Source organism: Tardiphaga sp. OK245, assembly GCF_900108575.1.
GTDB classification, from domain to species: Bacteria; Pseudomonadota; Alphaproteobacteria; order Rhizobiales; family Xanthobacteraceae; genus Tardiphaga; species Tardiphaga robiniae.
In genome coordinates, this window is record NZ_FNWZ01000009.1 from 53,337 (window position 1) to 106,627 (window position 53,291).

Here is a 53,291-nt window from a genome sequence, read left to right on the forward strand (position 1 = left end):
GCATGTCTGCTCGGCGGCACGAGTGCGCCAAGCGCTGCCCAGCAGATGGCGGGCCGCGACGTGGTCAAGCCCTCTGCGAAGCTCGGGCTGGGGCGGGCGGCCACCGCTGAGGAAATCGCGGCCTGGGACACCGATGTGCGGCCGGACGGGCGAGGTCTTCCGGTCGGCAAGGGCACCGTGAAGCAGGGCGACGATCTGTTTCAGGAGAAGTGCGCGTCCTGTCACGGCGAATTCGGACAGGGTGTCGGTCGATGGCCGGTGCTTGCCGGCGGTGCGGGGACATTGAAGGCGGATCGGCCGGACAAGACCGTCGGCTCGTTCTGGCCCGATCTTTCCACCGTGTTCGACTACATCAAGCGCGCGATGCCCTATGGTAATGCGCAGTCGCTGACCAATGACGAGGTCTATGCGCTGACGGCCTACATTCTCAGCATGAACGATATCGTCAAGAACGAGACATTCGAACTCAACGAGAAGAATTTTACGTCGATCAAGATGCCTAATGCAGCGGCGTTCTTCGAGGATGATCGCGAGACGTCCGAGAAACATTTCTGGAACAAGACCCCATGCATGAAGGATTGCCGGCCGGCGCCGAAGGTCACCGGGCGGGCTATGGCCATCGACGTCACGCCTGACGGCAAGTCCGGCCCCAAGGTCGAGTAGCAGGCGAGGGCACTCGTCTTTGGCACGATGGCTCACACACCATAACCATCACTACATTTGAGGTTTGACCAGGATGACGTTCCGCTTTCCGCTGCTCGCTCTGTCGCTCGCGCTGATGACAACCGATGCCGTGGCGCAGGATGTTGCAGCCGGGGAGAAGTCCTTCAACAAGTGCCGCGCCTGCCATCAGGTCGGTGAGACCGCGAAGAACACCGTGGGGCCGATCCTGAACGGTCTGTTCGGGCGCAAGTCCGGCACCGTAGCGGGCTACAATTACTCCGACGCCAACAAGAATTCCGGCCTGACCTGGGATGATCAGGTGTTCACCGACTATATCAAGGACCCGAAGGGCAAGATCCCCGGCACCAAGATGAGCTTTGCCGGCATCAAGAACGAGCAGGAGATCAAGGATCTCGCCGCGTTCCTGAAGCAGTTCGCGGTGGACGGCAAGAAGGGCAGCTAAAGCGCTGTCACTTCTTAAGCGGCCCTGATGCTCGCCAGGAAGCGGTCGACTTCGTTGCGCAGCACTTCCGATTGCGATGCGAGTTTTGTCGCCGAGCCCAGCACCTCTTGCGCGGCGGAGCCGGTCGTGGAAATGCCTGATGTCACGCTGGAGATATTGCGAGATACGTCGTCGGTACGCGCCGCTGCCTGATTGACGTTGCGGGCAATCTCCTGGGTTGCGGCACCCTGTTCTTCAATGGCTGCGGCGATGGCCGATGAAATCTTGTCGACTTCGTCGATGGTGGAGCAGACGGCCTGAATCTCGTCAACGGCGGCATTGGTCTCGTTCTGGATCGACGCGATCTGGGCGCGGATATCCTCGGTGGCCTTGGCGGTCTGGGTCGCCAGCGATTTGACTTCACCGGCCACGACGGCAAACCCTTTGCCGGCTTCCCCGGCGCGCGCCGACTCGATCGTAGCATTCAGCGCCAGAAGATTGGTCTGGCTGGCGATGTGATTGATCAGCGCGACGACTTCGCCGATCTTCTGGGCCGCTGCGGCCAGACTCTGCATGCGCGCATTCGAGCGCCGTCCACTGTCGGCGGCCTTTCCGACCGCAGCGGAGGATTGCGCCAGTTGCCGGTTGATCTCGCCGATCGAGGACGACAGTTCTTCGGATGCCGCAGCGACGGTCTGCACATTGTCGGAGGCCGACAATGACGCGCCGGAGACTTCGTCGGACTGTGCCCGGCACTGTTCGACCACCGACGACATCGACTGCGCCGTGTTCTGCATCTCTGCTGCGGCCGATGAGACGTGGTCGACGACCTTGCGGACATTGCCCTCGAACTTGTCGGCGAGCGAGGCGAAGATGGCGCGCTTTTCCTGCTCCGCCCTCTCGTTGCTTTCGTCCTGATCGGCCTGGATACGGCTCACCCGGATGGCGTTCTGCTTGAAGACCTCGACCGCCTGCGCCATCTGGCCGACTTCGTCCTTGCCGCGATGTTGCGGCAGGACAACCGACAGATTTCCTTCGGCGAGTTCGCGCATCGCCTGCGTGATAGCAAGAATTGGCCGCGAAATGCCGCGGGCAATCAGAAGGCCGCCGGCGACAGCCAGCACCAGACAGATCGCTGCGATGCCGGCGGCCAGCAGACGCGCATGCGCGATGGACGCCGCATATTCGCTGTTGTCCATGACGATCTCGACGGCGCCGATGGACTGACCCGAGAAATCCTTGATCGGACCCAGCAAGGCGACGACCGGTGTCGTCTTCATCTCGCCCTGCCGGACGATGAAACTGCCATTCGTCGCGCTGCGATAGGCGTCGGCATCGAAGAAACTCGTGTTGCCCAGCGTGCCGCCGAATGTCTTGAAGCCTTCGTTTCCGGCGAGATAGAACGCGACATCGACGTTGCGCGCGCGCTTGAACTCGTCGAAGAAGCCCTGTCCGAACGTCAGCCCGAACTCGACGGTGCCAAGATGTTTGCCTTTCTGTGCAACCGGCACGACACCGCGGATGCCGAGGCCGGCGACGCCGCCTTCCAGGCCCACGACGGGTTTCATCGTCGCGTTGGCCACGACCACCGTCTTGCGGAAGCCGGTCAGGTCGTCGCCGAACTTGGCGGGCTGATGGACACGAAACTGGGACAAGCCTGCGGGCGTATGGAATTGAAACTGGTCGACGCCGTAGTCCGACTTGAGCTGGGCAAAGCCCGGTCCGAACAACTGCAGCAGCGCCTCGCGATCGTTACGTGCGACCGCGTCCTGCACCGCTGGAATAGTTGCGACCACCGCGCTCATGGCCGCCGCCCGGCGGGATTCCTGCATCAATCGCGATTGCAGGGCATCGTAATTGCCCTGTAGTTCACTGCGATCGGCCCGATCGACGATGCCACCGATGATCCACATGGCCCCGAAAAGCACGGCGAGGGCGGTTGCTGCCGCAGACGCTGCGAGTGCTGCTGTAATGCGGGCCTTCAGGCTCAGATTGGCAAGCATGTCTTGTTCCGTCTGGCGGCGTCGCGCCGAACTACTCAACTTCTGACGAGTCTTTGGTCAACTGTAGATTGAACAGGTTAAAATACCGTCGAGCGCCCGGATGCTGGCGGATTCGTCGCGGCGACCCGTGCAAAAGCCAAAGCCCGGGGGCCGCTTACGGCGGTGGCACGGCGATCCATTCCCGGGCAATTGGATGACGAGCGTGATCGAAGACGAAGAGCAACTGAAATTCGAACAGTGCCGCTCAGTACCGCGGCATGCTGGACGATGAATAGAAGTGCAAGCCACTGGAGGAGGCGGGCTCCCACGTTATGTCGTCACTCTGTTAGTGCTGTTGTTGGCACGACTCTTGCTGATCCCAATAAGGAGATAGGACGGCTAGCGAGAGTGAATCTTGAAAAACGTGTTGATCCATAGAGCGAGACATTGGTGTGTGAACATCTGGCGCGAAATCAGGGATTCCTTGAAACATGTGCCAATGCACTAGGGCCTTTTCGGTTCTGATAGAATCAGAACGGAGGCTCTAGCTTTTTGTTTAGACGCGTTTTCTTGATGCGAACCGATCTTCGCTTGGTTCGAAAACGCACTAACCGGATGCCGACTGTGCACCGCAGGTAATCCGGGCCGATTTTTCGACCGATTTCCTTCAATAGGTCGCCTCGCACACTCTTACCCAGCGATGGACGACGCCGCCTTCGGGCGCTTCACCTATGGCAAAGGCAACCTTTGAACCATATTGAAATCCGTCGAACCGCATAGGTTCTTTCGATTTCTACACTGCAGAAAGCCTCTTTAAGGTCCTGTTTGTGGGTGAGCGGCGTGGCGCGCGGCCGCGTGCGCTTCACCTTGGGGACGGAGTGAACATCTGAGATCAACTGGCCCCCGTTGTTCGTTCGTGGCTTTCGTCGGTCCCCGTTTTGTCTCCAGCAGATGCTCGATTGCCCTCCCAATACACATGAAAGCGCAGCCATGAGTTCTCCCACTGTCTATTTTCTCAATGGTCCCAATGCCAATCTTTATGGGCTGGACAAAAGCGGTACCTATGGCCGTGAAAGTTTCGTCTCGATCAAGAAGCGCTGTGAAGATCACGCGGCGTCACTCGGCCTGACGATCGACTTCCGTCAGTCTAATCATGAAGGCATTTTGGTCGACTGGATCCAGGAGGCGAGGGAGAAGGCCGAGGGGATCGTCATCAATGCCGCCGGTCTCACCTACTCGTCGGTCCCCATTCTCGATGCGTTGCTCGCTTTCGAGGGACCGATCATCGAGGCGCATATGAGCAATATCTGGAAGCGCGAGCCGTTTCGCCATCACTCCTATGTGTCGCGTGCTGCAACGGGCGTCATCGCCGGGCTCGGCGCACTCGGCTATGAGTTGGCGCTGACAGCGGTGTCGCGTCTGATCGCCGAAAAGGCCGCGCAATGACGTCAGAGGTGATGGCATTCTACAGCGTCCTCGATGACTTCAAAACGTGGCGTGCGGTGCTGGCCGCGGAGGGGATCGATCTGCGGCAGGCTGACGATATCGCTGATCCAGCCAGCGTGCGGCACGCGCTGGTGTGGAAGCCACCGCATGGGTTTTTCTCGCGCTACCCAAATCTCGGGCTCGTCGTCAATCTCGGCGCCGGCGTGGATGCGCTGGTCGGACGCGACGATCTCCCGGACGTGCCGATCACGCGCCTGTCCGATCCGAAAATGGCGCGGATGATGGCCGGATACGTGCTGTGCGCCGTGATCCGTTATGCGCGGGATATTCCGGCTTTCGAGCGCGCCCAGCGCCAGCATCGCTGGCACTATATTCATCCACGTGATCCAGAGAACATCACTGTCGGCGTACTCGGCCTCGGCGAACTCGGCTTGACCGCGGCGCTGGAATGCGTGCGACAGGGCTATCGCGTGCGTGGCTGGTCCAACACGCTGAAGTCGGTGGAGGGCATCGAGACGTCGGCTGGTCTGACCGCTTTGCCGGATATCCTGGGCGATAGTGACATTCTCGTCTGCATGCTGCCGCAGACGCCACAGACGCGCGGGCTGCTGAACATCGAGCGCCTGGCGCAGATGAAGCGTGGCGCGGTCTTCGTCAATGTTTCGCGCGGCAGCATCGTCGATGAGCCGGCGCTGATCGAAGCGCTCCGTTCGGGCCATATTGCGGAGGCCACGCTGGATGTGTTTGCCTCCGAGCCACTGTCGCCGGACAGCGCGCTCTGGGCGATGGACAATGTGCTGATCACGCCGCATCTCGCATCGGTGGCGCTGCCGGGTTCCGCGGCACAGCAGATCGGCGAGAATGTACGCCGGCTGCGGTCCGGGCTGGAGCTGCTAAGCCGCGTCGATCCGCGCCGGGGCTATTGAGCCCGGTGCGAATTGGCCGCCAACGGCAAAGGCCTCGCGCGCGTAGTCGGCGAATGTCTGTACCGCCGGTCGCAGCGCGTGGCGCTTCAGACGCAGCGCCATCACATGCGTGGCCGGCAGTTTTTCGGTGATGGGCACCACGGCGACGCGGCTGCCGTCATAGCCGATGGTGGTGCGCGGCACGGCATTGTGGATCGAATATCCCTGGCCATTTCCGATCAGCCCGCGGATCAGCTCGAATGACCGGGTCCGGAAGGAAATGCGCGGCTCGATACCGGATGCCGTAAACAGGCTGGCGAAGTAATCGCGTGAATGCGGCAGGTCCAGCAGGATGAACGGTTCGTCGCGCATTTCGGTCAGGCTGATCGACGACCGGTTTGCCAGAGGGTGATCCGCCGATAGCACGATATAGGGCGGCAGCTCGCAGAATTTCTCACCGACGATCTCGTCGGGAACGGCGAAGGAGTAGGACAGCGCGAGTTCGGTCCGTCCGGAGACCAAACCGTCGATGATTTCCTGCTGGTCGCCTTCCTCAAGTTTTACCGAGATGCCCGGCTGCCGTTCGCGAAAGCCGGACAGCAGCCCTGGCATGAAACGCGTGGCGAGGGTCGAGAAGCTGCCGACGACGATCTCGCCGTGCAGGGTGCTGCCAAGCGATTGGGCGCTCTGGGCAAAATCGCGCGCATGGTTGAGCAGGAGCCGCGCATCATTCACCAGCCGCTGGCCGGCGGGGGAGAGGGTCACGCCCTTGGCGAGATGGCGAATGAAGATCTGGACGCCGAGTTCGGCCTCCAGCTGGCTGAGTGCGGCCGAAATCGAGGGCTGCGACACGTTCAGGCGCTTGGCGGCTTCCGTCACGCTGCCCGCATCGGCCGTCTCAACCACATAACGCAGGGCCCGGAGCGAAAACCTCATCGCGTTTTCCTATGCAACTCCAAAGATAAAAATATTTTCTTTATGATAGGCCCTTCGGCACCCTGTCGTCCAGTCGAACAGGAGCCGATCAATGATCCGCACGGGTGAAGAATATAAGCAGGGCATTCGCGATGGCCGCGAGGTCTGGATCGATGGCGAGCGCGTCAAGGACGTAACCACGCACCCGGCGCTGAAGCCGATCATCGACGTCAAGGCCCGCATGTATGACATGGCGCGTGAAGAGCGTTACGCCGCCGACCTCACTTACGTTGAAGACAACGAGACACATTCGGTTTTCTACAAGCCGCCGACGGAGCAGAAGGACTGGCACGACAAGATTAAGGCCGTCGATCACGTGATGAAGGACATCGGCGGCGTCGTGACCCGCGTCGGCGATGAGACCATCGGCGAGATGTGGTCGCTCACCGACGGGCGCGACGTGCTGGCCGAGATCGACCCGCGCTTCGCCGCCAATATCGATCATCACATCCGTGCCGTGATCGAGAAGGACATCTTCCACGTCTCGGCCAACACCGATCCGAAGGGCGACCGTTCGCTGCCGCCGCAGCAGCAGGATCCGGACCTGATGGTTCACGTCACCCGTGAAACCGATGCCGGCATCATCATTCGCGGCGCGAAATACGAGACCGCGGCGGCTTATGCCGATCAGGCCTATCTGAAGCCGACCGTCGGCGCCTGGGCCAATGAGAAGCTGTCCGACTATGCGGTGGGCTGCATCGTCAAGATGGGTGCGCCGGGCGTAAAACATATCTGCCGCGGCGGCTTCGCCAATCGCAGCAGCGCTAATGCCAAGGACTATCCGCTTGCAAATCGCTTCGATGAGGTCGAGGCGCTGGTGGTGTTCGACGACGTGCTGATCCCGTGGGAAGACGTGTTCTTCTACCGCCATACACGCGCTGCGCAGTTCGTGCGTTCGACGCTGCATCGCTACTCGGCATTCCCCTACGTGCTGCGTCTCCTTTACACCGCCGACATGATGATCGGCGCGGCGATGTGGAACGCCAAGCAGACCGGTCTCGACAAGCTGCAGTCGGTGCGCGAGAAGCTCGCCGATCTCGTCTGCTACCGCGAAGGCATCAACGCGCATCTCACGGCCTCGATCGCCATGGCGGAGAAGAGCCCGGGCGGCCTTCTGATGCCGCAGCAGTCGATGCTCTATGCCGGCCGCGTGTTTGCCTGTTCGCAGCTCCCGGCGATGATGCATATCGCGCGCGAGCTGTGTGGCGGCCAGATCTGCATTACCCCGAATGCCGATGCATTCGAGGCCGAGGGATCAGGCAAGTGGCTCAACAAGTTCTATTCGCTGAACGACCAGTGGCAGGCCGACGATCGCCGCAAACTGCTCGCTTTCGCACGCGATCTGTTGAATTCCGATTATGCCGGCCATCGCCTGACTTTCGTGCAGTTCGCGCAGGCGCCACACTTCAATCATCTGGCGGCCGTCTATAACAGCTTCGACTTCGCGGGGCCGCTGGACTTCGTGAAAAAGTCGGCCGGGTTGTCGGACCGTATCGACGGGGGGAAGTCATGAGTGCTGCGGCGCATCCGCTGGTCGAGGTCGATATCTTCCGCGACGCCATGCGGATGACGGCCTCGGGCGTGGCAGTGGTGACCACGGATGGCGAGGCGGGCCGCGCGGGCGTCACGGTGTCGTCGCTGTGCTCACTGTCGATGGAGCCGCCATCGGTTGTGTTCAGCGTTCACCGCGACAATCGCCATCTCGAAAAGCTGCTGGCCAATGGCGTGTTCGTCGCCAACATTCTGTCTGATACGCAGGAGCGTGTTGCCAACAGCTTCGCCGGGTTGATCCCTGAACTGCGCGACAACCGTTTTCTTGCCGGTGACTGGTCGGAACTGCTGACCGGCGCACCTGCGCTCGATGGCGCACTCTGCAATTTCGATTGCCGCGTCGCCAGCGTGTTCGATTTCGGCTCGCATCGCATCGTCGCGGGCGAAGTGCTGAACGTTCGCAACCAAGCTGCGCTGCCCCTGATCTTCTCCGATCGCACATTCCGTCGTCTCGCCGCCTGAGGATCTGCTCCATGACCACCCATCAGCGTTTTCGCAAGTTCAACACCAAGGAAGCCTATCCCGAGCAGTCGCTCGACAACGATGTCTGCATGGTCGTGCGCGCCAACAACACCGTTTATGTGCGCGGCCAGACGGCCATGGATCTCGACGGCAAGATCGTCGGTATCGGCGATGCCGCTGCGCAGACCGAGAATGCCATGACATGCGCCAAGGTGCTGCTTGAAGAGGCAGGCTCCAAGCTCGAGGACGTGGTGAAGATCGTCATCTACATCACAGATCGCGCCTATCGCGAGCCGGTCTATCGCGTCGTCGGCAAATGGCTGAAGGGCGTCTATCCGGTTTCGACGGGGATTATCGTGCAGGGCCTCGCCAAGCCTGAATACCTGATGGAAATCGACATCATCGCGGAAATTCCGGCGTAACGACGCGTTTTTCGCCGGCACTACAGAGATCAATCGGACGTTTGTGGCTTCATCTTTCGCATGATCGATGAGTGCGGATGCGCGCGCCCGTCCGGCGGAAATTCTTGAGGTAAATCAATCGTCTGGCACGATGCTTGCTTTTCTTTCTGGGTCATAATCCTTGTGAGGTTTCGAGATGAAGCGCGCCTTGAAGTTTACTGCATTGATGTTGCTGTCGACGCTCGCGATTGGCGGACAGGCATCCGCCCAGGAGAAGCTGGTGGTCAGCACCTGGGGTGGAAGTTTTCGCGATCTGATCGATGAAGCGATCGCCAAGAAATTCACCGCCGACACCGGCGTGAAGGTCGAATACATCACCGGCGGCACGATCGACCGTCTCAATCAGGCCAAGCTCGCTGCTGCCAAGCCCGAGAGCGACGTTACCTTCACGACGGCCCATGTCGGCTGGCTCTATGCCAACGACAATCTGTTCGAGAAGCTCGACATGGCGAAGATCCCGAACGCTAGCCATCTGGTCGAGCAGGCCAAGATCAGCCCGTATCACATCGGCTCCTGGGCCTATGTCTACACGATCGGCTATCTGCCCGATCAGTTGCCGAAGGGCGTCAGCTTCGAAAGCTGGGAAGGTCTATGGAATCCCGCGCTCAAGGGCATGATCTCGTCGCCTGATTTCGATCCGAGCCATGTGATGGTCGTTGCGGCCAAGCTCTCTGGCGGCGATGCAGCGAATTGGGAAGTCGGCGAAGCCAAGATGAAGGCGCTGAAGCCGAACTACAAGGCGTTCTACACCAACGATGCCAACAGCCAGCAGCTCTTTGCGACTGGTGAGACGCCGGTGCAGGTCGTGCTGTCGATGAACGCCTATTACATGCAGGCCCAGGGCGTGCCGATCAAGCTGGCGATTCCGAAGGAAGGCGCCGTGCTCGGCGTCGACACCATGGGCATCACCAAGGGTTCGACCAAGGCGGAGCTGGCCTACAAGTTCATCAACACCGCGCTTGATCCGGAAGTGCAGGCGAAGATCGCCGAACTGAAGAAGGGCAGCCCGGTGGTGGACAACGCCAAGGTCAAGCCCGAGATCGCAGCACTGCCGGGCGTGTTCACGACCGCGGATCAGTGGGCGAAGCAGACGCTGGTGATCGACGCCAAGCTGCGTGCCGAGAAGACCGGTACCTGGCGCAAGTGGTTCACCGAAAACATCATGGCTCCGTAAACGAGCCCCGGTCGCGATCCGGCTGCTACCGCCGGATCGCGGTCCATGACGTCACGTTCGCCCACTTCGAGTTTGTCCATGAACACACGTCCATTTCTGGGATGGTTTGTCTCGCCGGCCGGCCTCGTTGCTGTGGGGCTGATCGCGGCGATGCTGGCTGTGTTTCAGTACAGCGTGCGGGCCTATATTCCAGGCACGCTCGAAGTCGGTGGCTTCACCTGGGCCAATTTCGAAGCCATGCTGCGGCCGCTTTACGCACTGGCATTCTGGAATACGGTGCTGATCTGTTTCGAGACGGCGGTGTTCACGCTGCTTCTTGCCTATCCGCTAGCCTATGCGTTGACGCGCACCAACAGCTCCGCGCTGCGCTCCTTCATCCTGATCGTGTCGGTCACGCCGCTGTTTCTCGGCGAGGTGGTGCGGACCTATTCCTGGATGATCGTGCTCGGCAATAACGGCTTCCTGAACACGCTGCTGCTCAAGCTCGGCCTGGTGGATCGCCCGTTGCGCATGATGTTCACGTCGGGAGGTGTGATCGCGGCACTGGTGCATGTGACCATGCCGATCATGGTCATCATGCTGGCGGCTGCGCTGTCGCATATTGATCGCAACTATGAGAAGGCTGCCGAAAGTCTCGGCGCGGGTCCGATCCGCATTTTCATGACCATCACGCTGCCGCTGTCGATGCCGGGCATCGTTGCCGGCTTCTCAACCGCCTTCGCCTGGACCTTCAGCGCCTTCGCAACGCCGCAACTGATCGGCGGCGGCCGTGTCGCCACCGTATCGACGCTGATCTATCAGCTCGGCTTCTCGTCGTTCAATTTCCCCTTCGCCGCCAGCCTCTCCATCATCGGCCTTGCACTCTCGCTGGCGGTAATTGCGTTGCTGAAGAAGGCCGCGAGCCCGCTCGAACGTATGGCGGGCACCACATGAAGCGCTCACCTGCAACCCTTGCGCTGCGCTGGTCGGGCCGCGTCCTCGTCGCCGCTATTCTCCTCTTCGTGCTGCTGCCCGGCGTTGTCGTGGCGATCTCGGCTTTCAACGATCGTGCGATTCTGCAGTTTCCGCCGCAGTCCTGGTCGCTGCGCTGGTTCTACCGCGCCTTCTCTTATGCCGATTTCGCGAAGGGGTTCTGGAATGGCCTGACCGTGACGGTCTGGGCATCCAGCATCGCGGTCGTCGTGGGATCGGCCTTTGCCTTTGCCATTCATCGCTATAAATTCGCGCTCAGGGATTTCCTTGAAGGCATTCTGCTGTCTCCGCTGATCATCCCGCATTACACCGTCGGTCTTGGCATTCTCATCCTCGCCTCGCAGACGGGGATTGGACGCGGCTTTCCGCTCGTCATCTTCGCCCATGTGGTGATGGTGCTGCCCTTCGTGATGCGCAGCACTTACATCTCACTGGAAAATCTCGACACGCGCCTGGAACTGGCCGCGTCCAGTCTCGGTGCCACGCCGCTGCGGATCCTGTTCACGGTGACGATCCCCCTGTTGATTCCGGGCTTGCTCAGCGGCTGGCTGTTCGCGGCGATCCTGTCCTTCAACGAATTCACGGCGACTTTGTTCGTCAGCAGCCAGGCCACGCAGACGCTACCGGTCGCCATGTATAACTACGTCCGCGAATTCGCGGACCCCACGCTGGCCGCGCTGTCGGTCATCTACATCGTCGTGACCGCAACCTTGCTCACGATCGCCAATTCCTTCCTGGGCCTCGGGAAAATCCTGAATGTTGATGCGCACTGATCCGATGACGGCACACACGCCAGCCGCGGCGAGCGACAAGATCCGCCCGGCGGTGCAGCTGGACGGCGTCACCAAGCGCTTCGGCGATTCCATGGCGCTGCACGAGGCCTGGCTGAAGATCCGGCCGAGCGAGTTCATGACCTTGCTGGGCCCATCCGGCTGCGGGAAGACGACGCTGCTCAATCTGGTTGCCGGCTTCCTCGAAGCCGATAATGGCGAGATCTTCATCGACGGCGATCTGGTCACCGAGACGCCCGCGCATATGCGTGAGATCGGCATCGTGTTCCAGAACTATGCGCTGTTCCCGCATATGAGCGTCGCCAAGAACGTGGCTTACGGATTGAAGACCCGCGGCGTCGAGAAGAGGGAGATCGCGCGCCGCGTCGACGAGGCGCTGGCGCTGGTCAAGCTCACAGGTTTTGCCGATCGCAAGCCCAAACAACTTTCCGGCGGCCAGCAGCAGCGCGTTGCGCTTGCGCGGGCCCTGGTGATCAAGCCGAAGGTGCTGCTACTCGACGAACCATTCTCGGCGCTCGACAAGAATCTGCGCGGTTCGATGCAGGTCGAGCTCAAGCAGATCCAGCGCGAGCTCGGCGTCACCACGATCTTCGTCACGCATGATCAGGGCGAGGCGCTGTCGATGTCGGATCGCATCGCCGTGATGTCGGCCGGGCGCATTCGGCAGATCGCGGCACCCGACGATATCTATCGCCGTCCGGCGGATCGCTTCGTCGCGTCCTTCGTGGGCGACGCCAATATCCTCAACGGGCGTCTTGTCGAGAAGCGCGAAGATGTCGCTGTCGTCTCGGTCGGTGACATCAGCGCCGAAGTTCCTGCGGCGCCGATTGCCGCGCTCTCGATCGGCGATGCCGTGGACGTCTTCGTGCGGCCGGAGCATCTCGCCGTCACGGCGCGTGGCGCTTCGGGATCACTGCCCGGCACTGTGACGACGCAGGTGTTTCAAGGCGGCCATGTCGATCTCTATATCGACGCGCCCGGCAGCGCGCGGGAGCGGATACTGCTACGTTCGCCCGGTATTGCAGCGCTGTCGTCCTGTCCGGTCGGAGCCGAGATCGGATTGACCATCGGCTCCGACGATATCGTGGCGTTTCCGCCGGGTGAGGCGGCGTGAGGCGGTCGCGTCTAGAACGACGGCGCAGCGCCCGGGTTCATCGCGCGCGCGACATAGTCTTTCTGCTGCGGCCGGTAGCGCTCCCACAGCGCGCGGAGTTCACCGATCGGAGCGTCGTGCCAGTCGACACGCAGGTCGACCACCGGCCAGTCAAACATGTGGGCGACATGCAGGCCCGCCGCATGTTCGTCGTCGGTCTCGCCGCCGGCATCGAGGCCGGCTTCCAGCGCCGACAGCAATCGCTCCGCCAGCGGCTGTCCGGCCGTAGCTTCGAACTTTGCGATCATCACGCTCGGGACTTTTTCATCGACCAGCAGATTGCCCATCGCGAGACAACCATGGCCCTGCGCAATGCCAACGATCGGCAGCGCCTGCGCGCCGGAATGCCACGCCACCTGGCCGTAGCGATCGATCACACCGACCTGCCGCCATGCGGGCTGCGGCGTGCCGATCGTGAGATTGTTGAGGACGGCGCCGGCGCCGAGGCCCTGACGCAGCAGTGCGAGGCCGGTCGGGCCGAGCGACGGATCAGTGACATTCTGCGACACCACGAGACCGAGCGGCCCCACCCAGGCGCAGCGCGCCGGCACGGCAATGCTCGACGACGTGATGGCAATGCCGAACGCGCCGGTCTCCGGACAACGTGCCGAGATGGAATAGGTCATCGTGATGCTCCCGCAATCGTAAAAGTATTTGGAGTATAGATGATCGATCGAATAGCTCAAATACTTTGCGAGCTGATCAGTATTGAAAGTATAAGTTCAAATTCGAACCTCGATATCATCGCATATATCGAGCGGATACTAGCGTCGGCGGGCGTGTCTTCGCGCCGCGTGCCGTCGCCCGATGGAGGCAAGGCGTCGTTGCTTGCGACGATCGGTCCGGCAGATCGACCGGGTGTTGTTCTGTCGGCGCATACGGATGTGGTGCCGGTGGAGGGGCAGGCGTGGACCGTGCCGCCATTCGCTGGCGTCATCCGTGACGAGCGCGTCTATGGTCGCGGTGCCACCGACATGAAGGGCTTTCTGGCCGTGGTGCTCGCGGCCGTGCCGCGGTTGAAGGAGGCGGCAACGGCCGCGCCCGTGCATCTGGCGTTTTCCTATGACGAGGAAGTCGGATGCCGCGGCGCGCCCGATCTCGTACGGGTGCTTATGCAGTCTGTTGCACCGCCGGCACTCGCCATTGTCGGTGAGCCAACCACCATGCGCGTCGTTCGCGCGCACAAGGGCAAGGTCGCGCGGCGCCTGACCGTCACCGGTCGCACCGGCCATTCGGCGATGCCGCATCGTGCGGCCAATGCGGTCGATGCGGGCGTTGCGATCGCGCATGCGCTGCGGGGCTTCGCTGATGAGGAAGTCGCGCGCGGCGGCGATGCGGCATTCGATCCGCCATACACGACCATTCACGTCGGCTCGCTGCATGGCGGCAGCATGGTCAATCTGGTGCCGGAACGCGCCGTGCTGGAATACGAGATCCGCACCATGCCAGGCCGTGACGCCGGCGAGATTCTTGCGCGGATCGATGAGGTGGTTGCGCGCGAGCGTGATCGGCTGCGCGCCAGTGCGCCGGAGGCTGACATCGTCTCCGAGGAACTGTCGGCCTATCCCGGGCTCGAGACCGCCGCCGATGCCTCCATGACGCGTCTGGTCGCCGGAATGGCGGGCGATACGCAACCCGCAACCACAGTGGCCTTCGGCACCGAGGCGGGCCTCTATGCGCAGGCCGGCATCCCGACGCTGGTTTGCGGACCCGGCGACATGGCGCGCGGGCACAAACCCGACGAGTGGATCGGCTTCGACGAACTCGCGGCTGCGAACGCGATGATGGACAGGCTGGCGGATTTGCTGCGTCGGCCGAGTGAAGAGTGGATACGCGTATCATGAAGAACGAAGTGTCGACGATCATGTCGACCATGCAGGCGATCATCGCGACGCAAGCAGGCGGTCCTGACGTTCTGACCCAAGTCGAACGACCAGTGCCGGTGCCCGGTCCTGGCGAAGTGTTGATCGAGGTCGCAGCAGCCGGCGTCAATCGCCCTGATCTGATGCAGCGAAGCGGTGCCGTGCCGCTGCCGCCGGGTGTCACTGACGTGCTCGGGCTCGAAGTCGCTGGCCGCGTGGTCGGAGGCGACGCTGCGTTGCTGGGGCAGGCGGTGATGGCCCTGGTGAAGGGCGGCGGTTACGCGCGCTATTGCATCGCCAAGGCGTCGCATTGTCTTGCGGTGCCCGAGGGGCTGACGATGGAGCAGGCGGCGGCATTGCCCGAAGCGCTGTTCACCGTCTGGCACAATCTGTTCGAACGCGGCCGGTTGTCGAAGGGTGAGACCGTGTTGGTGCATGGCGGTGCCAGTGGCGTCGGCACCATCGCGATCCGCATGGCCATCGCTCGCGGTGCGACGGCGATCGCGACCGTGGGCAGCGATGCCAAGAAGAAGGCGGTGGAAGCGCTCGGCGCCGTCGCCATCAACTATCGTACCGACGACTTCGTTGTCGCAACGCGCGACGCCACAAGCGGGCGCGGCGTCGATGTCGTGCTCGACATCGTCGGTGGCTCCTATGTGGCGCGCAATCTCGATGCGCTGGCATCCGGCGGACGGCACGTCAGCCTGTCCTTCATGGAAGGCGGCGTGGTGCCGATCGATCTCGGACTGGTGATGCGGAAGGGATTGTATCTGACGTCGTCGACGCTGCGGCCGAAGTCCGACGAGGAGAAGACCGCAATCGCTGCCGCGCTCCGTGCCGAGGTACTGCCGCTGGTGGCATCCGGCGTAGTGAGGCCGCTGATCTGGCGCCAGTTGCCTCTCGGAGATGCAGCGCAAGCTCACCGCATTCTGGAAGCCAATGAAAACATCGGCAAAGTGCTGCTGCTGCCGGCCGGCGCCGCCGCGTGAGCGGCGCTGTCGAACGCAAATGCTACATGTCGATACTGGAGCTATCTAATGGCGACGACTAAGCCCTCTCTCAAGCTGACACATGAAGGCGCGCTCAAAGCGCTGGCTGGTGCCGTCGCCAAGGCAGAAGAGCTCGGCGTGGCGCAGAACGTCACGATCGTCGACGACGGCGGCAATCTGCTGGCGTTTGTCCGGATGGACGGCGCCAAATTGCTGTCGCGGGAAACATCGATGTCCAAGGCCATCACGGCCGCGTCGCATCGGCAGCCGACATCGCGGCTCAATCCCGCCGACGAGATCAAGCTGGCCATCGCAGGCGGTGGCCGCCTGACCAATCTCGAAGGCGGATTGCCCATCGTGATTGCAGGCCAGTGCGTCGGCGCGGTCGGCGTCGGGTCCGGCACCGGCGCGCAGGATGTCGAAGTCGCGCGTGCCGCGCTGGCAGCCATCGACGCTGAGGATCAGAAGCCATGAGCGCCAAGATCGAACTGTTTTATGCGCCGACCTCGCCTTACGTCCGCAAGGTGATGGCCTGCGCCATCGAGCTCGGGATTGCCGATCGTATCTTGAAGCTGCCCAGCGCAGCGCATCCGCTCAAGCGCGACGCGCGGATCGCAAGTTTCAACCCGCTCGCCAAGGTGCCGGCGGCGAAGCTGGCGGATGGCACGCTGCTGTTCGACAGCCGGGTGATTTGCGAATATCTCGACGACCTCGGACACGGTTCGCTGTTTCCGCGCGGCGCCGAGCGCTGGCAGGTGCTCACCGAGCAGGCGCTCGGTGACGGCTTGCTCGATGCTGCGCTGCTGACACGTTACGAGAACACGTGCCGGAGCGACGAGATCAGATCGGCGGAGTGGATCGATGGTCAGATGACCAAGATCGCTGCGGCCCTAGACCAGATGGAAAACGACGTCGCAATGTTTGGCACCCGCATCACCATCGGCAGCCTCACCATCGCCTGCGCGCTCGGCTATCTGGATTTCCGTTTCGCATCATTCGACTGGCGCAGCTCGCGGCCGGCCCTGACCGACTGGTTCGCAACCGTGTCGGAGCGGCCGTCAATGCGAGATACGTTTCCGGCCGAGGGGTAATTCGGTCGTCAGCTTTCAGCCTCGACCCAGTTCAGTGTCATCCGCATGGCATGGCTGTGCCGGGCGTCGATCAGCCATTGTTCTTCACGGTAGCAGATCGAGCGCAGCAGGCTCTCGATGGCGAAGGAGGCGAAGAACCGTGGCGTGATTTGCTCGACCTCGATGGGGCCGAGCGGAAAAGCGACGATCGACGCCGCCTTGAGGTGGCTGTCGTTGGGACGTGGTTCTGAGGCGCGCAGCAGATTGAGCGTCTCTATGGCAATGGTTTTCTGACCGGGCATCGGGGCATTCTGCCGAAAAACCTTACGCTGCCAGCCAGTGCTTAATTTTTCGTGGAACCGGGCGTCGCGCGGCTCAGGCGGCCAGATGAAAATCAGAAATCTGTACGCGATTCCGGCCGGCCGCCTTGGCTTGATAGAGCGCAGCATCTGCTCGGCTGAGCAACGCCTGCAATGTTTCCGGTTCAGATGACCGGATAGCGATCCCTACGCTGACCGTAGCATGGATAACACCGGCGGAGGTCGGGAAGGTCTTAGTTTCGAGCGTCGATCGGATACGCTCGGCAACAGCGGCTGCTGCTTTTGGGCTCGAGGCGGATAGGACAATGCAGAATTCCTCACCGCCCAGTCGCGCGGCAACATCTTCGGCGCGAATGTTCGAGAAGATGACTTCGGCAAAGGCCCGCAGCACGCGGTCGCCGGCGGCGTGGCCGAACCGATCGTTGATCGTTTTGAAGTGATCGAGATCCATCACCAGAATTGCAGTGTTGGATGCTGTCTCCGTTACCTTTTCGCCAAACAGCGCGCGCCGGTTGAGCAGGCCGGTCAAAGGATCGGTCATGGCATCGGATTTATGCCGGTTCGACGTCCGGATCTGGTTGATTGTCAGTGACAGTGCACCGATCCCGGTCAGACCGACGATCACCATCAGTGAATTGAACTGTTCTGCCCAATTCATCGGTCGATCGGTCAGCACGAATTGTCCGGTACGCAAGAGTTCGGCACCGCAAGCCACGAACGATGCGGCGGTGACGAGATAGAGTAGCGCATTTGCGACCATCAGCAGCGGTGCTTCGGCGCGCGCGTGCCAATATTGCGCGGCCGAGAGCGCAACGAGAAGGCCCGTGCCAAAATTCGCGGCCATCGTGCCGGTGCCGGTGTAACCAAGCGCAAAGCCGATGATCATCGGAACGAGCCCTGCAGTGGTGACGAGGGCGGCGCGGATCCAGTGAGCCTCATTCGAGCAGAATTGCGTGGTGCCCGCATAGATCACTCCGAAGCCGACAAGCAGCAATACGAATGCAGCGAGCTGTAACCTCGAATCATACTGTTCGAAGCCTGCATAGATGATGACGGCAACGACCGTGGTCGCGAGACCGATCGACCAAGTCAGCAGATAGGTCTCGGATCGCGCGACAAGCCAGGTGGCGAGCAATGTGAGCGCGAGCGCCGCGCTCGAGAGTCCGATCGCTGCGAAGATGGAGGACTGATCTAGCAACATGATGTCCGAACGCGGTGTAATTTATTTGATGCGCAATAAGCAGCACCCACTTACCACCGATCGCGGTCGGGGCCACCCATTTTGTATGGTGAGCAAAGCGTTACCAGGCCTGTGGACGGGATGTCCGGAGATCGTCGTAAGCCGTTCTTTGCGACGATTTGTGCCGGAACGAGACGCAGCCGTCGGCGTTTTCTTGCAGGGTGTTACAGAGGGTTGAACATGAAAAAGATTCTGGCGACGGCGGCAGCTGCACTGATGATCGCGAGTTTCACGGCGACGGCGGCGTCGGCGAAGAAAGTCCATCGCGGCTACAAGGCGCACCACGGATATTACGGGGCCTATGGCCAGATGCGAGGTCCCGCGATCTTTCGTGGCAATGCGGCGATGAGCGGCAATCATGGCAATTCTGCCTATGGCAGCAACTCGCTCGGCCATATCAAGGGCGGCAATATCGGGGGCGGCAAGTAGCGCGGCATTACATTGGGGAAGGCGAGATCGATCGTTTCAATGCGATCGATCTGGTTAACGTCTTTCTGATGGGTTGGTGGTAATTGGCTATACCGCAACTTACAGTTCAGGTTTGTCATGCTCCCGGATGGCCGTTATTCGGCGTGGTTTCGTATTCCCGAGAAGGAAGGCATGGGGATTATCACGCTCGCTGATGGTCGATTGTCGGGCGGCGATACGGTGATCGCCTATAGCGGTTCCTATATCCAGAACGGCGATGCTTTCACGGCGACGATTGCGACCCGCCGGCATGCGGACGGCCAGCCAACGATCTTCGGCATCGACGAGGTCGAGATTGATCTGGTCGGGACATCCAAAACCACGACGGCGTCCTGCAGAGGTGTCGTCAAGCAACGCCCCGGCGTGCCGTTTGAGGTCGTGCTGGTGCGCATGGAAGGCTAGCCTCCGGTCTATTCGCGCAACTCGTATTGATGTCGCAACAGCTGAACCATGTCCTGGACCCGCTGGCGCCAGGCACGCGCGTCAGGCACCGCGCCGGCGGCCGGCGTGATGCGCAACATGGCGTTCCATGGGCGCGTGCCATAGACGACCACCTCGAAGCCAGCTGTCGGACAGCCATCTATACCCTTTAGCGCGCGCAGGATCACATCTGCGATTTCCGACCGGTCAAGCGTGCGGGTGCTCTCGACCGCAAGTTGCGGCTCCAGCGATGCCGCCGGATTCTCCTCCGCGACGACCGGATCGAAACCGTCTCTGGTGTCCGCGTCTGGCTCAGGCCTGATCGGTTCGGGATCGCCTGGCCTCCTCATGAGTCGTTCGACCAGACCGAGCAGGCCTCGATCGCGTTCGGGCGTCTCTTTCACATCAACGGTCCAATATCAGCGGCGACGGGCGATTTCACATCCTCCGCGGGGTGTTGTCGATGGGCTTCACGGTCATTGCGGTGCACAAATGCGCTGCGGGTTGGCTTTGTCGCAAAAGTTTCATCCGCGGCCTATAGTGGGGCGTCACGCATTCCCCTCAGACTTCTATGCGCGGGCCTTAAAGCCTGCGTCAGGATGGAGACGATCGCCGTGAAACCGTTCCGCTTGGTATTTGCTCTGTCCGCGCTGGCGCTCGCCGCCCTATCGCAGCCCGCTCGTGCTGCGGATGTCATCTGCTACAACTGTCCGCCGGAATGGGCCGACTGGGCGTCGATGATCAAGGCGGTGAAGACCGACCTCAGCATTGAGATGCCGCATGACAACAAGAATTCCGGTCAGGCACTGGCGCAGATCCTCGCCGAGAAGGCCAATCCGGTCGGCGACATCGGCTATTTCGGCGTCACCTTCGGTATGAAGGCCAAGGCGCAGGATGCACTCGAACCCTACAAGCCCGCTGGCTGGGATCAGGTCGATGCCGGCCTGAAGGACTCCGAAGGCTACTGGACCACGATCCATTCCGGCACGCTCGGTTTCTTCGTCAACAAGGATGCCCTCGCTGGCAAGCCGGTGCCGAAGTGCTGGAAGGATCTCGCCAAGCCCGACTACAAGGGCATGGTCGGCTATCTCGATCCGACGTCGGCCGCCGTCGGCTATGTCGGCGCTGTTGCGGTCAATCTCGCGCTCGGCGGCACCGACCAGAATTTCGATCCGGCCATCGCCTTCTTCAAGGAGCTGAAGAAGAACGACGCGATCGTGCCGAAGCAGACGTCTTATGCCCGCGTCGTCTCCGGCGAGATGCCGATCCTGTTGGATTATGATTTCAATGCCTATCGCGCCAAGTATTCCGAGAAGGGCAGTTTCGAATTCGTCATTCCCTGCGAAGGCTCGGTCGTGTTCCCCTATGTGGTCGGTCTCGTGAAGAACGCGCCGCACAAGGACAAGGCTAAGAAGGTCATGGATTATCTCCTGTCCGACAAGGGCCAGGCGATTTGGACCAATGCCTACCTCCGTCCGGCCCGCAAGATCGAATTGCCGGAAGCCGTGAAGGCCAAATTCCTGCCGGATAGCGAATATGCCCGCGCCAAGAGCGTGGACTGGGGCAAGATGGAGCTGGCGCAGAAAGGCTTCAGCGACCGCTATCTCGCCGAAGTCCGTTGATGCACAATGGTGCCCCGGCGGGGGCAGGGGCACCATAGTTTCATGTCGCATCGTAATTTCATCTGGATCTGCCTGCTGCCGCTCGTGGTGGTGACAGCAGCCTTCTTCCTCTTGCCGATGGCGCAATTGCTCGCCGTCGGTGCCGGTGGATCGCGCGGCGTGTCCGCCTATCTCGCGATCATCACCGAGCCGCGCTATCGTGCCACGCTGATCAATACGGTCGTACTCGCTGCGGCGACGACCATCGCCACGCTGGTGATTGCCACCATCGCGGGCCTGTTTCTGCAGCGGCATCGCTTCCCCGGCCGCGCCGTGCTGATCGCGATGCTGACGTTTCCGCTGGCATTTCCCGGGGTCGTGGTCGGCTTCCTGATCATTCTGCTGGCCGGACGTCAGGGCCTGATCGGTGCCATCACCGCCGCGGTGACGGGCGAGAAAGTCGTGTTCGCCTATTCGATCTTCGGTCTGTTTCTCGGCTATCTCTATTTCTCGATTCCGCGCGTGATCCTCACGGTGATGGCCGCGGTGCAAAAGCTCGATATCGGGCTGGAGGAGGCGGCGCGTTCGCTCGGTGCGAGCCCGTGGGCGGTCCAGCGCGACGTGGTACTGCCGGCGCTCGGGCCGGCTTTCGTAGCCTCGGGCGCAATCGCCTTCGCGACGGCGATGGGGGCGTTCGGCACGGCCTTCACGCTTGCGACCAACATCGATGTGCTACCGATGCTAATCTATACCGAGTTCACATTGGCGGCGAATTTCGCGATCTCGGCGGCGCTGTCGATCGGACTCGGCGTGATCGCCTGGGCAATCCTCGCGCTGGCCCGCTCAATGAGCGGCGGCGCTGTCGCAGCGGCGGGGTAAGCCATGCGCGACCGCCTCATTTTCGCTGGCCAGCTCGGATTTACACTGCTCGTCGCGACGTTCCTCGTCGTGCCCGTTGTGTTGTCGATTTCCGCCGGCGTCACCGTCAACTACTTCCGTGGCATCCAGTCGGGCGTCACGCTGCAATGGGTGGTGCAGGTTTGGAACCTCTATGCCGGCGAAATCGGGCTGTCGTTTCTGATCGCCTTCGCGACCCTGGCGGTGACGCTGGTTGTCGGCGTGCCTGCGGCTTACGGATTGCACGTGAAGGGCGGGAGGTTGTCGCGCGTGATCGAGGAGATCATCACGCTGCCGCTGGCGATTCCCGGCCTCGCGATCGCGCTGGCGCTGCTGCTGACTTATGGCGGTTTCGGTGGCTTCCGGCAGTCGTGGCTGTTCATCCTCACAGGCCATGTGGTCTTCACCATGCCCTTCATGGTGCGCTCGGTGATGGCGGTGTTCGCTTCGGTGGACATCAAGACGCTGGACGAGGGGGCTGCCTCGCTCGGCGCCTCGCCATGGAGGCGGTTTTGCAACGTCATCGTTCCGAACGCCATGCCCGGCATTCTCGCCGGATCGCTGATGGTGGTGACGCTGTCGCTCGGCGAATTCAACCTGACCTGGATGCTGCACACGCCGCTCACCAAGACGCTGCCGGTCGGTCTCGCCGATAGTTACGCGTCGATGCGGCTCGAAGTGGCATCGGCCTACACACTGATCTTTTTCATCATGATTGTGCCTCTTCTGGTGGCGATGCAGATGTTTGCCGAGAAGGGCGAAACGAAATGAGCGCTGTTGCAGGCCACGGTGCGGCCGTTCATATCGAGAACTGCGGCAAGACCTTTCCGGATGGCACGCAGGCGCTGGCGCCGGCCTCGCTGGATATCGTGTCAGGCGAGACGCTGGTTCTGCTTGGCCCTTCCGGTTGCGGCAAGACCACTATGCTGCGGATTATCGCTGGTCTGGAGACGCCCGATGCGGGCGGCCGTGTGCTGTTCGACAAGACCGACATGACCTCGGTGCCGATCGAGCAGCGCCATGTCGGCATGGTGTTCCAGTCCTATGCACTGTTTCCTAACATGACGGTGGCCGAGAATATCGGCTACGGGCTCAAGATCCGCGGTGTCGACAAGGCCGCGCGGGCGGCGCGTGTCGCCGAGATGGTGGCGCTGACCAATATCGGCGGGCTCGAAAACCGCCGGATCGATCAATTGTCGGGCGGCCAGCGTCAGCGCGTTGCGCTGGCGCGCGCGGTGGCCGTGCGGCCGCGCGTGCTGCTGCTGGACGAGCCGTTGACGGCGCTCGATGCGTCGCTACGCGACCGGCTGCGCAGTGAACTCAACAGCCTGCTGCGCTCGCTCGGGATCACCGCGATCTATGTGACTCACGATCAGGCCGAAGCGATGGAACTCGGTGACCGCATTGTGGTGATGCGCAAGGGCGCTATCGCCCAGATCGGCACGCCGCGCGAGATCTACTTTGCTCCCCAGAACCGTTTCGTCGCCGAATTCGTCGGTGCGGCCAATATCGTCGAGGGGCCGGTGAGCGGGGGGCGGCTGACGTTGCCCGGTGGCTGGCTGGCGCTCGACGATGCCGCCGACAACGCTGCGGCAGTGGCGATGATCCGGCCAGAGACCATCGGAATTGTCGCCGAGGCGGATGCTTTCCTGCGCGGCATGGTTGAAAGCGTCGCCTTTATCGGTGATCGCCAGCGCCTCGTGGTGACGGGTGCGGCGAACAAGCCGTTGACGGTGGACGCGCCGAACACCATCAATGTGCGTGCAGGGGAGCGCGTCGGCCTGTCGGTCGCGTCTCAAGCGGTTCGCGTGTTGCCGAAAGAAGATTGATGTCGAAGCCCACCATCATCGCGCAGATCTCGGATCTGCATATCAAGGCGCCGGGCGAGCTGGCCTATGGCAAGGTCGACACGGCGAGGGCGCTGGAGCGCTGTGTCGCCGAGCTGAACGCGCTCGATCCGCGGCCGGATCTCGTTGTCATCTCCGGCGATCTCGTTGATACGCCGACGCCCGGCGAATACGAGCATCTGTGGCGACTGTTGGCGCCGCTCAAGATCCCTTTCATCGGCGTGCCCGGCAATCACGACGCCCGCGACATGATGCGCGCGGCATTTCCCGATTGGGCCTATGCCAAGTCGTCGGGGCCGCTCGATCAGGCGCGGACGGTTGGTCCGCTCGATATCATCCTGCTGGACTCGCATGTTCCGGGAAAGCCGCACGGCACGCTGGAAGCGGCAACGCTGGAGTGGCTGGATGCCACGCTGGCATCATCGCGCGAGCGGCCGGCATTGTTGTTCCTGCATCATCCGCCGTTCCGCACTGGCATCACCCATATGGACGTGCAGGACCTGTTCAATGCGGATGAGCTCGCTACCATGGTCCGCAAGTATCCGCGTGTGCGGATCGTCGCTGCCGGCCACGTGCATCGTGCGACGCTGACGACATTCGCCGGGACGGTTGCGACCATTTGCCCGGCGCCGAACCATGCGGTCGATCTCGACATCGCCGAATTGCGTCCGCCGTCCTTCCGTGTCGAGCCACCGGCTTTCCACCTGCATGTCTGGTTTCCGGATGGCGAGGAGGGCGGCCATCTGGTCACGCATCAGGTGCCGATCGGTGACTTCGACGGCCCGCATCCGTTCTTCGGCGCTGACGGGAAGTTGCTCTAAGCTAGACCAGCGCGTTGGTCGCGATTAGGCTGCGATAGAACTCCGCGCTGAGCTTCGGTGTACGCTTCTGCGTTTCGAAATCGACGTGATACAGCCCGAAGCGCTTTTCATAACCATCCGACCATTCGAAGTTATCCATCAGGCTCCAGTGGAAGTACCCTTTTACGGGAATGCCTTCCGACGTCGCGCGCTGCAGATGCGTGAGATAGTTCCTGAGATACATGACGCGGTCGAGATCGTGGATCTTGCCGTCGCCGGCTGGCCGGTCCGCAGCCGATGTGCCGTTCTCGCTGATATAGATCTGCTTGACGTTCCAGACCTCGGCGACATTGCGGGGCGCCCAATACAGCGCCTCCGGCCCGATCCGCAGCCAGTCTGAATCCATGCGCGGGAACGAGGTCGGGAATGGCACCAGTGCAAAGCCGTTTTGATCCCCACTCGCCACCACATAATATTGCGGCATGTAGACGTTGAGACCGACGAAATCGACGGGGGAAGAAATGATCTTCAGTTCTTCGGCGGTGAAGCTCGGCGCATTCTTGCCGGCATAGGCGAGAAACGCATCGGTGTATCTGCCTTCGAGGATGACGGTCATGTAGCCACCATTCATCTCGCGCGTTGCGATTTCGGCTGCGCGGATATTGGCAGGCGTCTCGATGGCCGGAACGCAGGATGCGACATTCTCGGCAACGCCGACCTTGGTGTCGGCGCGTCCATTGGCGCGGATCGCCTGCACAGCCATGCCATGGCCCAGTGCGACGTGATGGCGAACCTGGTTGAGCTGCGGCTGTGGCAGCTTGAGGCCGGGCGCGAGCTCGACCGGGCCGTGGCCATAGCCGAAATCCACGAAGGTCCCGCATTCATTGATGGTGAAGATGTTCTTGACGCGGTCGGTGATGCGCTGCGCGACATGGCCGGCATAGTCGCCGAATGCCTTCGACGTATCTGATGACGCCCAGCCGCCGATGCGATCCTGCAGCGCTTGCGGCAGATCCCAGTGATACAGCGTGGCGAATGGCTCGATCCCGTTGGCGAGCAACTCGTCGATGAGACGGTTGTAGAAATCCAGCCCTTGCGGATTGGATGTGCCCACGCCGGTCGGAAATACGCGCGACCATGACATGGAGAAGCGATAGGCCTTCGCGCCCAACGCCTTCATCAGCTGGACGTCTTCCTTGTAGCGATGGAAATGATCCACCGCGTGGTCGCCGTTGCCGCCGCCGCGAATCTTGTTCGGCGTGTGCGAATAGCTGTCCCAGATCGAGGGGCCGCGGCCTTCGGCCGAGACGGCACCCTCGATCTGATAGGCCGACGTCGCGGTGCCCCAGACGAAATCGGCAGGAAAACGCCGGTCGTTGGCAAGCGCGGCCGGTGTGGTCGCGGCTGTTTGAGCCTCGGCCTTCGCAGTCGGGACGGCGAGGCCGGCAGCGAGTGCGCCGGCCGCTCCGGTAAAATCGCGGCGCGTGAAACGATGGGACACCAATACTCCTGCTAGTTCAGGACGCGACGATCAGTCGTCATGCGGCTCATGATAATTCTCTGCGCCGCCTTTCCAATAGCCTGACGCCTTGACCCATGCCTTGGGATGCTGCCGCTCGTCGACGAGAATCCTGCGGAGGCGCTTGGCTACCTCGGATTCTCCGGCGATGAAGGCATAGCCGTCTCCAACGGGAAGTTTAAGGCTGCGCAGAGCATCCTCCATCAGGGTGGTCGATCCGGCGCTCTGCTGGCCACGATGCAGCCAGTTGATGGTGAAGGACGCCTTGGATGCGAAGATCTGCTCCTCGGCGGCGTCGGCGACTTCTGCGATCACGATGGCCCGTGTGGCAGGGCGCAGTTCTTCGAGTCGGCGGCCGATGGCGGGCAGGGCAGTTTCGTCGCCAATCAGCAGGTACCAGTCGAAGTCGTCCGGCACCACGAACGAGCCGCGCGGGCCGCCGATACCGATTTTATCGCCTGGCTTCGCTTCGGTGGCCCAGGTCGTGGCAGGCCCCGCATCATGAATGGCGAAATCGATGTCGAGCTCTTTCGCGGCTTCGTCATAGCGCCGCGGCGTGTAGTCCCGCGCGATTGGCCGCGCGCTCTCATCGACCAGCACGCGGCCTTCGCTGAAGGCGGGCATCAGGGGCTCGGCTTCGCCGGGGCGCGGGAAGAACACCTTGACGTGGTTGTCATAGGACGCGCTGACGAAGCCATCGAGGTCGTCACCGGTGAGGGTGATGCGCTTCATATGCGGCGTCACGGACGTCACGCGTTTGACGGTCAGCAGACGGCGCTTCAGCTCGTGGCGAACGCGCGTGATGTGATGAAGATCGTTTGAAATGATGTCTGAAGATGTTTCGGTCATGTGGATTCCCGGGGAATCCAGATCGGCCTGTTTGACGCAGAGTCGCGCAGGTCGAGCCTGGATCAGGTTCGATCGGCGCGTTGGTTCACGTTAACGCTTACGTGCGGCCTCGCCGAGACAGCAATCACGGCAGAGGTAGCGAAACGTCCTTTTACGTGCAAGCCCGGGATTGTCGCACGTGCTGCACGATGGCGTGAGGCCGGAAGCCTTCTAAACTGGGTGACGTCACCGCATGGACATTGCAGCCTTTCCGGGGGAGAACCGTTTCCGGATGTGGCGGCATGCCCCTGAATCATTGGACGAGATCGACGTAATGAGCACTGAAGCAAAGTCTCCCACGCGCGTGGCCATTGTTGGCCTTGGCCCGATCGGCCGCAAGGTGGCCGAAGCCCTGGACCGCGGCATCGATGGCCTGGTTCTGGCGGCGGTCGCCGTGCAAAATCCGGAGAAGCATCAGGCGTTCCTGTCCTGTCTCGGCAAGGCGCCGCCGGTGCTGCCGATCGCGGATCTCGTGGATGTCGCCGATATCGTGATCGAATGTGCGCCGGCCAAGCTGCTGCCCGAGATCGTCAAGCCGTTCGTCAGCAAGGGCAAGACCGCGATTGTGCTGAGCGCTGGAGCGCTGTTGTTCAATGAGGATCTCGTCGCGCTGGCCAAGCAGAACGGCGGTCAGATCGTGGTGCCAACCGGGGCGCTGATCGGCCTCGACGCGGTGACGGCTGCAGCCGAGGGCAAGATCAACTCGGTCCGCATGGTAACGCGCAAACCGGTGAAGGGTCTCGCCGGCGCGCCCTATATCGTCGAGAACAAGATCGACATCGAGAGCATCACCGAACCCCTGAAGATTTTCGAGGGCACGGCGCGCGAGGCCGCCAAGGGCTTTCCCGCCAATCTCAATGTCGCCGTCGCGCTGTCGCTCGCGGGCGCGGGCCCTGATGCCACAACGCTGGAAATCTGGGCCGATCCGGCGTTGACGCGCAACGTTCACCGCGTCGAGGTGGATTCGGATTCCGCACGCTTCTCGATGCAGATCGAGAATATCCCGTCGGAGAACCCGAAGACCGGACGCATCACGGCGCTGTCGGTGATTGCCTATCTGCGCAAGCAGCGCGCGGCACTGCGCGTCGGGACCTGAAGCCTATTTGCTGCTTTCGGCTTGATGCGCAGGGGCTATCTGCTGCGCAGTCTCGATTCCCTGGGTCCGGGCGATCCTGGCGAGTTCGCAGCCTTCGCAATAGCGGCGATCCTTATAGTCGATCCAGTTATGGGCGAAGACACGCTCATTCGGGATGTCGTAGCGGGCCTGCAGCACGCGGACCAACACGCGCCACGCTGCGATCTGCGCGTCAGTCGGCGGCTTGCGGACATTGGGGTAGTTGCCGACGAACTCGACCCCGATCGATGAGTCATTGTCGATCTGCTGATAGGTCCCGCTGTTGTCGATATACTTGTTGTCGTTGCGGTTGCCGCGGTTGAGATGGTTCGGCACCGCCCATTCGGGCGTCGACCAGTAAACCGTGCCGTCGGTCTCGATCCAGATGGCGACGCCGCGACGATCGGGTTTCTGCATCTGCGCGACCGCGTTACGCCAGGCGGAGCCGACCGCGCCTTCCGACTGATGCACGACGATGTTGCGCCATTCACGGGCGTGGCGGAGATCGGTCCATGGCCTTAGCCAGACCATGTTGAGGCCGGGAATGTCGGGGGTGCCGCGCGAGCGGGCGGCGATCTCGAAGTTTGACAGCGTCTGGGCGGTCGCCGGTGTGGCGATCGCGCACAAAGCCAGCAATACCCCGACGATCCGATCTCTCATGTCCTCGTTTCCGAAGGCGTCTCATAACGCCTCCGGAAAGCGTAACCGAGCCGCGCTGGGAGTCAAATCCGCGGCTCGGTATGATCGTCGCGCTAGGGCAGCCTGCGCGCGTAGGTTGCGCTCAGTTGAAGTATTCGGGCAGGGTGAAGCCGGCGTAGAACTTGTCGTTGCGGATCGCGGCCTTGAACGTGTCCGATTGATAGGCCGCAACGATGTCCTTCGCCCACGGCGCCTCGGCATTGCCCCGGCGGACGGCCACGACATTGGTGTAGGGCTTGGTCATCTTTTCCAGCGCGAAGGCCTCGGTCAGCTTCAGCCCGCTATAGATCGCGAAATTGCCCTGCACGGCGGCGAAGTCGGCATCGCCGAGGGCGCGCGGCGCCTGCGCGTTTTCCAGCGGCACGATCTTGATGCCCTTTGGATTCTTGATCACGTCGAGCTCGGTGACATCGACGGGGTTATTGTCCTTGATCTCGATCCAGCCGAGATCGCGCAGGATCCACAGCGCGCGCTGCAGATTCACGGGATCATTGGGCACCACCACGGTGGCGCCGGCCTTCACGGCATCGGACGTCTTGTGCTTGGTCGAATAGAGGCCCATCGGCGGCGTCGGCACCGTGATAATGCCGGTCAGGTCGGTCTTTTGGCGCTGGTTATAGCTGTCGAGGAACACCGTGTGCTGCATCACATTGGCGTCGATGTCGTTCTTGAACACTGCGGTGTTGGCTTCCAGGCCCGTCGAGAACTCATAGTATTTGACGGTGTAGCCCTTCTTTTTCAGCTCGGGCTCGACGCCCTTCTTGAAGCCGTCGATATAGGGGCCGGGCACGAATCCGACCTTCAGTTCAGGCTTGGTGGCGGACTGCGCGTCGGCATGATCACCAAAGGAGACGAGTGCGAGCATCGCGGCGGCGATGACGGAGAGGGCGGTCTTCATTGTCGTTGTCTTTCAGGGAATGTCAGAATGGGATTATTTCGGCGCCCAGATCTTCACGTCGCTGGCGTCGACCTTCACGGGGATCAGCTTTTCGTTGAAGAAGGCGTCGGCGATGATCTGCTGTTCGGACAGGCCGGCTTTGGTGACGGCGCCGACCTTGTAGGAGCGGTGGCTGTTGGCTTCCTCGACAGTGGCGGCGTCGATGCCCCACAGGCTTGAGAGGAGCTTGGCGGCTTCCTTCGGCTCGGCCTTGGCCCATTTGCCGGTCTCATCGAGCTTCTTGAAAATGACGTTCAGGACGTCGCCGCGCTTGTCGGCATAGGCGGCCGACGAGAGATAGTAGCGCTTGTAGCTGGCAAGTCCGTTGCTGCCGTCCGCAAGCACGCGCGCATTGGACTGACGCTGCGCGCTGGTGAGGAACGGGTCCCACGCCACCCAGGCATCGACATTGCCGCCGACAAAGGCGATGCGGCCATCGGCCGGCGGTAGATAGGCCGGCTGGATGTCCTTGAAGGTGAGGCCGGCCTTGCTCAGCGCAGCGAGCAGCAGGAAGTGGCTGCCGGCACCCTTGGTCACCGCGACCTTCTTGCCCTTGAGATCGGCGACCGTCTTGAGCGGCGACTCCGCAGGAACCACGATAGCCTGCGCGGCAGGCGAGGCGGCTTCCTCGGCGATGTAAGCGAGCTTGGCGCCGGCCGCCTGCGCGAACAGCGGCACGGTGTCGGCGACATCGGCGCCGAAGTCGACATTATTGGTGTTGATGGCCTCGAGCAGCGGCAGGCCGCTGGTGAATTCGTGCCAGCTGATCTTTACGCCGAGCGGCGCGAGCGCCTTCTCCAATTCGCCATTGGTCTTCAGCACGGCGATCAGCGTCGACGACTTCTGATAGCCGATGCGCACCGTGTCCGGTGTCTGCGCGCAGGCGAATGAGACCGACAGCATGGAGGCTACAGCGGCCAGTTGCAGCGCCCGGGTGCGCCGGAACACGAAGCGTTCGATGAAGCGGGCGATGTGGATCGGAAGCATGTTGGCACTGCTTTGCTGATGATGTTTCGTGAGCAGCAAAGGTGCGAGAGCGGCTCGTTTCCGTCAATGAAATGGCCAACTGTAGTTCCGGGCGCGGCGATGCAGGCATGCTGCGATGGCCGTGTTGTGCAGCGGAAACGTTCTCTGCATGCCTTCCGGGTGGCTCCGCAAGAGCAGGTTATTTCCCCGCGGCGGAGATGAAGCTGCTCCGGGAGCCGACGTCAGGATTGCAAAACTTGCAGACTGCCCGCGACCTTTGAAAGCACAATCTTCGCAATCGCGCGTAGCGTTTGACCATCACGCCCTTGCATCCCCCGGGCGCAAATGGAGCAACAGCGCATGTCCTATTCCCGACGATCCGTGGTCGCAGGTCTCTCCGCAGCACTGTTGCTGTCCGCCGGGCTCACCGCATCGCCGGTGACTGCGCAGGAGCTGAAGGAAATCCGCATCGGCTTTCAGAAGGCCGGCATCTTCCCGGCGGTGAAGCAGCGCGCGACGCTCGAAAAAGTATTCAAGGAAAAGGGCATCAGCGTGCGCTGGGTCGAGTTCCAGTTCGGGCCGCCGATCCTCGAAGCGATCAATACCGGCAATGTCGACTTCGGCTATGCCGGCGACGCGCCGCCGATCTTCGCGCAGGCTGCGCGTGCCAATCTCGTCTATATCGCCGCCATTCCGTCGCGCGGCTACAATCAGGGCATCGTGGTTCCCGAGAATTCGCCGATCAAGACGCTCGCCGATCTCAAGGGCAAGAAGGTCGGCTTCGGCAAGGGATCGAGCGCGCATAACACCATCATCGCCGCGCTGGAGAAGGCCGGACTGACCTATGCGGATATCACGCCGGTCTATCTCGGCCCCGCCGACGCGGTGGCAGCATTCGCCGGTGGTAATATCGACGCGTGGTCGATCTGGGATCCGTATCTGGCGCTCGCCGAGGGCAAACAGGCGCGGGTGATTGCCTTCTCCAAGGACGTGCAGGATTCGATTTCGTTCTTCCTCGCCAACAAGGATTTCACCACCAGGCATCCGGACATCGTTGCGCGGTTCAACAAGACCTTTGCCGATGAAGGAAAGTGGGCCGAAGCCAATCGCGCCGAGGTGGCGACGCGGCTGCAGGAGGCGACCGGTGTCGACAAGGCCGCCACCACGCGGGCCGTCGAACGCTCGAACTACACGGTGGTGCCGATCAATGACCGGATCATTGCCACCCAGCAGGAGACAGCGGATCGCTTCCACAAGCTCGGCCTGATCCCAAAGGCGATCAACGTGAAAGACATCGTCTGGACCTGGACTCCGGGCTCCTGATCTCCCGAAAACTCGCCGGGAGACGATTAGCGCTGTCACCAGCCGTCTCCCGGCACTCTTTTGCTCCCGCAGGCCATTGAAACCGCTGGATTTTCCTCATTTGTGCAGTGCGGTTGAAATGTTGCCCGAAATCAGTAGGTTGCAGCCACGGCGCCCGCGATACGCAGGCCGGCCCCGTGCTTCACAACTGCGCAGAAACGTCATTCAATGAACGCTCCCCTGTCCAAGCCGACCGGAGCGCCCGTGCCAGTTCTCGATCCGCAAGATCCTGGCCAACAAGGGCGTGCCATCATCTCCTTCGATGGCGTCAGCAAGATCTTCCCGTCGCGGAATGATTCCGCCGAGGTGAAGGCGGTCGACAATATCGATCTCGTGGTGCCCGAAGGCGCCATTGTCGGCGTGATCGGCAAGAGCGGCGCCGGCAAGTCGACCCTCATTCGCCTGATCAACGGGCTTGAGCAGCCGACCCACGGCAAGGTCACCGTCGACGGCCTCGACATCGGATCGCTGGATGAGAAGGCGCTGCGTCAGGCGCGCCGCTCCATCGGCATGATCTTCCAGCATTTCAACCTGCTGTCGTCGCGCACCGCCTTCGACAATATCGCGCTGCCGCTGGAGATCGCCGGCACGCCGCGCAACCAGATCAAGGGCATCGTCGAGCCGCTGCTCGACATGGTTGGTCTCGCCGACAAGCGCGACCGTTATCCGGCCGAACTCTCCGGCGGCCAGAAGCAGCGCGTCGGCATCGCACGCGCGCTCGCCACCAAGCCGAAAGTGCTGCTGTCGGACGAGGCGACTTCCGCGCTCGATCCGGAGACCACCGCGCAGATCATCGCGCTGCTCAAACAGATCAATGCCGATCTCAATCTCACCATTCTCTTCATCACCCATGAAATGTCCGTGGTGAAGAAGCTCGCGCAGCGCGTCGCCGTGATGGAAGGCGGCCAGATCATCGAGCAGGGCACGACCTACGAGATCTTCTCGAAGCCGACCCACGCCACGACCAAGCGCTTTGTCGGCGAAGTCACCGGCGGCAATGTGCCGGAATGGCTGCAAAGCAAGCTGCTGGCCGATTACGCACCGGGCCGTCAGGCGGTGATCCGCATCGCCTTCACCGGCGCCGATGCCGATGAGCCCGTACTCTCCAGGCTAACGCGTGCCTATGGCGTGGACTTCAACATCATGCATGGCCAGATCGAATATGTTGCCGATCATCCGTTCGGCACGCTGATCGCCTCCGTCGCGGCCGAGCCGGAATTGCAGGCCAAGCTGATCGCCGATCTCACCGCGACCCGCAACACCGTGGAGCATCTCGGCTATGTCGCCTGAACTGATCAACATGATCCTGTGGTCGACGCTGGACACGCTCACCATGGTGGCGCTGGCGGGCATTTTCGGCACGCTGGCCGGATTGCCGCTCGGCATCTTCCTGGCGACCAGCCGGGCCGGTGAGCTGTTCCCGGCGCCGAACGTCAATCGCATCGTCGGTCTTGTGGTGAATGCCACGCGCTCGACGCCCTTCATCATTCTCGTCGTGGCCATCGTGCCGCTGACGCGGCTGATCGCCGGCACCTCCATCGGCACCAGCGCCGCCGTGGTGCCGCTGACCATCGCGGCGACGCCGTTCATTGCGCGCGTCATCGAAGGCGCGATCCGCGAGGTCGATCAGGGCCTCGTCGAAGCCGCGCGCGCCTTTGGTGCCAGCCCGCTGCAGATCGTCTGGAAGGTGCTGTTGCCGGAAGCGATGCCGGCGGTGACGCTGGCGCTCACGCTGGCGACCGTCAGCCTGATCGGTTATTCCGCCATGGTCGGCGCCGTCGGCGGCGGCGGGCTCGGCGATCTCGGTATCCGCTACGGCTATCAGCGCTTCATGCCGGAAGTCATGGCGACGGTCGTCGCCGTGCTGATCTGCCTCGTGCAGGGCGTGCAGAGCCTTGGCGACTTCATCTCGCGCCGCCTCGACAAGCGCACGCGACATTCCTGAGTGGTCACCCGCATCAGCGGGCCCGCTCATACTCGTTTACTCACAATGGAAAACACAATGTCTCTCCGTCGTTACTTTCTCTCCATCCTCGCTTTCGCCGCGCTCACCGGCGCCGCGTCAGCCGAGACCATCAAGGTCGGCGTGACCCCGGGTCCGCATGCGCAGGTGCTGGAAGCTGCCAAGGCCGTCGCCGCCAAGAAGGGCCTCGACATCCAGATCATCGAATTCTCCGATTACGTGGTGCCGAATGCGGCGCTGGAAGCCGGCGACCTGCAGGCCAATTCGTTCCAGCATCAGCCCTATCTCGACAACCAGGTGGCAGATCGCAAATACAAGATCGTCGCTGTGGGCAACACTATCAACTTCCCGATGGGCATCTATTCGAAGAAGGTGAAGACCTGGGACGAGGTCAAGTCAGGCGCCACGCTGGCGATCCCGAACGATCCGACCAATGGCGGCCGCGTGCTGATCCTGCTGCGCGACAAGGGCATCATCAAGCTGAAGGATGGCGTCGGCTTCAAGCCGACCTTGCTCGACATCACCGAGAATCCGAAGAAGCTGAAGATCACCGAAGTCGATGCCGCGCAGCTGCCGCGCACGCTGCCTGACGTCGACGTCGCAGGGATCAACACCAATTACGCCACCCAGGCCGGCCTCGATCCGGTGAAGGACGCGATCCTGCGCGAGGATCCGAAGGGCCCATACGCCAACATCATCGCCGTGCGCGCGGTGGACAAGGACAAGCCCTGGGTGAAGACGCTGGTGGAAAGCTATCAGTCGCCGGAAGTGAAGGCGTTCATCGACGAGAAGTTCAAGGGCTCGGTGCTCGCGACCTGGTAAGGTCCTTCTTTTCCTCCCCCTTGCGGGGAGGGTGGCCGGCCGCTTGGCCGGTCGGGTGGGGGTGCCACAAGCGGCGCCCTCACGTGGGGCAACCCCCACCCCGGCCTCCGCTTCGCTCGGCCGACCCTCCCCGCCTAGCGAAGCTTCGCTTCGCGCGGGGGGAGGGATATTTCTGGCGCCGTCGCGCCATCGCATCTCCAAAATTTCAAAGAGCCACGCGCTCGCATTCTCGCGGCGCCAATGGCGTCCGAGTTTTGCGCATTCCTTCCCACCCTCAATCGAGAGGGCGTGCGGAACGCCGGGTGCCCGTTGCACCCTTGGGCCTGATGCGATGCGGTCTTCCGCAATCTATAGAGTGCATCAGGACTTTCGGACGCGCTGGGCGAAGTGCCCGGCGTTCCGCCTGCGGTGTTTTTTCGGTTGCCTGCACATCTGCCTTGGCGAACGGCCCCATCACCAAAATTAGTGTCCCAGGGCGGAGGGACAGGGTAGCCTCAAGCACTTAAGCCGGACGCGTTTCGATTTGGTCGTCCGTCACACCGTCCAGGGATCTTTCCATCTCAAGGTCGGCCGTCTCCTTGCCAGTGGCAGTGCTGGCGCAGACCCGTCCTGCCCGAAGACAGACGTTACCCATGAACCGCGTGACGCCGCATCTCCGGCGTCCACCGCATCCAGCCCCGCGAACGTGACGATCGCGCTCGCCCCTCTCATCGGGGCCGGACGAGGGGGAATATAATCAGTGTAGGGATATTGTCAACGGAAGATAGGAAAAAATGTTAAGCGCCGTATCGCTCCCCCAACACTCGTCATTCCGGGGCGCGGGCGCGCCTTCGCGCGCGAACCCGGAATCTCAGCATAGGAATCTCCAGACAGCGCAAAACACTCTGAGATTCCGGGTTCGCATTTCAGCGGCTTCGCCGCTTCCATGCGCCCCGGAATGACGAGCGAGGCGGCCCGGCATCTACGGTCGGCCTTCAGCCGTACATCGCATGTCCACACGTCATCCCCTTGAAATCCAACCGCAATCCGCCGGTCGCAGCGGGCAGGGGATGCGACCTCACATGAGGTTGAGACCCGCCGCGCAACGTGTTACCTGACGCGGCGCGCGGGTATAGCTCAATGGTAGAGCAGCAGCCTTCCAAGCTGAATACGAGGGTTCGATTCCCTCTACCCGCTCCATCCCTAAACATCAGGTAGATCAAACGCTTACGCCATGTTTTGTGTCCGTAAGTCGACGCAAAGTGCCGATGTGAAATGCGATTTCGAGCGCTGGTCGGGCCGCAATTGCCCCTAAGTATTTGATCCTACCTCCTTTTTCGAGATGACGCTTTAAGACGCTAGATTTTCAGGCTGAATACGCAGCCCCGCGACGAATGTTCGCAGTCCACTCCCTCAAGTACCTAAGCGGATTCGCGTGCACGTCGAGATGAATAACGATTGGCCGAAGCGTGTTCTCTTGTATCGCGGCTACCTGTGCGGGTAGCTTTCTGTATTGATCGATGAATAGCCGGTGCAGACGAATTTTTTGAGGGGGGCGCGCGATGTTCGGGTTTGGGAAAAAGCCGATTTCAGCGATGGAGTTCGGTCAGGGAATAGTTCAACTGGCCAGCGAGGCTATGTCGTTGGATTGTAGTCGCGCTTTGGGCATGAGGTTCGAGAATTGGGACGGGTCGAAAGGATGGTCCAATTTCCTCCTGAGTAGGGGGATTCCGATCGAGACCCAAAAGCTTCATTTCAGGCTATGGACGCATGTCGCCATTCAAACGTTTTGTACTCGGTTCGACGGAGCAAAACGGCACACCATCATCGAGGGAGCCATGAGAGTTATCTCTGGTGTAATCCCAGGCTACGACATGAGCACGACGTACCGTGCTTTGGAGGACGCGTTTCAAGGTCATTATCAGTTTGATGACAGGGTGGCGCGATTGACGAATTTAGAGGGCGGCATCAGTTATCTCCCAAACCCGCAGGCGCACGCCACAGCCGCCAAATACTTGATCCAAGAATTCGCGCTTCGACACATGCCTAATGCGCAAGCATTCATCGGTGATTTCTCATCGTACACGGGCACGGTCGGCGCCTCAATCGGTACGGTTTCTAGAGCCGTTGATCATATCGAAAAATCTTTCAAAGTAGCCTAAGTCGATTCAAGCCTTCTGCTTAGTCTCGGCGAGAATTCCTTTAAAGCGATCTTGGAACATTGGAGGCAGATGCTCGTCAAATCGCATGTACCTGGCGAAAAGTGGCTGTCCTTCACCGTAAAATTTAAGGATGCGCTCTTTCGCTGCCCTGACATTTTTGATGGCTGCCATTTTCTCGTTTTGATCGGTCATGTCGGCCATCTCGGCGGAAAATACACCTACATCGATAACGTTCTGCTGAAAGCTCTTGAGGTAGGTGACGACATCGTCACCAAAGAAGAAATATGAGGCCTCAACAGTTTCGCCGAACTCGAACTCCTCCTTCTGATTCAGCTTTCCTGCGGACGATATTTTTCTTACTGCCTCACGGGTTGAGAGGTAGATCGCATGTCGGCGGTCGAATAGATCAAGTGCAAACTTCAGCTTTGCAGTTCGGTATTGGTAGTAACCGATCAGAGCCACGAAGGCGCTTGTCCCGGCCGCAATTAGCCACTGAATTGTAGTCATGTCCTGCCTCAGACTGTTCAACACCAATGAATGTCGCGCCGACGCAGCGCGCTCAAAACAGATGTGAGCTACAATAAAGACTCTTATCAACGAACCTTCGCAAGCCGCTTCCGCTGAATCAGTCGGGCCAGTTCGTAGCTGCCTAAAGCTCTGCCTCAGAAAACTATTTCAGCTTTAGCCTCGGCCGCTTAATGCGCCTTGGCTTTTGCATTACATTTCTTGTCATACTTCCAGTACGAGTTCGTATCTCGAAATTCAGCCATACAGTGTAACGGTCGCAATAAATATAGTAGGCTTCTTGTTCAGCTAGAAGCGTAGCATTGACATGGAATGTGCGGAGCTTGCGGAGATCGTTCACCGGCCGCTTTAGTTTGGCAAGACTTTCAAGATTCGCAAACGCCAGCTTGCCGCTGTTATCATCCCACAAGGCCCAATGAGCATACTGATTGCGGATTTGCAGGCATCTCCGGATTATGGCTATCGCATGTTGAAAATTCGGTGTGAGGTGGTGATGCGCAAAATGCGATCTTCCAAGTGTTTCTGCTCGATCTATCCGCTTTGTCTCTCCGCGTGTTGAATACATTGATTTCAAAATTGCATTCAAGTTTGCGCCGCATGCCATCTGAACACAATTCATCAGGCCTATTTCCAGATTGGAATACCCCAGCAACAGGCGGCCGACGGCAGCACCCTCGGCAGCAAATCTGTAGAATGGGTTCAGCTTCTGTGTCACGAGCCCAATGTAATCAACGAAAGCGCTACGATACTATCTAAAAACGGATGAGCTAGCCTCCGCCCATTTTGTCGTGACCTCATACTCCATTCATGATCTTCTTCCTCAAATCCCTCGACCACGACGGGGATAAGATCCCGCTTCAGGAAAAGGCTGGTGCTGAACTTCGCGCAGCGAGTGGAAGATGCCGAGGACGGCGAAGACCGGGTGCAGGCACCTCTCTTCTAGCAAGACTCGCGTCTCAATAGCTTGCCGCCGCCTCCTATCCGGTCAATAACCGCGCGGTACGATCCCAAGCGAGCCCGATATCCCCATGACTGAACCACGCTATTTCCCCGCCCACAGCGCCTGGGACCGCATCGCCCCCCACGCCGCCGGCTACGCCCCCGACAGACTCGCCGCCGCCGTCGCCTTCGCGCAGGCCAATGAAACGCCGTGGCCGCGCGGCTTCTATTACGATGACGGCCGCTATGCGCCGAATGTGGACTGGAACGAGACCGGGCCATGGAGCGCGGTGCTGGGGCCGGTGCGTGCGCGCGGCGGGTCGGCGGGTATGGTGCTGCAGAATGGTCGCGTGCTGGCGGCGTGGGGCGAGACCGCGCGGGCGGATATGACCTTCTCCATCGCCAAGAGCTATCTCGCCGTGCTGACGGGTCTCGCGGTCGATGACGGGCTGATCGGGGATATCGACGAGCAGGTAGCCACGCGCGTGCCCGGGCCACTGTTTGCGGATGCGCATAACGCCAAGGTTACCTGGCGGCATCTCTTAGAGCAGACCAGCGAATGGCGCGGCGAGCTGTTCGGCAAGCCCGATCAGATCGATCACAACCGTCTGGTCGCGCCGAATGCCGACAACAGCCGCAAGGGCGAGCTGCGCGAGTGGCAAACGCCGGGCAGCTTCTACGAATATAACGATGTGCGCGTGAACCTGCTGTCGCTCTGCCTGCTGAAACTGTTCAAGCGGCCGCTGCCGGAGGTGCTGCGTGCGCGCATCATGGATCCGATCGGCGCGTCGAAGGACTGGGAGTGGGTCGGCTATGACAATTCCTTCGTCGAGATCGATGGCCAGCGGATGCAGTCGGTGCCGGGCGGCGGCCATTGGGGCGGCGGCATGTTCATCGGCGCGGAGGACCATGCGCGCTTCGGCCTGCTCATGGCGCGCGGCGGCGACTGGAATGGAAAGCGGCTGCTGTCGCAGGCCTGGGTCGACGCGATGTGGACGCAGTCGTCACAGCAGCCGAATTACGGCTTCCTGTGGTGGCTGAACCGCGGGCCGCATGCCAACAAGAATGCGCCGGACACGGCGGTCTATGCGCTTGGTGCCGGCGGCAACATGATCTGGATCGATCGCGACGCGGAGATGATCGCGGTGACGCGGTGGCTGCCCAGCGCGAAGGCGCCGGAGTTCATCCGGCAACTGATCGCGGCGCGCATCTAGGGCGTTTTCGTTCGGACGTGGAGCTTTCAAGCTTCCACCTTGGCGGTGCCGCGCAAGGGAGGCAACGCAGGCGGGGCGTTGCGGGATAGGGCATTCTTCCGCTTCCGGATGAGCCGCTGCTCGGCTTCCGCGTCGCTTTATCTCAAGCCGATTCCGGTCGTGAGATAAACGGCGATCAGGAAGGCGCAACCTGCCAGTGGCAGGGCAATCAAACGTAAAATTTGTGCTTCCGAAATCATCTGAGGCACCTATGTCGGCAGCTTCGATGCGAAGATGGCAGTTTATGCTTAATGCGCGGTAAATAGCTCTCCGGCCAGTCGTTGCGTCCGGTATCGAGCAGGGCCCGTATCAACCCGTCATCTCGTCAGCAGTGCCTGCGCCAGTCCCTTCTGCGCATCCGGCAACTGATCGCGGCGCGGATCCAGGACGCTCCCATTCAGAACGCAGACGTCGCCTCCCATGCAACGGATTGCATGGGGCCGCGTTGGCTCACAAGGGGAGGCACCAGCATGAATGTTCGCAAGCCGGCGGAGCGGGCCCCGGAAGGTCCGGGCGAAAAGCCGGACCCGCTCACGATTCCCGGAGATCACCCCGCTCCGGAGGATCAGTTCGGCGGCGGCGACATCTGCTCGCCGGAGGCAGAGCCTCCGACCGACGACGACAAACCGCTCGACTGATCCCCCGGCGCAACGCGCGCTTCGCGCGGGCTACATCGGCGGAACGACGCCGTTGGTGCCGGCGACCACGTTGCCGGTGGACAGCGTTCCGTCATCCGCCTTCTGCGACGGCACGAACACCGTCATGCCGGGCTTCAGCTCACCTTGCGCGGCAGCCGCAAAGGTCACGACCGTCGTGTCATCCGCGACCGAGATGGTCTTTTCCTTGCCGTGGAAGGTCACCGTGATGTTGCGGCCGTCGACGTCCTTGACGGCGTTGGTGACGGTGGCGTTGGTCATGGTGCTGTTCGGCTTCAGATCCCAGGGATAGCTGCCTTCGCCGGTGCCCTTCATGCCCGCCGGGAAGATCAGGACCTCGAGAGCGCCGTCGCCGCCGCGCGATTTGGGCAGCGAGGCGATGCCGACGAAGTCGCCGGGCTTGATGTCGTTGAGCGAGGCCTTGGCCACGCCGGTGACTTTCCAGTTATCGTTCAGCTTGATCGCGGTCGAATTGCCCTCGCGGGTTTTGACCGTCAGCTTCGCGCCGTCGACACTCTCGACCGTGCCGCGCACGCGAACCGTCTCGGCTGCGCTTGCGGCGGAAATGGTGGCTGCACTCAGCAGGGCAATGCCCAGCCCGGTGATTACAGCAGAAAACGCTCTCATATTTCGTCCTTTCACGTAACGCTATGGCGTGGTGCCGCGAGAGTTACGTTCGGGGATCGCGATGATTACGTGGGCGAGGATCACGGTGCGGTGATCGGGAACACTGGTGCGCTCTCGCAGCCTCGTTCTATGTGCCATGTGATTATCGGAACGATTTTGCCTTGCGCTGCTTGCTCAGGTCGGAGAGGTTCGAAATATGACCATCATGTCAAAGAAAGCTGCGCTGCTCATCCTGGCTGCCGTTGCTGAACTCGCGCTCGCTGACGCGGCATCTGCCCGAGGCGGTGGCAGCAGCTTCATGAACTCGCCGGGCTATCAGCGCCGGCTGCAGGAATCGCGCGGCTACGTCACAAACCAATCGGGCTCACTCGTGTCGCAGCCGGCTGCGCCTGCGCCAGTCCAGCACTCACGCAAATCGCGGCGCCGATAGCCGGTGGCGGGGAGGGCGTCAGCCCCTGGATATGAATGTAGAGTCGCGCGACGAAGGGACGGAAATACTCATCGATCATGTCGGCTGTTGGTCGTGAGCGGGGTCGCGCATTCGCCATCACGAACCGGCATGGCGCTTAGCTTCCGGTGCAGGCCCAGCGATGGTTCCCATCTCGTCCAGCAGCGCCTGCGCCAGTCCCTTCTGCGTATCGGGCAGGCCGCGATTGCGCGCTGACTGCTCCAGCGCGAAGGTCGCTTCCATGTGAATGCGGAAATGCGCGGCGTTCTGCTCGACGCCGGTGCCTTCGGGCAGGTCGCCGAACACCACGTCGTGGCAGCGCGCCACCGAGCGCGAGGTGAAGGCGCGGCAGGTCAGCGGGCGGACCTCATAGACCGTGCAGCGATTGTCCGATCCGAGCAGCGCGCAGCGCATGCGGAGTTTCATGACGTCGGCGGCATCGCGTGCGGCGGTCGCGGCGACTTCGAGGCGGGTGCGCAGTGCCGCCTGTTCGTCCGGCGTGAAATGCGCCGCGATATGTTTGGCCATCACCGTTGCGGTGCCGGGCGGCACCTGGACGTAAAGATGACAACAGGCCGCGCAGCCGCTGGTGCAGGCATTGCCGGGCTGGTTCGGGATGTTGTCGCGAATGGCTGCGGTGGCGGCATCCGCAATGGCGGTCGCATCGCGGGCGGCGTCGGCGATGCTGTCCGCCTGTTCGAAGGCGACGCCATAGGCCGCGCGCAGATTGCCGAAGATGCCTTCATAGCGGCCGGACAGCGAGCGCATCAGCGTGCCCACTTCCGCGATATTGTCCGACACGAAGTCGATGGCGTCCTGTGCGCTCATGCTGGGGTCCCGATCCGCTCCCGGAATACGCTGCGAATCGCGGGGGCGTCACGCGCAATCTCAAGTGGAACCGGGTTTACCGTTCAGGCGCGCGCTTTGGTCTTGGCTGGTTCCTTCGCAGGTGACCTGGCCGCGCGGCCCGTCAGCGCCATGACCGCGACCGCGACCACGCGGTCGGTGATCGCCTGCACATCGTTGAGGTCGCACAGCCCGTCGGACATGCGCGTCAGGCGTTCGCTGTCGCGGATGGTCTGGTGCGCCATGGCCAGCGCGAAATGCAGCGCCCAGAAGATATCCGCGGGATCCTGATCGGGCAGGGACCGGCGCATCGCCGCGGCGAAGCGCTTGAGGTGATCGACCTCGCGGTTCTTGATCTTGCGGATCGGCGGCACGGATTCGATCGAGGCGCGGATCATGAAGCGCGCGGCGTCCGAGCGCTGCTTCTCGGGGCCGAGACAGCCGCGCAGCGTCGGGCCGACCAGCGCGGCAAAGATCGCATGGATGTCGGCGCGGCCGTCGCCGGCTTCCTCCGCCGCCTTCAATTCGCGCAGGCGCTCGCGATTGGTGGCGAGGCTGCGCGTCACGAACAGTTCGGCGATCAGTTCGTCCTTGCTGCCGAAATGATAATTCACCGCCGCGAGATTGACGTCCGCCGCCGCCACGATGTCGCGCATGGTCACATCCGCAAAGCCGCGTTCGGCATAGAGCCGTTCGGCTGCGGTGATGATCGCCGTCCGTGTGTGGTCTGCTGCCATGCGATCGTCCTGATCAAAACGGTCCTTTTGCAACATGGCCCCATGCAAGCGGCGCGGATCGGGGTCATTGCATTTCAAACGCGTGTATGAAACTATCGTTTGAGCGTCGGGAAATGTCAATGTGCGCCTGATGGCATATTGCATCTGCTCAACGCCATCGCCCCCGCGCGGATCTGTGCCGCATCAGCAGAGACAAATTTGCTCTTGCGGTGATCCAGCGACGGGACAACAGTGCCGCCAACAATTCTAAAAAACGCGAGGATCGCCCCATGGATTTCAATATGTCGGACCGCCAGCGCGAATGGCTCGAGCGCGTGTCCTCCTTCATGACCAAGCATGTCCGCCCCGCCGTGCCGATCTATCGTCAGCAGGACGAAGCGGGCGAGCGCTGGAAGGTGATCCCGATCGTCGAGGAATTGAAGAAGAAGGCGAAGGCTGAAGGCCTGTGGAACATGTTCATGCCGCCGTCGTCGCATGAAGACGACGAATTCCACGGCGCGGGACTGAGCAATCTGGAATATGCGCTGCTCGCCGAACAGATGGGCCATATCGGCTGGGCCTCGGAAGTGTTCAACTGCTCCGCGCCGGACACCGGCAATATGGAAGTGTTCATGCGCTATGGCTCGAAAGAGCATAAGCAGAAGTGGCTGAAGCCGCTGATGAACGGCGAGATCCGCTCCGCCTTCCTGATGACCGAGCCGGATGTCGCGTCGTCGGACGCGACCAATATCGAGACCTCGATCAAGCGCGACGGCGACGAATACGTCATCAACGGCACCAAGTGGTGGTCTTCGGGCATGGGCGATCCGCGCTGCGCCGTGATGATCGTGATGGGCAAGACCGATCCGAGCGCGGCGAAGCATCAGCAGCAGTCGCAGATCCTGGTGCCGCGCGATGCCAAGGGTGTGACGATCGAGAAGATGCTGCCGGTGTTCGGCTTCGACGATGCACCGCATGGCCATGCGCGGGTGAAGCTGGACAATGTCCGCGTTCCCGCCAGCAACATCCTGCTCGGCGAAGGCCGCGGCTTCGAGATCGCGCAGGGCCGTCTCGGTCCGGGCCGCATCCATCATTGCATGCGCACCATCGGCAAGGCCGAAGAGGCGCTGGAGAAGATGGTGCGCCGGCTGTCGTCGCGCACCGCCTTCGGCAAGAAGATCATCGAATATTCGATCTGGGAGCAGCGCATTGCTGAAGCCCGCACCGATATCGAGATGAACCGTCTGCTCTGCCTCAAGGCCGCCGACATGATGGACAAGGTCGGCAACAAGACCGCCCAGCTCGAAATCGCGATGATCAAGGTCTCCGGCCCCAACATGGCGCTGAAGATCATCGACAACGCGATCCAGGCTTATGGCGCCGCTGGCGTGTCCGACGATGCGGGTCTCGCCCGTGACTATGCGTCGATGCGCACCATGCGTCTCGCCGACGGTCCGGACGAGGTGCACAACCGTGCCATTGCGCGGCTCGAACTGCGCAAGTATGCCAATGAGTCGAAGCACTAAGAAACGCTAAGCGGAGACTGACGTGACCGATGGTGTGAAGCGCGACGACGAGTATAACGGCACGAGGCCAGTGGAGGAGCGGCATCGCTTCGACGAGATGAGCCTCGAAGCCTGGATGCGCGAGCATGTGGAAGGCTATGAGGGGCCGCTGACCGTCCTGCAGTTCAAGGGCGGACAAAGCAACCCGACCTATCGGCTGAATACGCCGAAGCAATCCTACGTGATGCGGCGCAAGCCGTTCGGCAAGCTTCTGCCATCGGCGCACGCCGTCGATCGCGAATACAAGGTGATCGCGGCATTGGGCAAGCAAGGCTTCCCGGTCGCCAAGGCCTACGCACTCTGCACCGATGACAATGTCATCGGTTCGGCGTTCTACATCATGTCGATGGAAGACGGCCGGATCTTCTGGGATCCGGCGCTGCCGACGGTGCCGAAGGAAGATCGCCGCGCGATCTTCACGGCGAAGATCGAGACGCTGGCGCAACTGCACAGCTACGATCCCGAGAAAATCGGGCTCGGCGATTTCGGCCGTCCCGGCAATTACTTTTCCCGTCAGGTCGATCGCTGGACCAAGCAGTACCGCGCCTCCGAGACGCAGCTCATTCCGGAAATGGAACGGCTGATCGAATGGTTGCCGACCTCCGTGCCGGAGCAGGAGCGGGTGTCGGTGGTGCATGGCGACTATCGCATCGACAACATGGTGTTCCATACGACGCAGCCGAAGGTGCAGGCGGTTCTGGATTGGGAGTTGTCGACATTGGGCGATCCGATGGCCGACTTCACTTATCTCCTGATGCAGTGGATCATGCCGGGCCTCGACGGGCTCGACTTCAAGGCGCTCAACATCCCGACCATGGATGAAGCCGCCAAGATCTATTGCGACAAGGCCGGCCGCAAGAGCGTGCCCGATCTCAACTGGTACTATTGCTACAACCTGTTCCGGCTCACCGGCATTCTGCAGGGCATTGCCGGTCGTGTTCGCGATGGCACCGCGTCGTCAGCCAAGGCGATGGAGTCTGCCAAGCGCACCGTGCCGCTGGCGCAGGCGTCGTGGAAATACGCGCAGCTCGCGGGCGCGAAATAAACGATTGAAGAGGCGCGACCGACTGGGGATCGCGCCTCTTTCATGATCGCTTCAGAGATGCCCCGCTAAGAGGGCCGGCCGCAGCAAGTGCTGCTGCGTCGATCGACCTGGAAACGCACTTGTCTCTCTCTCCCAGTCTTCGCGGCAGCGTGCTGATGGCCATAGCCATGGCCGGCTTCAGCCTCAACGACGCGCTCACGAAATTCCTGACGCTGCACATGAACTTCGGCCAGGTGATGCTGGTGCGCGGTCTGTTCGCCGTCGTGCTGATCGGCGCGCTCGCCACCCAGCGGAAGGCCCTGCGTCCGCTGCGCATCCTGTTCGTGCCGTCTGTGGCGCTGCGCGTATTCGGCGAGATCGGCGGCACCGTGACTTTTCTGGCGTCGCTCGCACATCTGCCCCTTGCGAACGTATCGTCGATCTTTCAATCGCTGCCACTCGCGATCACGCTCGGTGCGGCACTCATCTTCGGTGAGCAGGTGGGCTGGCGGCGCTGGCTGGCGATCGCTGCGGGCTTCGTCGGCGTTCTCATTGTGGTCCGGCCCGGCGTGGAGGGCTTCAACCAGTTTTCGCTGCTGGCGCTGTTGTCGGTCGCGTTCTGTACTGTGCGCGATCTCGCGACCAAACGCATTCCGACCGAAATCCCTTCACTGTTCGTCACGTTTTTGACGACGATCGTCGTGACGATCGTTGGCGCCATCCTGCTCGTTCCGCTGGGCGGCTGGACGCCGCCCTCGAACCGGTCGCTCGGCCTGCTGGCGCTCGCCGCTGTGCTGGTGCTGATTGGATATCAGTGCGTGATCCTGGCGCTGCGCGCCGGCGATATCTCCGCTGTTGCGCCGTTCCGGTACTCGCAACTGCTGTGGGCCATGTTGCTTGGCTACCTCGTGTTCGGCGATGTGCCGGACGGCCCGATGGTTCTCGGCGCGTCGGTGATCGTGCTGTCCGGTCTTTATGCGTTCCATCGCGAGCGTGTTCGCAACCGGTTGCCGGCGGCCAGTGCGCCGAGCATGCCGCCGGATGGGTTGTAGGCTTGGCGCCCGGCCATCAGTCCGGCGCGCAGTGAATGGCAGGGACGCGTGAGCCATCTGGCTCGCACGTCCGTCTTCGTGCACATGAGGCGCAATCATTTGGCCTGAGTCTTGCTCTGTTCGGAGCCTGTCTGCTCCGACCGTAACTCACTCAGGATTGTTTTGCCTCTCTCTCCCAATCTACGCGGCAGCCTGCTGATGGCTGTCTCCATGGCAAGTTTCAGCGTCAACGACGCGATCGCCAAATTTCTCACCGTGCAGATGCATTTCAGCCAGGTGATGATGCTGCGCGGGCTGTTTGCCAGCGTGATGATCGGTGCGCTGGCGGTGCATCAGGGCGCGCTACGGCCGCTGCGGCTGCTGTTCGTGCCGTCGGTGGCGCTGCGTATCTCCGGGGAGATCGGCGGCTCGGCGCTGTTCCTGGTCGCGGTGAGCGCGCTGCCGCTCGCCAATGTGACTGCCATCGTTCAATCGCTGCCGCTGGTGATGACCTGCGGCGCCGTGCTGATTCTGGGCGAGCCGGTGGGGTGGCGCCGATGGTTGGCGATTGCCGCGGGCTTCATTGGCGTGCTGATCATCGTGCGGCCGGGCGCCGAGGGGTTCAGCCAGTTCACTTTGGTGGCGCTGCTATCGGTGTTGTTCTACGCCACGCGCGATCTCGTCACCAAACGCATCCCGGCCGAAATTCCCACGCTGTTCGTGACCTTTCTCACCGCCGTTGCGGTGACCCTGGCTGGGGCAGTGTTCACCCTGCTGCACGGGGACTGGACTGCGCTATCGTTTCATTCGCTCGCTTTGCTGGCGCTGGCGGCGGTGATGACGCTGATCGGATTCCAGTGCGTCATCCTCGCGCTGCGCGTCGGCGATGTCTCGTCGGTCGCGCCGATGCGTTATTCGCAGATGCTCTACGCGATGCTGCTGGGCTATCTGGTCTTCGGTGACGTGCCCGACGCCATGATGGTGCTCGGCGCGGGCGTCATCGTGCTGTCCGGCATCTACACCTTCCACCGCGAGCGCGTGCGCGACCGTTTGCTGGCGACGAATTCATCGAACGCTCCGCCTGACGGATTGTAACTGTCTGCGTTATTTCTTGACCGCCATCCGATACGCAGCGATGGCATGGCGCCGCAATCATAGGTAGCGTTCTATGGGGACGCATTGAGCGCGGCGGTGGGGAAATGCAAACGCATGCGATGGCCGAGACCGATCCGGCTGACGAGACGTCGTTGCGCTATATGGGCTGGCGGATTGTTGCCGCCCTGTTTCTGGTCCAGATCTCGATCTTCGGTTTCGGCCTGTACGGGCAGGGCATCTATGTCGCCGAACTCCGCCGCCTCAACGATTGGCCGACCGGGTTAATCGCAACGGGAAGTACGCTCTGCCTCGTACTGGGCTCCCTGCTATCGATGTTCGTCAGCGATCTGTTGCGCTGGATCGGGCCGCGCAGCCTGGTCCTTGCGGGTATCGCCGCGCTTGCGACAGGTCTTGTATTGCTGGCATCGGCGGACTCCCTGCTGCATCTCTATGCGGGCTTTGTCGTGCTCGCGCTGGCCTGGGTCGGCCTCGGGACGATCACCGCTGCGGCGATCGTCGGTGCGTGGTTCGACCGCAAGCGCGGCCTGGCGATCAGTCTCACCTTCACCGGGGCGACGTTCAGTGGCATCTTGTTGATGCCCGGTCTGGTCCTGCTGGTCGAAGCGACCGGATTTCGTCACGCGCTGGATATCGCCGCCGCCGTGTTGGCGATCGTGCTCGTGCCGGTCGTGGCCATCATGGTTCGATTCCCGCGCGCAGGGGAACGGCGGATTGCCGAAGCTGTGCATGCGGCTCCGCCATTGTCACGTGCAGACCTCCTGCGCGATCCCGGGTTCTGGAGCTTGACCGCACCATTCGCGTTCGCGATCCTGGTGCAGGTTGCGTTCATCGTGCATCAGATATCGATCCTGACGCCGATAATCGGATTTCAGTCGGCGGGCGGCGCGGTCTCGCTCACAACGGCCATGTCGCTGGTCGGGCGCATTACGCTTGGTCTCGTTGCCGACCGCGTCGACCCACGCCGCGCTGCCGCGGTATCGATCTTCAGCCAGGCTGCGGCACTGAGCGTATTGGGATTCTCGACCAGCACGACCGGGCTATTCCTTGCCTGTGCGGTGTTCGGCTTTTCGATGGGCAATCTGATCACGCTGCCGGCGCTAATCGTTCAGCGCGAATTCCCGTCGAACGCGTTCAGCGTGGTGCTCGGGCTGTCCATCGGGATTGCCGGCGTGATCAATGCCTGTGGGCCGGCAACCATGGGGCTTCTGCGCGACCTTACGGGCGGCTACGCGACACCGATTTTCATCGGCGTCGCCATTCAGGTGGCCTCGGCGCTTGCCGTATTGGCCGCACCGCGAGGAGGCCATGCAGCAGTTGTTCTGGATCGCAGGACGAGTTGAGCGAAGCCAAACCCATCCCGCGTTCCGTCTTAGATCGGCTTGCCCGCGTAAGGCATTGACGCTGTGAGGCCGCCGTCCACCGGGATCGCCTGGCCATTCACATAGGACGCGTCGTCGCTTGCCAGGAACAATCCCATCGCCGCGAGTTCATGCGGCTGGCCGGCGCGCTTCAGCGGATTGAGCTGGCCGATCTTGCCCTGCGTGCCGCGTTCCTTGGCGTTGTCGAAGATTGGCTTGGTCATGCCGGTCTCGATCAGGCCGGGACATACCGCATTGATGCGCACGCCGGTGCCGGAGAGCGAATAGGCTGTCGTCTGCACCAGGCTGATGACGCCGGCCTTGCTGGACGCATAAGGATGGCCGGAGGCGCCGGACTTCAGGCCGGCGACAGAGGCCGTGAGAACGATGGAGCCGTGGCCCTGTTTCACCATATGCGGCATGGAATGCTTGATTGCGAGGAACGGCCCGATCAGATTGATGCGCAGGATTTCCTGCCATTGCTCGACGGTCTGTTCGAGCAGCGGCACGAGGCCGCCCGACACGCCGGCGTTGGCCCAGATCGCATCGAGCTTGCCGTATTTGGACACGGCCTTGTCGATGAAGGCTTTCACATCGCTCTCGGAACCGGCATCCGCCGTGATCGCTTCAATGGTGCCGCCGGCATCGCTCACGAGTTTGGCTGTCTCATGCACGCTCTCGCTGCGGTCGACGATGATGAGCTTGGCGCCTTCCAGCGAGAACAATTGCGCTGCGGCGCGGCCGATGCCGCTGCCTGCGCCGGTGATGATGACGGATTTGCCTGCGAGGCGGCCCATAACTCTCTCCCTGTATGTTTTTTGTGCGGCGTGCCGCCATATGGAATTCAATGATGCGTGCCAAGCTGCGAAGATGCTTGAGGCGCTTCGCGCTCTGACGTAGGACGGATGAAACAGTATTGAAGGGTGGTCACGATGTCCAACGCCGAGAAACCGTTCGTGGCGCAGCATACAGTCCCTCAAGGGGTGACGGCGACGCGGTGGTGGTGGGTGCGACACGCCCCGGTGCGGAGTGACGGCGGCAACATCTACGGCCAGAAGGACATGGACTGCGACTGCAGCGACCGCGTGGTGTTCGATGCGGTCGGCAAGATCCTGCCACGCAATGCCGTCTGGGTTGCCAGCAATCTCAAGCGCACGCATCAGACGGCGAGTGCGATCTGGGCCGCGGGATTTCCGAAACCCGACGCGATGCCGCATGAAGCGGATTTCGCCGAACAGCATCTCGGCGACTGGCAGGGCATGAACCGCGCCGCGTTCTTCGCCAGCCGTCCCATCAATGTCGGCAGCTACTGGTTCGCGCCCATCGATGAGCCATCGCCGAATGGCGAAAGCTTCATGGATCTCTACAACCGTGTCCGCCGTGGCATCGAACGCATTAATGTCGAGCACGCCGGCAAGGATATTATTGCAGTGGCGCATGGCGGCACGATCAAGGCGGCCATCGGTCTTGCGCTCAACGATCAGCCGGATCGCGGTCTCGCTTTCACCATCGACAACTGCTCGGTCACGCGGCTCGATCATCTCGCCAGCGACGGCCACAGCGGCTGGCGCATCCCGATGGTCAACCAGCAGCCATGGATCGCCGATCCCTCGCATGCGGCGATGCATCAGCCGGCGGGGCCGGAAGTCGCGACGTCGAGCACAAAGCTGGCGTAGTTGCTAACCTCTCCCCGCTTGCGGGGAGAGGTCGGATCGCGAGCGCAGCGAGTGATCCGGGTGAGGGGGACTATCCATTCGCTCCGAGCTTGCGGAGGCTCCCCCTCACCCCACCCTCTCCCCGCAAGCGGGGAGAGGGAGCGAGAGGCCGGCGTTTTAAACAACATCAACAACATCAGGGAGAAACACACATGAACCTGTTCGACATGACCGGAAAAGTCGCCGTCATCACCGGCTCGACGCGCGGCATCGGCCGCGCCATTGCCGAGCGCATGGCGGAGCACGGCGCCAAGGTGGTGATCTCGTCGCGCAAGCAGGATGTTTGCGACGAGGTGGCGAAGGAGATCAACGCGCAGTTCGGCGCGGGGACTGCGGTGGCGATCGCCGCGAACATCTCCAGCAAGGAGAACCTGCAGAACCTCGTCGACGAGAGCAAGAAGGCGTTCGGCAAGATCGATGTGCTGGTGTGTAACGCTGCGTCGAATCCGTATTACGGGCCGCTGGCCGGCATTTCCGACGATCAGTTCCGCAAGATTCTCGACAACAACATCGTCGCCAACAACTGGCTGACCAGCATGGTCGTGCCCGACATGATCGAACGCAAGGACGGCTCGGTGATCATCGTGTCGTCGATCGGCGGGTTGAAAGGCTCGACGATCCTCGGCGCCTATGCGATCTCGAAAGCCGCCGACATGCAGCTCGCGCGCAATCTCGCCTGCGAATACGGCAAGTTCAATGTCCGTGTGAACTGCATCGCGCCCGGCCTCATCAAGACCGACTTTGCGAAAGCGCTGTGGGACAATCCGGAGAACCTCAAGGCCTCCACCGCACGCTCGCCGCTGCTGCGCATCGGCATCCCCGATGAAATCGCGGGCGCCGCGGTCTTCCTGGGATCCGCAGCCGGGAATTTCATGACCGGGCAGACCATGGTGATCGACGGCGGCGCGACGATTAGTTGATTTCAAACTCGTCGTTCCGGGGCGTGGACGGCGCCGAAGGCGGCGGCCGCGTACCCGGAACCTCGACGTGGGAGTCTCCGTCGGTGTCAGGCCATTTCGAGATTCCGGGTTCGCGTCCGGCTTGCGCCGGCCGCGCCCCGGAATGACGACTTCGTCGTCACTCCACCGCCGCGTAAACCAGACTCCGGATCAGTGTCCTGAAATACTCCCGCTGCCCCGGCCCCTGCGACATGAACACCGCGAACAGTTCTTCCTGCGGATCGATCCAGAAGAACGTGCCGGCGACTCCGCTCCAGAAGAACTGACCCTTCGATCCCGCATAGGGCGCGTGACCATCGTCCGTGCGCACGGCGAAGCCGAGGCCGAAGCTGTGGCCGGGCGGCACGAGATGTGTCTCCAGCTTCACGTTGGGGCTGAGGTGATTGGACGCCATCAGATGCAGCGTGCGGCTGCCGATCACTCTGACGCCGTCCAGCGTGCCGCCGTTGAGCAGCATCTGGCAGAAGCGCGCATAGTCCATGGTCTTCGACACCAGACCGCCGCCGCCAGATTCCATCTTCGGAATTTCGAGCGGATCGAACAGCGCGACTTTCTCGCCGGTCCACGGATCGGTGGGGAAGGGCTGCGCGATACGGTCCTTGTTCGTGCTTGCGGTGTGGAAGCCGGTCTCCGCCATCTGCAGCGGCGCCAGAATGTTCTCGGTGAGATAGTTGCCCAGCGACTTGCCGGACACGACCTCGATGACACGGCCGAGAATGTCGGTGGAGCGGCTGTAATTCCATTCACTGCCGGGCTGGCAGATCAGCGGCAGGCCGGCGACGATCTTGGCGTGCTCCTCATTGGTGATATCGCGATTGCGCAGGTTCGACTTCTGATACATCCGCTGCACCATGCCGTTGCCGGTGATCTCATAGGAGATGCCCGACGTGTGCCGCAGCAGGTCCTGGATCGTGATCGGGCGCAGCGGCAGCGCCAGTTCGAGCGCGCCGTTGCGCTCGACGCCGACCATGGTGTCGGCGAATGCGGGGATGTATTTCGCAAGCGGGTCGTTCAGCAGGATATGGCCGTTCTCGACCAGCTGCATGATGCCCAGCGAGACGATCGGCTTGGTCATCGAGAAGATGCGGAACAGACTATCGCGCGACATCGCGGTCCCGCCGTCCGGGGTCTGCTTGCCGAAGGCCTCGTAATAGCCGATCTGGCCGCGGCGGGAGACCAGCATGGTGACGCCCGGCGTGGTGCCCTTGTCGATCTCGCGCTTGAACGCGTCCGACATGATTTGAAGACGGTTTGATGACAATCCCAGCGTTTCCGGCCGGGCCTGCGGCAGCTCGGGGGTCTCAAGGGAAACGGCGTGTTTTGCGGCAGTTTGGGCGTTCATGGGGGCTCCCGATAGTGCTTTGATTGATCTTGTCATTTGCCGGCTTACATAGGGGGCTCGCCGGCATGGTTGGACAAGCTTGGCCCAGAAGTTCGGGCTTGAACAGGGCCGTTTTCCCTTGTAACCAGCCGCCGGTTTGGTGCTGCGCACGGGCGTGGCTTAACAGGTGGATCTATGGCCAAAGCAAAATTTGAACGTAACAAGCCGCACTGCAATATTGGTACGATCGGTCACGTTGACCACGGCAAGACGTCGCTGACGGCGGCGAT

The 53,291-nt window shown here is 61.8% G+C and carries 57 protein-coding genes and 1 tRNA gene (1 of these 58 only partly in view); 40 read left to right on the forward strand and 18 right to left on the reverse strand.

The genetic code is table 11. The annotated features are described in order from the left end of the window. Together BLW80_RS29315 and BLW80_RS29320 are read left to right on the forward strand one after the other, a co-directional pair. On the forward strand, positions 1–663 hold the 3' portion of the coding sequence (locus BLW80_RS29315; RefSeq protein ID WP_093762100.1) for a c-type cytochrome. The gene continues 39 nt to the left of window position 1, outside the view; only the last 663 of its 702 coding nucleotides appear in the window; the start codon falls outside the window, past its left edge; the stop codon is at positions 661–663. 73 nt (positions 664–736) lie between these two features. Further along, on the forward strand, positions 737–1,126 hold the full coding sequence (locus BLW80_RS29320; RefSeq protein WP_093762102.1) for a c-type cytochrome: 390 nt from the start codon (positions 737–739) through the stop codon (positions 1,124–1,126). A 14-nt stretch (positions 1,127–1,140) separates the two neighbouring features. Here the strand turns inward: BLW80_RS29320 and BLW80_RS29325 are convergent, their stop codons facing one another. Continuing rightward, entirely contained in the window at positions 1,141–3,108 is a 1,968-nt protein-coding gene (locus BLW80_RS29325) for a methyl-accepting chemotaxis protein (RefSeq protein WP_092151755.1), read from the reverse strand. Between the two features lie 969 nt (positions 3,109–4,077). Between BLW80_RS29325 and BLW80_RS29330 the strand changes: the two genes are divergently transcribed. Beyond that, the gene (locus tag BLW80_RS29330) at positions 4,078–4,533 is read left to right on the forward strand and encodes a type II 3-dehydroquinate dehydratase (protein WP_093762104.1); all 456 of its coding nucleotides are present in this window, start codon (positions 4,078–4,080) and stop codon (positions 4,531–4,533) included. Continuing rightward, on the forward strand, positions 4,530–5,459 hold the full coding sequence (locus tag BLW80_RS29335; protein ID WP_093762106.1) for a 2-hydroxyacid dehydrogenase: 930 nt from the start codon (positions 4,530–4,532) through the stop codon (positions 5,457–5,459). The genes BLW80_RS29330 and BLW80_RS29335 overlap by 4 nt, the downstream gene beginning before the upstream one ends. On the opposite strand, the gene BLW80_RS29340 is transcribed toward BLW80_RS29335, so the two are convergent. Beyond that, positions 5,427–6,374, reverse strand: a complete 948-nt coding sequence (locus BLW80_RS29340) for a LysR family transcriptional regulator (protein WP_093762108.1) — start codon at positions 6,372–6,374, stop codon at positions 5,427–5,429. The genes BLW80_RS29335 and BLW80_RS29340 overlap by 33 nt on opposite strands. Positions 6,375–6,465: 91 nt before the next feature. Here BLW80_RS29340 and BLW80_RS29345 point away from each other — a divergent pair, with 91 nt between their 5' ends. The 7 genes from BLW80_RS29345 (at position 6,466) to BLW80_RS29375 (ending at position 12,938) form a co-directional block, all read left to right on the forward strand. Further along, positions 6,466–7,926, forward strand: coding sequence for a 4-hydroxyphenylacetate 3-hydroxylase family protein (locus BLW80_RS29345; RefSeq protein ID WP_093762110.1), 1,461 nt, complete (start codon positions 6,466–6,468; stop codon positions 7,924–7,926). Beyond that, entirely contained in the window at positions 7,923–8,426 is a 504-nt protein-coding gene (locus BLW80_RS29350) for a flavin reductase family protein (protein ID WP_093762112.1), read from the forward strand. Before BLW80_RS29345 ends, BLW80_RS29350 begins: the two co-directional genes overlap by 4 nt. An 11-nt stretch (positions 8,427–8,437) precedes the next feature. Next, positions 8,438–8,848, forward strand: coding sequence for a RidA family protein (locus tag BLW80_RS29355; RefSeq protein ID WP_089264770.1), 411 nt, complete (start codon positions 8,438–8,440; stop codon positions 8,846–8,848). Positions 8,849–9,023: 175 nt separating this feature from the next. Next, a complete protein-coding gene (locus BLW80_RS29360; RefSeq protein ID WP_093762114.1) occupies positions 9,024–10,061 on the forward strand; it encodes an ABC transporter substrate-binding protein in 1,038 nt (345 codons plus the stop codon). A 78-nt stretch (positions 10,062–10,139) separates the two neighbouring features. Continuing rightward, positions 10,140–10,994: an ABC transporter permease gene (locus BLW80_RS29365; protein ID WP_093762116.1), complete on the forward strand. Its 855-nt coding sequence runs from the start codon at positions 10,140–10,142 to the stop codon at positions 10,992–10,994. Next, entirely contained in the window at positions 10,991–11,806 is an 816-nt protein-coding gene (locus BLW80_RS29370; protein WP_089264767.1) for an ABC transporter permease, read from the forward strand. Before BLW80_RS29365 ends, BLW80_RS29370 begins: the two co-directional genes overlap by 4 nt. Further along, a complete protein-coding gene (locus BLW80_RS29375; RefSeq protein WP_244528497.1) occupies positions 11,790–12,938 on the forward strand; it encodes an ABC transporter ATP-binding protein in 1,149 nt (382 codons plus the stop codon). The genes BLW80_RS29370 and BLW80_RS29375 overlap by 17 nt, the downstream gene beginning before the upstream one ends. Positions 12,939–12,949: 11 nt before the next feature. Here the strand turns inward: BLW80_RS29375 and BLW80_RS29380 are convergent, their stop codons facing one another. Next, the gene (locus BLW80_RS29380; protein ID WP_093762118.1) at positions 12,950–13,603 is read right to left on the reverse strand and encodes a DUF1028 domain-containing protein; all 654 of its coding nucleotides are present in this window, start codon (positions 13,601–13,603) and stop codon (positions 12,950–12,952) included. Between the two features lie 39 nt (positions 13,604–13,642). Here BLW80_RS29380 and argE point away from each other — a divergent pair, with 39 nt between their 5' ends. From argE to BLW80_RS29400, 4 genes are read left to right on the forward strand one after another with little or no spacing between them, the layout of a single operon-like run. Beyond that, positions 13,643–14,821: an acetylornithine deacetylase gene (argE, locus tag BLW80_RS29385; RefSeq protein ID WP_093762120.1), complete on the forward strand. Its 1,179-nt coding sequence runs from the start codon at positions 13,643–13,645 to the stop codon at positions 14,819–14,821. Further along, positions 14,818–15,828 (forward strand): NAD(P)H-quinone oxidoreductase, encoded by a 1,011-nt coding sequence (locus tag BLW80_RS29390; protein WP_244528498.1) that lies wholly within the window; start codon positions 14,818–14,820, stop codon positions 15,826–15,828. Before argE ends, BLW80_RS29390 begins: the two co-directional genes overlap by 4 nt. A gap of 48 nt (positions 15,829–15,876) precedes the next feature. Then, complete coding sequence (locus BLW80_RS29395) at positions 15,877–16,302, forward strand: GlcG/HbpS family heme-binding protein (RefSeq protein ID WP_093762122.1); 426 nt, start codon at positions 15,877–15,879, stop codon at positions 16,300–16,302. A gap of 8 nt (positions 16,303–16,310) precedes the next feature. Further along, positions 16,311–16,919 (forward strand): glutathione S-transferase, encoded by a 609-nt coding sequence (locus BLW80_RS29400; protein ID WP_093762186.1) that lies wholly within the window; start codon positions 16,311–16,313, stop codon positions 16,917–16,919. Between the two features lie 8 nt (positions 16,920–16,927). On the opposite strand, the gene BLW80_RS29405 is transcribed toward BLW80_RS29400, so the two are convergent. Beyond that, positions 16,928–17,347, reverse strand: a complete 420-nt coding sequence (locus BLW80_RS29405; RefSeq protein WP_139285971.1) for a hypothetical protein — start codon at positions 17,345–17,347, stop codon at positions 16,928–16,930. Further along, positions 17,274–18,419, reverse strand: coding sequence for a GGDEF domain-containing protein (locus tag BLW80_RS29410; RefSeq protein ID WP_093762126.1), 1,146 nt, complete (start codon positions 18,417–18,419; stop codon positions 17,274–17,276). The genes BLW80_RS29405 and BLW80_RS29410 overlap by 74 nt, the downstream gene beginning before the upstream one ends. A 219-nt stretch (positions 18,420–18,638) precedes the next feature. Between BLW80_RS29410 and BLW80_RS29415 the strand changes: the two genes are divergently transcribed. Then, positions 18,639–18,887, forward strand: coding sequence for a hypothetical protein (locus tag BLW80_RS29415; protein WP_089264761.1), 249 nt, complete (start codon positions 18,639–18,641; stop codon positions 18,885–18,887). Positions 18,888–19,004: 117 nt separating this feature from the next. Next, complete coding sequence (locus BLW80_RS29420) at positions 19,005–19,328, forward strand: GrlR family regulatory protein (protein WP_089264760.1); 324 nt, start codon at positions 19,005–19,007, stop codon at positions 19,326–19,328. Between the two features lie 8 nt (positions 19,329–19,336). Here the strand turns inward: BLW80_RS29420 and BLW80_RS29425 are convergent, their stop codons facing one another. Continuing rightward, entirely contained in the window at positions 19,337–19,750 is a 414-nt protein-coding gene (locus BLW80_RS29425; protein WP_093762128.1) for a hypothetical protein, read from the reverse strand. Between the two features lie 210 nt (positions 19,751–19,960). Here BLW80_RS29425 and BLW80_RS29430 point away from each other — a divergent pair, with 210 nt between their 5' ends. Genes BLW80_RS29430 through BLW80_RS29450 form a run of 5 tightly spaced genes read left to right on the forward strand, consistent with a single transcriptional unit; the run spans position 19,961 to position 24,512 of the window. Then, positions 19,961–20,968, forward strand: a complete 1,008-nt coding sequence (locus BLW80_RS29430; RefSeq protein WP_089265637.1) for an ABC transporter substrate-binding protein — start codon at positions 19,961–19,963, stop codon at positions 20,966–20,968. Between the two features lie 42 nt (positions 20,969–21,010). Next, positions 21,011–21,826 carry an ABC transporter permease gene (locus BLW80_RS29435; RefSeq protein ID WP_068732044.1) on the forward strand — a complete coding sequence of 272 codons (816 nt, stop codon included), beginning with the start codon at positions 21,011–21,013 and terminating at the stop codon, positions 21,824–21,826. A 3-nt stretch (positions 21,827–21,829) separates the two neighbouring features. Then, positions 21,830–22,615 carry an ABC transporter permease gene (locus BLW80_RS29440; protein ID WP_093762130.1) on the forward strand — a complete coding sequence of 262 codons (786 nt, stop codon included), beginning with the start codon at positions 21,830–21,832 and terminating at the stop codon, positions 22,613–22,615. Beyond that, positions 22,612–23,673 carry an ABC transporter ATP-binding protein gene (locus tag BLW80_RS29445; protein ID WP_093762132.1) on the forward strand — a complete coding sequence of 354 codons (1,062 nt, stop codon included), beginning with the start codon at positions 22,612–22,614 and terminating at the stop codon, positions 23,671–23,673. The genes BLW80_RS29440 and BLW80_RS29445 overlap by 4 nt, the downstream gene beginning before the upstream one ends. Continuing rightward, on the forward strand, positions 23,673–24,512 hold the full coding sequence (locus BLW80_RS29450) for a phosphodiesterase (protein WP_502688646.1): 840 nt from the start codon (positions 23,673–23,675) through the stop codon (positions 24,510–24,512). Before BLW80_RS29445 ends, BLW80_RS29450 begins: the two co-directional genes overlap by 1 nt. Before the next feature lies 1 nt (position 24,513). On the opposite strand, the gene BLW80_RS29455 is transcribed toward BLW80_RS29450, so the two are convergent. Both BLW80_RS29455 and BLW80_RS29460 read right to left on the reverse strand, forming a co-directional pair. After that, positions 24,514–25,992 (reverse strand): GH1 family beta-glucosidase, encoded by a 1,479-nt coding sequence (locus BLW80_RS29455; RefSeq protein ID WP_093762188.1) that lies wholly within the window; start codon positions 25,990–25,992, stop codon positions 24,514–24,516. Between the two features lie 30 nt (positions 25,993–26,022). Then, positions 26,023–26,859: a siderophore-interacting protein gene (locus BLW80_RS29460; protein WP_093762136.1), complete on the reverse strand. Its 837-nt coding sequence runs from the start codon at positions 26,857–26,859 to the stop codon at positions 26,023–26,025. Between the two features lie 313 nt (positions 26,860–27,172). Between BLW80_RS29460 and BLW80_RS29465 the strand changes: the two genes are divergently transcribed. Then, positions 27,173–27,994, forward strand: a complete 822-nt coding sequence (locus BLW80_RS29465) for an aspartate dehydrogenase (protein WP_093762190.1) — start codon at positions 27,173–27,175, stop codon at positions 27,992–27,994. A 3-nt stretch (positions 27,995–27,997) separates the two neighbouring features. On the opposite strand, the gene BLW80_RS29470 is transcribed toward BLW80_RS29465, so the two are convergent. From BLW80_RS29470 to BLW80_RS29480, 3 genes are all read right to left on the reverse strand, one after another. Next, positions 27,998–28,672 (reverse strand): peptidoglycan recognition protein family protein, encoded by a 675-nt coding sequence (locus BLW80_RS29470; RefSeq protein WP_093762138.1) that lies wholly within the window; start codon positions 28,670–28,672, stop codon positions 27,998–28,000. 121 nt (positions 28,673–28,793) lie between these two features. Next, entirely contained in the window at positions 28,794–29,609 is an 816-nt protein-coding gene (locus tag BLW80_RS29475; RefSeq protein WP_093762140.1) for a MetQ/NlpA family ABC transporter substrate-binding protein, read from the reverse strand. 33 nt (positions 29,610–29,642) lie between these two features. Further along, positions 29,643–30,551, reverse strand: a complete 909-nt coding sequence (locus BLW80_RS29480; RefSeq protein ID WP_089265635.1) for an aliphatic sulfonate ABC transporter substrate-binding protein — start codon at positions 30,549–30,551, stop codon at positions 29,643–29,645. A 423-nt stretch (positions 30,552–30,974) separates the two neighbouring features. Between BLW80_RS29480 and BLW80_RS29485 the strand changes: the two genes are divergently transcribed. From BLW80_RS29485 to BLW80_RS29510, 6 genes are all read left to right on the forward strand, one after another. Then, positions 30,975–31,937 (forward strand): aliphatic sulfonate ABC transporter substrate-binding protein, encoded by a 963-nt coding sequence (locus BLW80_RS29485; protein ID WP_093762192.1) that lies wholly within the window; start codon positions 30,975–30,977, stop codon positions 31,935–31,937. Positions 31,938–32,144: 207 nt separating this feature from the next. Beyond that, positions 32,145–33,266, forward strand: a complete 1,122-nt coding sequence (locus BLW80_RS29490; protein ID WP_093762142.1) for a methionine ABC transporter ATP-binding protein — start codon at positions 32,145–32,147, stop codon at positions 33,264–33,266. After that, positions 33,256–33,921 carry a methionine ABC transporter permease gene (locus BLW80_RS29495; protein ID WP_092151697.1) on the forward strand — a complete coding sequence of 222 codons (666 nt, stop codon included), beginning with the start codon at positions 33,256–33,258 and terminating at the stop codon, positions 33,919–33,921. The genes BLW80_RS29490 and BLW80_RS29495 overlap by 11 nt, the downstream gene beginning before the upstream one ends. A gap of 45 nt (positions 33,922–33,966) precedes the next feature. Continuing rightward, a complete protein-coding gene (locus BLW80_RS29500) occupies positions 33,967–34,761 on the forward strand; it encodes a MetQ/NlpA family ABC transporter substrate-binding protein (protein ID WP_502688647.1) in 795 nt (264 codons plus the stop codon). 1,105 nt (positions 34,762–35,866) lie between these two features. Then, a tRNA-Gly gene (locus BLW80_RS29505) sits at positions 35,867–35,940 on the forward strand. A 362-nt stretch (positions 35,941–36,302) separates the two neighbouring features. Further along, positions 36,303–36,902 (forward strand): hypothetical protein, encoded by a 600-nt coding sequence (locus BLW80_RS29510; protein ID WP_093762144.1) that lies wholly within the window; start codon positions 36,303–36,305, stop codon positions 36,900–36,902. A gap of 6 nt (positions 36,903–36,908) precedes the next feature. On the opposite strand, the gene BLW80_RS29515 is transcribed toward BLW80_RS29510, so the two are convergent. Together BLW80_RS29515 and BLW80_RS30130 are read right to left on the reverse strand one after the other, a co-directional pair. Continuing rightward, entirely contained in the window at positions 36,909–37,409 is a 501-nt protein-coding gene (locus tag BLW80_RS29515) for a hypothetical protein (RefSeq protein WP_139285972.1), read from the reverse strand. Positions 37,410–37,572: 163 nt separating this feature from the next. Then, positions 37,573–38,142, reverse strand: coding sequence for a hypothetical protein (locus tag BLW80_RS30130; protein ID WP_139285973.1), 570 nt, complete (start codon positions 38,140–38,142; stop codon positions 37,573–37,575). Positions 38,143–38,455: 313 nt separating this feature from the next. Between BLW80_RS30130 and BLW80_RS29520 the strand changes: the two genes are divergently transcribed. Together BLW80_RS29520 and BLW80_RS30565 are read left to right on the forward strand one after the other, a co-directional pair. Beyond that, positions 38,456–39,580, forward strand: coding sequence for a serine hydrolase domain-containing protein (locus BLW80_RS29520; protein WP_093762148.1), 1,125 nt, complete (start codon positions 38,456–38,458; stop codon positions 39,578–39,580). A gap of 509 nt (positions 39,581–40,089) precedes the next feature. Further along, entirely contained in the window at positions 40,090–40,257 is a 168-nt protein-coding gene (locus BLW80_RS30565) for a hypothetical protein (RefSeq protein WP_170849847.1), read from the forward strand. Positions 40,258–40,287: 30 nt separating this feature from the next. Here the strand turns inward: BLW80_RS30565 and BLW80_RS29525 are convergent, their stop codons facing one another. Beyond that, positions 40,288–40,902: a hypothetical protein gene (locus BLW80_RS29525; RefSeq protein WP_093762150.1), complete on the reverse strand. Its 615-nt coding sequence runs from the start codon at positions 40,900–40,902 to the stop codon at positions 40,288–40,290. A 196-nt stretch (positions 40,903–41,098) separates the two neighbouring features. Between BLW80_RS29525 and BLW80_RS29530 the strand changes: the two genes are divergently transcribed. Continuing rightward, positions 41,099–41,332 carry a hypothetical protein gene (locus BLW80_RS29530; RefSeq protein ID WP_093762152.1) on the forward strand — a complete coding sequence of 78 codons (234 nt, stop codon included), beginning with the start codon at positions 41,099–41,101 and terminating at the stop codon, positions 41,330–41,332. A 117-nt stretch (positions 41,333–41,449) separates the two neighbouring features. On the opposite strand, the gene BLW80_RS29535 is transcribed toward BLW80_RS29530, so the two are convergent. Both BLW80_RS29535 and BLW80_RS29540 read right to left on the reverse strand, forming a co-directional pair. Continuing rightward, the gene (locus BLW80_RS29535) at positions 41,450–42,178 is read right to left on the reverse strand and encodes a YkgJ family cysteine cluster protein (protein ID WP_093762154.1); all 729 of its coding nucleotides are present in this window, start codon (positions 42,176–42,178) and stop codon (positions 41,450–41,452) included. Between the two features lie 83 nt (positions 42,179–42,261). Further along, positions 42,262–42,933, reverse strand: coding sequence for a TetR/AcrR family transcriptional regulator (locus tag BLW80_RS29540; protein WP_093762196.1), 672 nt, complete (start codon positions 42,931–42,933; stop codon positions 42,262–42,264). 269 nt (positions 42,934–43,202) lie between these two features. On the opposite strand from BLW80_RS29540, the gene BLW80_RS29545 reads away from it, so the two are divergent. The 5 genes from BLW80_RS29545 (at position 43,203) to BLW80_RS29565 (ending at position 48,988) form a co-directional block, all read left to right on the forward strand. Continuing rightward, positions 43,203–44,438, forward strand: coding sequence for an acyl-CoA dehydrogenase family protein (locus BLW80_RS29545; RefSeq protein ID WP_068731553.1), 1,236 nt, complete (start codon positions 43,203–43,205; stop codon positions 44,436–44,438). Positions 44,439–44,460: 22 nt separating this feature from the next. Further along, positions 44,461–45,522, forward strand: a complete 1,062-nt coding sequence (locus BLW80_RS29550; RefSeq protein ID WP_068731551.1) for a phosphotransferase family protein — start codon at positions 44,461–44,463, stop codon at positions 45,520–45,522. A gap of 119 nt (positions 45,523–45,641) precedes the next feature. Then, entirely contained in the window at positions 45,642–46,553 is a 912-nt protein-coding gene (locus BLW80_RS29555) for a DMT family transporter (RefSeq protein WP_068731549.1), read from the forward strand. A 162-nt stretch (positions 46,554–46,715) separates the two neighbouring features. Then, positions 46,716–47,627 carry a DMT family transporter gene (locus tag BLW80_RS29560; protein ID WP_093762156.1) on the forward strand — a complete coding sequence of 304 codons (912 nt, stop codon included), beginning with the start codon at positions 46,716–46,718 and terminating at the stop codon, positions 47,625–47,627. A 119-nt stretch (positions 47,628–47,746) separates the two neighbouring features. Further along, positions 47,747–48,988: an MFS transporter gene (locus tag BLW80_RS29565; protein ID WP_170849848.1), complete on the forward strand. Its 1,242-nt coding sequence runs from the start codon at positions 47,747–47,749 to the stop codon at positions 48,986–48,988. Between the two features lie 29 nt (positions 48,989–49,017). Here BLW80_RS29565 and BLW80_RS29570 read toward each other — a convergent pair whose 3' ends face one another. Beyond that, positions 49,018–49,803, reverse strand: coding sequence for an SDR family NAD(P)-dependent oxidoreductase (locus tag BLW80_RS29570; RefSeq protein WP_093762160.1), 786 nt, complete (start codon positions 49,801–49,803; stop codon positions 49,018–49,020). A gap of 135 nt (positions 49,804–49,938) precedes the next feature. Between BLW80_RS29570 and BLW80_RS29575 the strand changes: the two genes are divergently transcribed. Both BLW80_RS29575 and BLW80_RS29580 read left to right on the forward strand, forming a co-directional pair. After that, entirely contained in the window at positions 49,939–50,682 is a 744-nt protein-coding gene (locus tag BLW80_RS29575) for a histidine phosphatase family protein (protein WP_093762162.1), read from the forward strand. Positions 50,683–50,873: 191 nt separating this feature from the next. After that, positions 50,874–51,641, forward strand: a complete 768-nt coding sequence (locus tag BLW80_RS29580) for an SDR family NAD(P)-dependent oxidoreductase (protein WP_093762164.1) — start codon at positions 50,874–50,876, stop codon at positions 51,639–51,641. 157 nt (positions 51,642–51,798) lie between these two features. On the opposite strand, the gene BLW80_RS29585 is transcribed toward BLW80_RS29580, so the two are convergent. Then, positions 51,799–53,022, reverse strand: a complete 1,224-nt coding sequence (locus tag BLW80_RS29585; protein WP_093762166.1) for a serine hydrolase domain-containing protein — start codon at positions 53,020–53,022, stop codon at positions 51,799–51,801. A 174-nt stretch (positions 53,023–53,196) separates the two neighbouring features. Here BLW80_RS29585 and BLW80_RS30660 point away from each other — a divergent pair. Continuing rightward, positions 53,197–53,291, forward strand: a 95-nt coding sequence (locus BLW80_RS30660; RefSeq protein WP_139281446.1) for a GTP-binding protein, incomplete at its 3' end; no start/stop codon positions are given.

Coding starts and splice junctions, on each gene's coding strand:
- BLW80_RS29320 (WP_093762102.1), top strand. CDS start 737: ATGACGTTCCGCTTTCCGCTGCTCGCTCTGTCGCTCGCGCTGATGACA.
- BLW80_RS29325 (WP_092151755.1), bottom strand. CDS start 3,108: ATGCTTGCCAATCTGAGCCTGAAGGCCCGCATTACAGCAGCACTCGCA.
- BLW80_RS29330 (WP_093762104.1), top strand. CDS start 4,078: ATGAGTTCTCCCACTGTCTATTTTCTCAATGGTCCCAATGCCAATCTT.
- BLW80_RS29335 (WP_093762106.1), top strand. CDS start 4,530: ATGACGTCAGAGGTGATGGCATTCTACAGCGTCCTCGATGACTTCAAA.
- BLW80_RS29340 (WP_093762108.1), bottom strand. CDS start 6,374: ATGAGGTTTTCGCTCCGGGCCCTGCGTTATGTGGTTGAGACGGCCGAT.
- BLW80_RS29345 (WP_093762110.1), top strand. CDS start 6,466: ATGATCCGCACGGGTGAAGAATATAAGCAGGGCATTCGCGATGGCCGC.
- BLW80_RS29350 (WP_093762112.1), top strand. CDS start 7,923: ATGAGTGCTGCGGCGCATCCGCTGGTCGAGGTCGATATCTTCCGCGAC.
- BLW80_RS29355 (WP_089264770.1), top strand. CDS start 8,438: ATGACCACCCATCAGCGTTTTCGCAAGTTCAACACCAAGGAAGCCTAT.
- BLW80_RS29360 (WP_093762114.1), top strand. CDS start 9,024: ATGAAGCGCGCCTTGAAGTTTACTGCATTGATGTTGCTGTCGACGCTC.
- BLW80_RS29365 (WP_093762116.1), top strand. CDS start 10,140: ATGAACACACGTCCATTTCTGGGATGGTTTGTCTCGCCGGCCGGCCTC.
- BLW80_RS29370 (WP_089264767.1), top strand. CDS start 10,991: ATGAAGCGCTCACCTGCAACCCTTGCGCTGCGCTGGTCGGGCCGCGTC.
- BLW80_RS29375 (WP_244528497.1), top strand. CDS start 11,790: ATGTTGATGCGCACTGATCCGATGACGGCACACACGCCAGCCGCGGCG.
- BLW80_RS29380 (WP_093762118.1), bottom strand. CDS start 13,603: ATGACCTATTCCATCTCGGCACGTTGTCCGGAGACCGGCGCGTTCGGC.
- argE (WP_093762120.1), top strand. CDS start 13,643: ATGATCGATCGAATAGCTCAAATACTTTGCGAGCTGATCAGTATTGAA.
- BLW80_RS29390 (WP_244528498.1), top strand. CDS start 14,818: ATGAAGAACGAAGTGTCGACGATCATGTCGACCATGCAGGCGATCATC.
- BLW80_RS29395 (WP_093762122.1), top strand. CDS start 15,877: ATGGCGACGACTAAGCCCTCTCTCAAGCTGACACATGAAGGCGCGCTC.
- BLW80_RS29405 (WP_139285971.1), bottom strand. CDS start 17,347: ATGCTGCGCTCTATCAAGCCAAGGCGGCCGGCCGGAATCGCGTACAGA.
- BLW80_RS29410 (WP_093762126.1), bottom strand. CDS start 18,419: ATGTTGCTAGATCAGTCCTCCATCTTCGCAGCGATCGGACTCTCGAGC.
- BLW80_RS29415 (WP_089264761.1), top strand. CDS start 18,639: ATGAAAAAGATTCTGGCGACGGCGGCAGCTGCACTGATGATCGCGAGT.
- BLW80_RS29420 (WP_089264760.1), top strand. CDS start 19,005: ATGCTCCCGGATGGCCGTTATTCGGCGTGGTTTCGTATTCCCGAGAAG.
- BLW80_RS29435 (WP_068732044.1), top strand. CDS start 21,011: ATGTCGCATCGTAATTTCATCTGGATCTGCCTGCTGCCGCTCGTGGTG.
- BLW80_RS29440 (WP_093762130.1), top strand. CDS start 21,830: ATGCGCGACCGCCTCATTTTCGCTGGCCAGCTCGGATTTACACTGCTC.
- BLW80_RS29445 (WP_093762132.1), top strand. CDS start 22,612: ATGAGCGCTGTTGCAGGCCACGGTGCGGCCGTTCATATCGAGAACTGC.
- BLW80_RS29450 (WP_502688646.1), top strand. CDS start 23,673: ATGTCGAAGCCCACCATCATCGCGCAGATCTCGGATCTGCATATCAAG.
- BLW80_RS29460 (WP_093762136.1), bottom strand. CDS start 26,859: ATGACCGAAACATCTTCAGACATCATTTCAAACGATCTTCATCACATC.
- BLW80_RS29465 (WP_093762190.1), top strand. CDS start 27,173: ATGAGCACTGAAGCAAAGTCTCCCACGCGCGTGGCCATTGTTGGCCTT.
- BLW80_RS29470 (WP_093762138.1), bottom strand. CDS start 28,672: ATGAGAGATCGGATCGTCGGGGTATTGCTGGCTTTGTGCGCGATCGCC.
- BLW80_RS29475 (WP_093762140.1), bottom strand. CDS start 29,609: ATGAAGACCGCCCTCTCCGTCATCGCCGCCGCGATGCTCGCACTCGTC.
- BLW80_RS29480 (WP_089265635.1), bottom strand. CDS start 30,551: ATGCTGTCGGTCTCATTCGCCTGCGCGCAGACACCGGACACGGTGCGC.
- BLW80_RS29485 (WP_093762192.1), top strand. CDS start 30,975: ATGTCCTATTCCCGACGATCCGTGGTCGCAGGTCTCTCCGCAGCACTG.
- BLW80_RS29490 (WP_093762142.1), top strand. CDS start 32,145: ATGAACGCTCCCCTGTCCAAGCCGACCGGAGCGCCCGTGCCAGTTCTC.
- BLW80_RS29495 (WP_092151697.1), top strand. CDS start 33,256: ATGTCGCCTGAACTGATCAACATGATCCTGTGGTCGACGCTGGACACG.
- BLW80_RS29500 (WP_502688647.1), top strand. CDS start 33,967: ATGGAAAACACAATGTCTCTCCGTCGTTACTTTCTCTCCATCCTCGCT.
- BLW80_RS29510 (WP_093762144.1), top strand. CDS start 36,303: ATGTTCGGGTTTGGGAAAAAGCCGATTTCAGCGATGGAGTTCGGTCAG.
- BLW80_RS29515 (WP_139285972.1), bottom strand. CDS start 37,409: ATGACTACAATTCAGTGGCTAATTGCGGCCGGGACAAGCGCCTTCGTG.
- BLW80_RS29520 (WP_093762148.1), top strand. CDS start 38,456: ATGACTGAACCACGCTATTTCCCCGCCCACAGCGCCTGGGACCGCATC.
- BLW80_RS30565 (WP_170849847.1), top strand. CDS start 40,090: ATGAATGTTCGCAAGCCGGCGGAGCGGGCCCCGGAAGGTCCGGGCGAA.
- BLW80_RS29525 (WP_093762150.1), bottom strand. CDS start 40,902: ATGAGAGCGTTTTCTGCTGTAATCACCGGGCTGGGCATTGCCCTGCTG.
- BLW80_RS29530 (WP_093762152.1), top strand. CDS start 41,099: ATGACCATCATGTCAAAGAAAGCTGCGCTGCTCATCCTGGCTGCCGTT.
- BLW80_RS29535 (WP_093762154.1), bottom strand. CDS start 42,178: ATGAGCGCACAGGACGCCATCGACTTCGTGTCGGACAATATCGCGGAA.
- BLW80_RS29540 (WP_093762196.1), bottom strand. CDS start 42,933: ATGGCAGCAGACCACACACGGACGGCGATCATCACCGCAGCCGAACGG.
- BLW80_RS29545 (WP_068731553.1), top strand. CDS start 43,203: ATGGATTTCAATATGTCGGACCGCCAGCGCGAATGGCTCGAGCGCGTG.
- BLW80_RS29565 (WP_170849848.1), top strand. CDS start 47,747: ATGGCCGAGACCGATCCGGCTGACGAGACGTCGTTGCGCTATATGGGC.
- BLW80_RS29570 (WP_093762160.1), bottom strand. CDS start 49,803: ATGGGCCGCCTCGCAGGCAAATCCGTCATCATCACCGGCGCAGGCAGC.
- BLW80_RS29575 (WP_093762162.1), top strand. CDS start 49,939: ATGTCCAACGCCGAGAAACCGTTCGTGGCGCAGCATACAGTCCCTCAA.
- BLW80_RS29580 (WP_093762164.1), top strand. CDS start 50,874: ATGAACCTGTTCGACATGACCGGAAAAGTCGCCGTCATCACCGGCTCG.
- BLW80_RS29585 (WP_093762166.1), bottom strand. CDS start 53,022: ATGAACGCCCAAACTGCCGCAAAACACGCCGTTTCCCTTGAGACCCCC.